The sequence below is a fragment of the Streptomyces sp. NPDC053673 genome (assembly GCF_055585225.1).
Genome location: NZ_JBVJKN010000002.1, coordinates 164,543 through 218,302, shown reverse-complemented (window position 1 = coordinate 218,302; position 53,760 = coordinate 164,543). Strand labels below are relative to the sequence as shown.

Here is a 53,760-nt window from a genome sequence, read left to right as displayed (position 1 = left end):
GAGGTCGGAGGTCAGCATCACGACCGGCCCCGGCTGGCGCAGCGCCATCTCGGCGACGGTTGCGTCGATGGCGTACTTGTGGCCGCGCAGCCCGGTGTCCTTCAACAGGCGAGCGGCGGCCTTCGCGGACTGCTGGGTGACGGGCTCCACCTTCACCCGCGACAGCAGATAGTTGAGGCGGGGCATGCTCACGCCCGCGTGCATGACCTCGATGGTGGTGTTGGCGCAGATGACGAATTCCACGCCGCGCCTGTCGAACGTGTCGAGGACCGCTTCGACCTTGCGGTCCTTCGTAATCCAGGCCGACAGCCCCTCGGCGTCGAGGACCAGGGTCTGGGCGGAGAAGCTCACGCTGCCCTCGCCACCGGGTCGGCCGGAGCGTCGGCGAGCGCCGCGGCAATCTCGGCGCTCGCCGCGGCGAGCTCCTCCTCAGTGAAGGCGCCGTGCTCCTCCTGGTAGCGCTCGAATTCCTCTCTGCGCAGTTCGTGCCTCAGCCGTCGAGCCACCGCCTCGGCCACATACGCCGACACGTTGTCCGTCAGCTTCTTCAGCGCCTCCACATCCTCGGTGGGGAGGGTCACCGTGATACGCGTCGTCTCAGCCATGAGATGAGCGTACCGCATATCTGCATACCGCAGTATGCAGATACGTTTCACCCCAGCGCCTCCTCCAGCAACCGCCCCCACTCCCCCACGACCCGCTTCCGCCGAGCCCCGTCATCCGTCAGCAGGTTCGCGAGCCCCAGCCCCCGCGCCATGTCCAGCAGACCCTGGACCGTCTCCCGCACGCCCGGCACCGACTCGTCCGCGCCCAGCAGCTCGACGGCGATCCGGTGGGTCTCACGGCCCACCCGCGCCTCCAGTTCGGTGACCCGGCCCCGTAGCTGCTCCTCGTTGGAGGCCGCGACCCACAGATGCAGGGCGGCCCGGAAGAGCGGGCCGGTGTAGAGGTCGACCAGGGCCTCCACCACGGCCGCCCGATTCTGCACCGGGAGGGCCCGCAGCGCGGAGGACCGCTCCTCCGCCACGTACTCGACGGCGGCCGTGAACAGGTCCTCCCGCGTCGGGAAGTGGTGCTGTGCCGCGCCCCGCGAGACCCCGGCCCGCTCGGCGACCACCGAGACGGTCGAGCCCGCCCAGCCGCGTTCGGCGAGGCAGGCCACCGCGGCCTCCAGGAGCCGCTGCCGGGTGGCCCGGCTGCGGTCCTGCTTCGGCTCCTTGGCGGAGCCTGCGGGGGAGGTCACAACACCCATGCGGGGTCCCGTCGTTCGAGGAAGGCGGTCATCCCCTCGCGCGCCTCCGCCGAGGCGAAGAGCGACGCCGAGCGCTGTACGAGATCCTCCGCGTCGCGGTCGAAGGTCTCCCGCACCCTAGCCGTGAGCAGCTGTTTCGTCGCGTCCAGGGCCTGCGGCGAGGCCTTGCGGAAGCCGTCGAGCACAGCTGCCAGGGCGGCGTCCACATCGTCGGCGACAGTCGTCACCAGTCCGGCGCGGGCTGCCTCGGCGGCGTCGAAGCGTTCACCGCTCAGGTAGTAGCGGGCCGCGGCGCGCGGCTCCAGTCGCGGCAGCAGCGGCAGTGAGATCACCGCGGGCGCCACCCCGATCCGTACCTCCGTGAACGCGAAGTCCGACGCGGACGACGCCACCGCGATGTCGCAGGCCCCGACGAGGCCGAGCCCGCCCGCCCGTACATGGCCCGCCACCCGCGCCACCACCGGCTTCGGCAGCTCGACGATCTGCCGGAGCAGCGCGACGAAGGTGTACGGGTTCGGCGGCTCCTTCAGGTCGGCGCCGGCGCTGAAGGTGCCTCCGGTGTGGGTGAGGACGACCGCCCGTACGGCCGGGTCCTTCCCACAGGCGGTCAGCGCGTCGGCCAGCTCGGCGACGAGCCGGGCCGACAGGGCGTTGCGGTTCGCGGGCGAGTCGAGCGTCAGCGTCGTGACGCCCCGCTCGGACGCGGTGCTGATGAATGTCACGTGTTCTCCTTCTCCCGGTTCCGCAGTTCGCGGCGGAGGATCTTCCCCGACGCGGCCCGCGGCACTCCGGCGATGAATTCGACGCGGCGGATCTTCTTGTACGGGGCGACACGCTCGGCGACGAACGCGAGGACGTCGTCCCCCGACAGGTCGGTCGCGGTCGGCTGCCGTACGACGTACGCCTTCGGGACCTCGTTGCCGTCGGCGTCGTACACACCGATCACCGCCGCGTCGGCGATGCCCTCGTGGGTGAGGAGCAGGGCTTCCAGCTCGGCCGGGGCGACCTGGAAGCCCTTGTACTTGATGAGTTCCTTGACCCGGTCCACGACGAACAGCCAGCCGTCCTCGTCGACGCGCCCGACGTCGCCGGTGTGCACCCAGCCGTCGGCGTCGATCATGTCGGCGGTGGCTTCGGGGCGGCCGAGGTAACCCTTCATGACCTGTGGGCCGCGGATCGCGATCTCGCCCTCCTCGCCGGGGGCGGCGTCCCGGCCCAGGTCGTCGAGCGCCAGGATCCGCATCTCGGTGTTCGGCAGGAGCTTCCCGACGGCGCCCGGAGGCGGGTTCGAGGCGGCCAGCGGCACGGCGTGGGTGCCGGGTGACAGCTCCGTCATGCCGTACGCCTGCCGTACCGGCGGCACCTTCAGCCGGGCCGAGCAGGCCTGGGCGAGCTGCGCGTCGAGCGGGGCGGCGGCGCTGACGATGTACTCCAGCGACGACAGGTCGTACTTGGCGACCGCCGGGTGCTTGGCGAGGGCGAGGACGATCGGCGGGGCGACGTACAGGCCGTTGATGCGGTGCTTCTCTATCGCCGCAAGGAACTGGTCGAGGTCGAAGCGGGGCAGGACGACGACGGTGGCGCCCTTGCGCAGCGGGGCGTTCATCAGCGCGGTGAGGCCGTATATGTGAAAGAAGGGCAGAACGGCCAGAATGCGGTCGCCGTGCCTCATCGGCATCACCGGCTCCAGCTGGGCCAGGTTGGTGGCGATGGAGCGGTGCGTGAGCATGACGCCCTTGGGGACGCCCGTGGTGCCGGAGGAGTACGGGAGCGCGGCGACGTCCTCGGCCGGGTCGATGGCGAGATCGGGCTCGGGAGCGGTGGAGCCGAGCATCGTGAGGAGGGAGCGGTGCCCGTCGGCCTGGTCGCAGACGAAGATCTCCTCGATGCCGCCGACGAGTTCCGCGGCGCGGCGGGCCACTTCGATGAGCGGGGAGACGGTGACGATCCAGCGGGCGGAGGAGTCACGGAGCTGCTTGGCGAACTCCTCCGCCGTGGCGAGCGGATGGACGGTGGTGACGGACGCGCCGGCACGGGTGGCGCCGTAGAAGACCGTCGGGTAGGCAACCGTGTTGGGACTGTGCAGGGCGAGGACGTCGCCCTTGCGTACGCCGGCGTCGGCGAGCGCGGCGGCGACACGGCGATGGAACGTGTCGAGCTGTGCGTACGTGATCGTCGTTCCGCCCGCCCCGTCGACCAGGGCGAGAGTGTCGCCGTACTCGGCCGCCCTGCCCAGAACGGCTTCGTGGATGGGCAGGGAGACGGGCGGGACATCTGCGTACTCGCTGTGCATCACCATGACGGCCCCTTCACGGTTGAGTCGTGGTCGCCAGAATCGCGTCTGTCAGTACGACTTGGGGAGACCCAGGGACTGATGGGATACGTAGTTGAGGATCATCTCCCGGCTGACCGGGGCGATCCGGGCGACCCGGGCGGCGGTGATCAGCGCGGCGAGACCGTACTCGCGGGTGAGGCCGTTCCCGCCGAGGGTGTGCACGGACTGGTCGACGGCCTTCACACAGGCCTCGCCGGCGGCGTACTTGGCCATGTTGGCCGCCTCGCCCGCGCCCATGTCGTCGCCCGCGTCGTACAGCGCGGCAGCCTTCTGCATCATCAGACGGGCGAGTTCGAGCTCGATGTGGGCCTGGGCGAGGGGGTGGGCGATGGCCTGGTGGGCGCCGATGGGGTCCTTCCAGACCTGGCGGTCCTTCGCGTAGTCGACGGCGCGGGCCAGGGCGTAGCGGCCCATGCCGATCGCGAAGGCGGCGGTCATGATCCGCTCGGGGTTGAGCCCGGCGAACAGTTGCAGCAGGCCCGCGTCCTCGTCGCCGACGAGCGCGTCCGCAGGCAGTGCCACATCGTCGAGGACGAGCTCGAACTGCTTCTCCTGGGCGTGCAGTTCCATGTCGATCTGCGAGCGGGTGAAGCCGGGGGCGTCGCGCGGAACGATGAACAGGCAGGGCTTGAGGCGGCCCGTGCGGGCGTCCTCGGTACGGCCGACAATGAGGGTCGCGTCGGCGATGTCGACGCCGGAGATGAAGACCTTGCGGCCGGTCAGGAGCCAGCCGCCGTCCTCGGTCCGCCGCGCCGTGGTCGTGATCCGGTGGGAGTTCGACCCGGCGTCGGGCTCGGTGATGCCGAAGGCCATGGTGCGGGTGCCGTCGGCGAGCCCCGGCAGCCAGGCCCGCTTCTGCTCCTCGGTGCCGAAGCGGGCGATGACGGTGCCGCAGATGGCGGGCGAGACGACCATCATCAGCAGCGGACATCCGGCCGCGCCCAGCTCCTCCAGGACGATGGACAGCTCGGCCATGCCGCCGCCTCCGCCGCCGTGTTCCTCGGGCAGGTTGACCCCGAGGTACCCGAGCTTGGCGGCCTCGGACCACAGTGCCTCGCGGTCGTGGCCGCGCCCGTGCCGGTGCCCGAGCGCGGACACGGCGGCGCGCAGTGCGGTGTGCTCTTCGCTCTCGATGACGCTGTTCATGAGGTCTGGTCCTCCTGTGTGACTACGCCATTACTTCGTACGCCGTTGCTTCGTAGGCCGATGCTTCGTACGCCGATGCTTCGTGGGCCGTTACTTCGTTTCCGCGATCACTTCGTTGACGACGGCGAGCAGGGCACCGACCTCGACCTGACGGCCCGGGGCGGCGTGGAGCGCGGTGAGCGTGCCGGAGGCAGGAGCGCAGATCCTGTGCTCCATCTTCATCGCCTCCAGCCAGACGAGCGGCTGCCCTGCGGCAACCTGCGCGCCGGGCGCCAGCCCTTCGGCGACCCGCACGACCGTGCCGGGCATGGGTGCGAGCAGGGAGCCCGGCTCGCGCTGGGCGGTGGGGTCCGGGAAGCGGGGCAGTGCGGTCAGGACCGTGCTGCCGACGAACACCCGGTCGTCGTGCACGGCGACCTCGAACTTCCGCCGCACTCCGTCCACTTCGAGCACGACCAGTCCGGGGTCCGCGTGCACGACGACGACACCGTCGGCCGCGAGGCCGCTCCTGGTGTGGCGGTAGTGGATCTCGTGTTCGGTGCCGTCGGCCTCCGTGCGGTAGCGCTTGGTCTGCGGCTGGGAGTGCAGATTGCGCCAGCCGCCGAACCGGGAGCGGCCGTGGGCGTCGGCGAGCGCGGCGGCCAGCGGCGCGTACGGCTCCGGGGCCGCGCCCGTCAGCTCCGGCAGATGACGGTCGTAGAAGCCGGTGTCCAGCCGGGCGGCGGCGAAGTCCGGGTGCCGCAGGGACCGTTCGAGCAGCTCCCGGTTGGTGACCGGGCCGTGCACGCGGGCCCGTTCCAGCGCGCCCGTGAGCTTGCGCACCGCCTCCGCGCGGGTGGGCGCCCAGGCGACCGCCTTGGCCAGCATCGGGTCGTAGTGCACCCCGATCGTGTCGCCGTCCGCGTACCCGGTGTCCAGCCGTACGCCCGGTACGGAGAGATGGTGCAGGGTGCCGGTCTGCGGGGCCCAGTCGCGCGCCGGGTCCTCCGCGTAGAGGCGGGCCTCGACGGCGTGACCGTGCGCGTCCGGCGGGTCGGCGGGCAGGGACGCGCCCTCCGCGACCCGGATCTGCAGGGCGACGAGATCGATGCCGAACACGGCCTCGGTGACCGGGTGCTCGACCTGGAGGCGGGTGTTCATCTCCAGGAAGTGGGCCCGGTCGCCGACGACCAGGAACTCCACCGTGCCCGCGCCCCGGTAGTCCGTCGCGCGGGCCGCGCGGACCGCCATCTCGTGCAGGGTGGCGGTGAGTTCCGGGCTCAGTCCGGGGGCCGGGGCCTCCTCGATGACCTTCTGGTGGCGGCGCTGCAGCGAGCAGTCGCGGGTGCCCAGCGCCCAGACCGTGCCGTGCGCGTCGGCCACGATCTGCACCTCGACATGCCGGCCGCCCTCCACGTACGGCTCGACGAAGACCTGTCCGTCGCCGAACGCGCTCAGCGCCTCGGCCCGCGCGGCCGCCAGCTCGCCGGTGAGGTCGCCGAGTTCCCGTACGATCCGCATCCCGCGCCCGCCGCCGCCCGCCGCGGCCTTGACCAGGACCGGCAGATCGGCCTCGGTGATGTCGACGTCGCTGAGGGGCGCGACCCCCATGAGTTCCTTGGCGCGCGTCTTGGACGCCATCGCCTCGATGGCGGACGGGGGCGGGCCGATCCAGACGAGGCCGGCGTCGATGACCTCCCGCGCGAAGTCGGCGTTCTCGGAGAGGAATCCGTACCCGGGATGCACGGCGTCCGCACCCGCCGCGAGCGCGGCCTTCACGATCAGGTCCCCGCGCAGATAGGTCTCGGCCGGGGCGGCGCCCGGCAGACGTACGGCGGCGTCGGCCTCCCTCACGTGCAGGGCCTGGGCGTCCGGGTCCGAGTACACCGCGACCGTGGCGATGCCCAGCTCACGGCAGGTACGGAAGACCCGGCAGGCGATCTCGCCCCGGTTGGCGACAAGAACAGACTGGATCATGAGGTCCTCACATCCTGAAGACGCCGAAGCCGCCGCGCGCGCCTTCGACCGGGGCCGTGTGGATGGCGGACAGACAGAGGCCGAGGACCGTGCGCGTGTCGCGCGGGTCGATGACCCCGTCGTCGTACAGCCGCCCAGACAGGAACATCGGCAGCGACTCCGTCTCGATCTGCTGCTCGACCATCGCGCGCAGGGCGGCGTCGGCCTCGTCGTCGTAGGGCTGTCCCTTCGCTGCGGCGGAGGCGCGGGCGACGATGGACAGGACACCGGCGAGCTGCTGCGGGCCCATGACGGCGGACTTGGCGCTGGGCCAGGCGAAGAGGAAGCGCGGGTCGTAGGCCCGCCCGCACATGCCGTAGTGCCCGGCGCCGTAGCTGGCCCCCATCAGGACGGACAGATGCGGCACCTTCGAATTCGACACCGCGTTGATCATCATCGCGCCGTGCTTGATGATGCCGCCCTGCTCGTACTCCTTGCCGACCATGTATCCGGTGGTGTTGTGGAGGAAGAGAAGGGGGATGTCGCGCTGGTTGGCGAGCTGGATGAACTGGGTGGCCTTCTGCGACTCGGCGCTGAACAGCACACCCTGCGCGTTGGCGAGGATGCCGACGGGGTAGCCGTGCAGCCGGGCCCACCCGGTGACCAGGCTCGTCCCGTACAGCGGCTTGAACTCGTCGAAGTCCGAGCCGTCCACGATCCGCGCGATCACCTCGCGCGGGTCGAACGGGGTCTTGAGGTCCTCGGGGACGATGCCGAGCAGCTCCTCCACGTCGTACTTCGGCGGCTCGGCCGGGGCGGCCGGATCGGGGAGCGCCTTGCGGTGGTTGAGCCGGGCGACGATACGGCGGGCGTGGCGCAGCGCGTCGTGCTCGTCGACGGCGTAGTGATCGGCGAGGCCGGAGGTGCGGGCGTGCATCTCGGCGCCACCGAGAGACTCGTCGTCGCTCTCCTCACCGGTGGCCATCTTCACGAGCGGCGGGCCGCCGAGGAAGACCTTCGACCGCTCCTTGATCATGACGGTGTGGTCGGACATCCCGGGGACGTAGGCCCCGCCGGCCGTCGAGTTCCCGAAGACGACGGCGATGGTGGGGATTCCGGCGGCGGAGAGCCGGGTGAGGTCGCGGAACAGCGCCCCGCCGGGGATGAAGATCTCCTTCTGGGAGGGGAGATCGGCACCGCCGGACTCGACGAGGCTGATGACGGGCAGCCGGTTGGCGAACGCGATCTCGTTCGCCCGCAGGGCCTTCTTCAGCGTCCAGGGGTTGCTGGCGCCGCCGCGTACGGTCGGATCGTTCGCGGTGATCAGGCACTCGACGCCCTCGACCGTGCCGATGCCGGTCACCATCGACGCGCCGACGGGGTAGTCGCTCCCCCACGCGGCGAGCGGCGACAGCTCCAGGAACGGGGTGTCCGGGTCGAGCAGCAGCTCGATCCGCTCGCGAGCGAGCAGCTTCCCGCGCCTGCGATGGCGCTCGATGTACTTCTCGCCGCCGCCGGCGAGCGCTTTGGCGTGCTCGGCGTCGAGCGCGTCCAGCTTGGCGAGCATGGCGGCGCGGTGTGCGGCGAAGTCGGGGGAGGCCGGGTCGAGCGCGCTGACGAGGACGGTCATGGGGTCACCTCCGGTGTGGGAGTGGGGGTGGGGTGGTGCGGGTTCGCGGGCAGGGGCGGGATCGGGAGCCGCTGCGCGGGGCGGGGGGGAAGCTCACCCGGCGCCGTCACAGCAGCACCTCCGGTACGTCGACATGCCGCGCCCGCAGCCACTCCCCCAGTCCCTTCCCCTGCGGATCGAAGCGGGCCTGGGCCGCGACGCCCTCGCCCAGCAGCCCGGTGACGACGAAGTTCAGCGCCCGCAGGTTCGGCAGGACGTGCCGTACGACGGTCAAGCCGTCCGTCTCCGGCAGGAGTTCGCGGAAGCGGTCCACGGTCAGCTCGTGGGCGAGCCACCGCCACGCCTCCTCCGTCCCCACCCACACCCCCACGTTCGCGTCCCCGCCCTTGTCGCCGCTGCGGGCGCCGGCGACGCGCCCGAGCGCCACGCGGCGAACGGAGCCGCCGGCGGGCAACGGCTCCGGCAGGGGCGGGCCCGGGACCGGCTCCAGGGCGCGGGTATGCCCAGCCGCGGGCACCGTCACCCGCCGGCCGTCCGGCAGCACCGCGACATGCTCGACCGATGCCGCGTCCACGTACGCCGCCTCGAACACCCCGTACGGGGCGCCCTTCCCCGGCGGGGCCGTCACATGGAACCCCGGGTAGCTGCCGAGCGCGAGCTCGATCGCCGCGCCGCTGACGACCCGTCCCACGGCCTGCGCGTCCCGGTCCCTGACCACCAGCCGCAGCAGCGCGCTCGCGGTCTCCTCCGTGTCCGCGTCGGGACTGTCGGTGCGGGCCAGCTCCCAGCGGACCTCCTCGGGCCGGGACTTGGCCCGTACGAAGGCGTCCTCGACCTGCCCCCGCACCAGCTCCGCCTTGGCCTCGATGTCGAGGCCGGTCAGGACGAACACGACCTCGTTGCGCCAGCCGCCGAGCCGGCTGAGGCCGGTCTTGAGCGTGGGTGGCGGGGCCTCGCCCCGTACCCCCGTGACCCGGACGCGGTCCGGCCCGTCCTGTGTCAGTCGTACGGTGTCGAGGCGGGCGGTGACGTCAGGACCGGCGTACCGGGCGCCGCCCGTCTCGTACAGCAGCTGTGCGGTGACCGTGCCGGTGTCCACGACGCCGCCGGTGCCGTCCTGCTTGGTGATGACGGAGCTGCCGTCGGCGTACAGCTCGGCGACCGGGAAGCCGGGCCGGCGTACGTCACGGCCCTTGAAGAACGCGTAGTTGCCGCCGGTCGCCTGCGTTCCGCACTCCAGCACATGCCCGGCGACGACCGCCCCCGCGAGCGCGTCGTGATCCTCCGGGCCCCAGCCGAAGTGCCACTGCGCGGGCCCGGTGACCAGCGCCGCGTCCGTGACGCGCCCGGTGACGACGACGTCCGCGCCGGCCCGCAGGCATTCGGCGATCCCGGCGCCGCCGAGGTAGGCGTGCGCGGCGAGCGCGTCCGGGAAGCGGGCGGCGAGATCGTCGCCCTCGACGTGCGCGACCCGCACGGGCACGCCGACGCGGTCCGCGAGCTCGCGCACGGCGTCCGCGAGTCCCGCCGGGTTGAGCCCGCCGGCGTTGGCGACGATCCGCACGCCGCGTTCATGGGCGAGCCCGAGGCACTCCTCCAGCTGTCGCAGGAACGTCTTGGCGTAGCCGAGGCGCGGGTCCTTCGCCCGGTCGCGGCCGAGGATGAGCATCGTCAGCTCGGCGAGATAGTCACCGGTGAGGACGTCGAGTGTGCCGCCGGTGAGCATGTCGCGCATCGCGTCGAAGCGGTCGCCGTAGAAGCCGGAGGCGTTGCCGATCCTCAACGGGTCCGTCGCCGACGGGGCGGTCGTCGGGTCGGCCGTCGGGTCGGCCGTCGGGTCGGCCGTCAAAGGGCTCAAGGGGTCCATGTCAGGCCCCCTTGGGCGCGCGCCCGGCACCGGCCGGGCCGGCGAAGGCCTGGGCGATGTCCAGCCACCGGTCGGCATCGGCGCCCTCCGCCCGTACGGCGAGGTCGTCGCGATGGGCGCGCTGGGTCACCAGCAGGCAGAAGTCCAGCAGCGGGCCGGTGACGCGCTGGTCGGCGTCCTCGGGCCCGTACGCCCAGGTCTCGCCGTCCGGGGCGGCCAGCTCGACCCGGAACTCGGCGGCGGGCGGTTCGAGGCCGCGTACGGCGTAGGCGTAGTCGCGGGCCCGTACGCCGATGTGTGCGACGTGCCGCAGCCGGGCGGTGGGCTCGCGTACGGCGCCGAGGGCGTCGGCGACGTCCTGGCCGTGGGCCCAGGTCTCCATGAGCCGCGCGGTCGCCATCGACGTGGCGCTCATCGGCGGCCCGTACCAGGGGAAGCGGGCGCCGGGGGGCGCGGTGCGCAGGGCCTGCTGAAGCCGGTCACGGCCGGCGCGCCAGCGCCTCAGCAGCTCGTTCGGCGGCTGTGCGGCGCCCGCTTCCGCGGCCTGGTCGACGAAGGTTTCGGGCTCGGCGAGGGCCTTCTCGACCTCCTTGCCGAACTCGTCGGCGTCCGTGACGGCGAGCAGCGCGACGTCGTCGGTCCAGGCGAGGTGGGCGATCTGATGGGCGATGGTCCAGCCGGCGGCGGGTGTCGCCGCGGCCCACCGCTCCTCGCTCAACTCGCGGACGAGCCGGTCGAGTTCTTCGCTCTCCGCGCGCAAGTCGTCGAGCACGGCGGCAGGGTCGGACACGGTGCGCTCCCCTCGGGACACGGCGGTGTGTCCCGGAGCATGGCAGCGCGCGAAGAAACAAGCAAGCGTGCTTGCTTTACTTTTCGGCCAGCTTCACGGGGCTGAGACCGAAGGCCGGGTGAGGCGGGGAGTCGGGGAGCCCGGGCGACCGGCAGGCGGGGCGACGGGCAGGGGGCGACGGCGCGACGCCCAGGACTTCGGGCGATGCGATGCCGGGGCGGACTCGCCGGACGGAGGCCCGCGCGGACCTGCCGGACGGACGCCGGGGCTGGTCGCCCCCGCACGGAACGCCTGCACGGCGCGCCCGCGCGGGGACGGCTCACTTCGCCCGGGCGCGCCCCACCTGAGTCCGCACCGCGCCCATGCTCGCCGCGACGACCAGCGCGATCGCCAGCGCATCGGCCGCGGACAGGGCCTGGTGCAGCACGAGGAATCCGGCGGTCGCGGCGATCGCGGGCTCCAGGCTCATCAGTACGGCGAAGGTCGGCGCGGGCAGCCGGCGCAGCGCGAGCAGTTCCAGCGTGTACGGCAGGACGGACGACATCAGCGCGACCGCGAGCCCGAGCCCGATCGTGGACGGCACGAGCAGCTTGCCGCCCGCCTCGACCACACCGAAGGGCAGACTGAGCAGCGCGCCGACGGCCATGGCGAGCGCGAGCCCGTCGGCCTGCGGGAAGCGGCGTCCGGTACGGGCACTGAAGACGATGTACGTGGCCCACATCGCGCCCGCGCCGAGAGCGAACGCCGCACCGACCGGGTCGAGGCGGTCGAAGCCGCCGCCACTCAGCAGCACGACACCGCCGAGCGCGAGGCCCGCCCACACCAGGTTGATCAGCCGTCGCGACACGATGACGGAGAGCGCCAGCGGCCCGAGCACCTCCAGCGTGACGGCGGCGCCCAGCGGAATGCGGTCCGCGGACTGGTAGAAGAGCATGTTCATCCCGGCCATGGCGGCGCCGAAGGCGAGGACGGTGCCCCAGTCGGCGCGGGAGTGCCCGCGCAACCGCGGCCGGCAGACCAGCAGGAGCACGACCGCGGCGAGGACGAGCCGCAGGGTGACGACACCGAGCGCACCGGCCCGCGGCATCAGCAGCACGGCCACGGCGGCGCCGAACTGTACGGAGAGCCCACCCGCGACGACGAGCGCGACGGGTCCGAGCGCGCCGGACCTGCGACCCGTACCGGCCTCCAGGGCGCCGGCTGCTTCCGGCACGGCAACGGCGGCCGTCGCCGCCTGCTCCGCACTGCGGGGGCTACTCACCAGTTCCTTCTCTCATCCATTCAAGTGCACTGTGGGTTCAAAATACTGCACCGGAGGCTTACGGTCCACATTCACGCTACGGAACCCCGCGCCGCCCGTGAAATGCCTAGTGGGCTGCGGTTATGCTCCGCGCACATGAGCATCGAGCTGCGTCATCTCCGCTGCTTCCTCGCCATCGCGGAGGAGCGGAGCCTGACCAGGGCGGCCGCCGTACTGCACCTCACCCAGCCCGCCGTCTCCCGCACCCTCGCCGCGCTCGAACGCCACCTTCAGGTCCGCCTCGTCGACCGCTCCACCCACCATCTGGAGCTCACCCCCGAGGGCCGGGCCTTCCGCGACAAGGCCGCGGCGGCCGTCGCCGCTTTCGACGACGCCCTCGACCCGGCACGCCTGCACCACCGGCCGCTGCGCCTCGGTCACGCCTGGTCCGCCTTCGGCCCGTACACCACGCCCCTGCTCCGGCGCTGGCAGCAGGAGCACCCGGACACCCCGCTGGAACTCCTCCGCATCGACGACCGGACGGCCGGCCTGGCGCGCGGTGAGGTCGACGCGGCGGTCCTGCGCGGCCCGGTCGACACCCCCGGCCTGGTGACCGCGCTCCTCTTCACGGAACCCCGCGTCGCCGCCGTCACCTCCGACGGCCCCCTGGCCGGCCGCCCCCGCCTGACCCTCGCGGACCTGGCCGCGGGCCCCGTCGTCCTCAACACCGTCTCGGGCCTGACGACGCTCGACCTCTGGCCGGCGGAGTCCCGCCCCACCACCACCTTCACCGTCGCGAACACCGACGACTGGCTCACGGCGATCGCCGCGGGTCGCGGCGCGGGCGCCTCGGCGGCCTCGACGGCGGAGATGTACCCCCACCCCGGAGTCACGTACCGTCCGCTCACCGACGCCCCGCCGGTCCCGGTCCTCCTGGCCTGGCGCGCGACGGCACCGCATCCGGCGCTGGGGGCGCTGGCGGCGCTGGCCCGCGAGCTCAGCGCCCGGGGGTGACGGGCGAGGCCGCGCCCCCAGAGGCCCGGACGGTCACGCACTCAGGCGCTCACGCACGGACGTGCTCACGTGCTCACGCGCTCACGTGCTCACGTGCTCACATGCGGCGGGTGAACAGCCTCTCGCCTCCCGCGCCGAGCACCAGGACGTTCCTGGCGACCCCGCCGTCGCCGACGGGGTCACCGTCCCACCAGTCGACGAAGACATCCGCGAGCGCCTGAACCTGAGCCGGATCCTGCGTCTGCTCCGCCGGCGTGTAGTCGGTGGACAGTTCGATGTCGTAGTCACGGTCAGTGAGCTGGACCGTCGCAAGAGTCTTGGCATGACGGGCCGACTCGTCCTCGGGGCTCCCGCCGGCCCAGGTGCGGAATTCCTCCAGCAGCCGGGCATCCTGGGTGCGGCGGGTCACGGGGCCGGTGGGTGGGCTCTCGGGGGCATGGGCAACTCCGTCCAGGCAGCCCTGCACCCAGGCGCCGCGGTCGGCCTCGGCGGCGCGTCCGGCGGCCAGGGCCCGTCGCGTGCAGCCGCCCCAGACGGTTTCGCGGACGGCGGCGCCCTTCCCCGACGAGTCGTACACGGCCTTGCCCGCCCTGAGTCCGGCCCGGTACGCCGCCACGTGGGCGGGCTCGCTCGGACTCGGGGACGCGGAGGCGTGCGCGGAGCCCCCGGAGCCCGGGAAGCCCGCGGAATCACGGGAGCCGCACCCGGAGAGCGGGACGACCAACGCCGCGACGGCCACGGCGAGCGTCGTGCGCGTAACCCGATTCATCGTTCCCCCATGTCACCAACGTATCGGCGAGGTGCAGGCGACACCTGCACCCGAGGAGAGCGGATTCACGGCCCGCGGGTTCATCGGGGCACCGAGGAGGGCGGTTCGCCGTCGCAGTCGAAGATCACCAGTTCGACAGGGGGTGGTGTCATGGTGGGCAGCCTATGCACGGCGCCTGCGCAGTGGCCGAAGTCATTCCCTGCACACCACCGCCGACGACCCGTCAGCCATGCTGGCACGTACGGCCCTTACCGCCTGGAACGACGCCCCGGAACCGCTTGTCGGTCACGCCGCGTCTGCGGTACAAACGCGCGACACACAGGGATGAGATTCGGCCACTCCCGTGCCCGAACATCCCGAGAATTGACGTGCACACAACTATGTGGGGGGTCGTCATGCAGGGACGCTGGGAGAAGCTGAAGCAGAGAGGCGGCATCAGCCTGTTCGTCATCGCGGTGGGGGTCGGGGCCTTCTTCTTCGTCGGGAGCGCCTCGCAGGCGCCGACCGGTTGGGGCGCCGCGTACGCCCTCGGCAAGCCCGTCACCGTTGAACTGCCCAACTCCTGCCGCATCGAGACCGTCGGCGACGGCAAGAGCACCGGCAAGTGCGAGGGGGCGAAGTGGACGGCCGACGGCGAAGCCCGCACCGGCACGCTGTACGCCCTCGGGGACGACATCGATCGCTCCGGGGAAGGCGACCTGACGTTCGCCGGTGAGGCGAAGGCCCTCGACGACCGTGCCTACGGCCGCCCCGAGACCTGGCTGACCGTCGTCCACCTCGGCGCTCTCGGCGTGGCGGGCATCGGCGTGCTTGCGCTGCTCGGAAGCCTCGTATCGGTGCTGCTGCCGTCGCGCCGGGCTGCCTGACAGCCCGCGGGCCCAGGGGATCAGGGGGCGTCGTCGGGTGCCCCCTTCTTTCTGGCCAGGGCGTGTCTCTTCGATCAGGTAGCTCGTCGTTCTGCTCATGATGAGTCGGGGGATCCGAAACGGCGTTGCCCCAGCCCCTGATGGTCACTAAGGTCGCTCGGGTGACTGCCGGGTCGGCCATGGGCCATGCACGAGTGAGGATCCCGGCCTCGGCGTGAGCGCGAGGCGGGCAAGAGGCCCGCCCCCCTTCTCCGCGTCTTTGCTTCCCGGCGCCCGTGTGCGGCGCCCCATCCCAGCGGATCCCAAGACCCGGAGACACACCACTGATGTCCTGTGACCAGCAGTACCCGCACGAATCCGAGCCGCCGACGGCCGCCGTCCAGCTGAACCACACCGCCGTCTACGCCAGCGACCGGCACCTGTCTGCCGAGTTCATCGCCGCGATCCTGGGCCTGAAGGCCGGCGCCCCGTTCGGACCGTTCCTGCCCGTCGACCTCGGCAACGGCGTGACGCTCGACTACTACGAGAAGCGCGACGAGCCGATCCAGTCGCAGCACTACGCCTTCCTCGTGCCCGACGAGCAGTTCGACGCCATGATCGCCCGTCTCGAGGCGGTCGGGGTCACCTACTACGCCGACCCCAGTCACACCGAACCCGGCCAGATCAATCGTCTGTTCGGCGGTCGCGGCGCCTACTTCGACGACCCCGACGGCCACAACATGGAGATCATGACCCGGCCCTACGTCCGCCCCTAGCAGGTCGCCTGGCAGCGTTCCGTCGGGCCCTCCCCGCCGAGCGGCTCCAACTTCCTGGCCTGGACCAGCGAGGTGAGCCGCTTGGCGGCGCGGTCGATGAATGCGGGACCAGGACGACGAGCTGCCTGATCGAAGAGACACGCCCTAGTCGCGGGGGAACTCGTCGGTGGAAAGGGTGAGACCGACGGGCGTGTTGGTGAGGTCGACCTCCGCGCCGAAGGCAACGGTCATCTCGACCACGTAGTCGCCGTCCTTGGGCTGGGTGTAGACGTGGCACTTGCCGACATAGGGGTCGGCGACGAGGTAGACGGGAACCTCGGCGGTGGCGTAGGCGGTCTTCTTGGGGCCGTAGTCGTTGGCCCCGGTGCCCTTGGAGATGACTTCCGCGACGAACACGACGTCCTCGTAGCGCCAGAGGCCCTTGATGTTCTTCTCGGCGCCCTCGGCGAGCAGCGTCACGTCGGTGGCGAAGCCGTTGAGGTGACCGGGGTAGTCGATCCGGACATCAGACTTGATCCGCTTCCGTGGGTACTTCGCCCGAAGCTGCTCGATGACGTCCAGGATGATCTCCCAGTGCGTGTCCCGCTGCGGCGACATGCAGACGGCCCCCTCGACGATCTCGACCTTGTATCCCTCGGGGGCGGGCATCCGCTCGAGCGCCTCGAACATCTCGTCCAGGGTGCGCTCGTTGTCGCTCTCGGCCATGTCGATCCTGTCGGTCTCTACGACGGTCATCCTGGCGCTCCTCCCCGGCTGCCGCATGGTCGCCTGCAGCCGCGCCCTTCAACGATACGTACGACCGTGGCGACACGCCCGTGGCGAAAACTGGTCGAATATGCCTAAGTCATGAGCGGTCAGAGGCTCGGTGTACCACCGACGCTCACGCAGCCGGACGAAGGGCGGGAAGACCGGACGGCTACCACACGCGCCACATGCCGGAGGTTGTGAGCTCACGGAACAATCCGTGCATGCACTCCATCGGAACTGACGCATCCGCAGCGACCGTGCCCGAGATCTGGAGACTGCCGTTCGAGCTGGCTTGGGAAGCGTTCCGTGCGGGCAGCCGTCCTGTGGGAGCCGTCCTGGTCGATGCCGCAGGCCACGCGCCGTCATCCGGTCCCATCAGGCTCGGGAACCTTCGGGTACAGGCCACGAAGACGGCCGGCGGTGGTTGCGGTCACGTGCCGCGGCGCTGCTCCTGGACGGCCTTCATGAGGTCCTCGATGGCGGACCGGGTGTCGCGGTCACGCCCGTCGTCGATCGCTTCGAGAGCGGCGGCCGCGGCCTCACGAATGTGGTGGGGGAGCCCGTCGGCGGCCGTGAGGTGGTAGGCGGCCTTACGGCGCGCCGCGCGCTCGGCGGGGTCTACTGCGCCGGGGCCGGACAGCGGAAAGACGGAGGTCCTGTACGCGGATATCTCCAGCACCACCATGTCCGCGATTCCGTCGGCGTACCCGAGCGCGGCGGCTTTCCCCTGTCCTTCCCGAATGCTTGCGATCATTCGACGGCGGGACAGGGCCGTGCCCAGGGCGCCGCCACCTCCCAGGGAAAGTGCGCATGCGACGGCGAGGAACGGGCCGTCCCAGACGAAGCCGGTAAGTCCTCCGAGGACCGCGAGCGCGACGGTCCATGCAGCCGCTGTCCGGGAGCTTATTTGCTCGGGTGTGGTGTCCATGGTGGGAGTGTCCCAGCCGGTGCCAACAGCCCGGCCGCCGACCTCAGATGTCGGGCAGCCACTCCGAGAACGCCGGCCGCACGGAGCCCTGTCGGTCAGGCTGCCGGTTCGAGCCGGACATGGTCTCCCACCTCGACATCTCGCTGCCCGCCGTGCCCGGCCCCCGCGCCGCGGCGGACGCCGGGCTCAGGCAGCCCGGGGCGAGGAGCGCCTGTTCAGTCGATGACGGCGGTGGCTTCGATCTCGACCAGGTGATCGGGTACGTCCAGTGCCGCAACGCCCAGCAGCGAGGCAGGAGGTGTCGCGGTGACTCCCAGCTTCGCGGCCGCCCGACCGAGCCCCTCCATGAGCAGGGGCATCTTGTCGGGGGTCCAGTCGACGACGTAGACGGTCAGTTTCGCCACGTCGTCGAAGGAGGCACCGATCTCGGCCAGGGCGGTGCCGATGTTGAGGTAGCACTGCTCGACCTGAGCGGCGAGGTCTCCTTCGCCGACCGTGGCACCGTCGACGTCCCAGGCGACCTGCCCGGCGATGAAGACCAGCTTCGACCCGGTCGCGATCGACACCTGCCGGTAGGCGTCGATTTCCGGCAATCCGCTGGGGTTGACCAGGGTGATGGCCATGCTGCCTGCCTCCATTTCCATGGGAGCCGCTCTCTTGTTCCATGTGTTCCACGCGAGCCGCTCTCTTGCGGTTACTCAGAAACCGTAGGAGAGTGTGCGCTGACATGGAAGAACGCACTTCTAGGTGACTGGGGAACCTGATGGTGACCAAGCAGTTCAGCGGCTCGCCCGAGGATGCGGACCTGAGGCGTGCGGACTCTCTGGCGCGGGAGATCTTCTCGGACATCGCCAACAAGTGGGCGCTCCTGATCATCGAGTCTCTCGGTGAACGCACGCTGCGCTTCAGCGAATTGCGGAACGAGATCGAGGGCGTCAGCCACAAGATGCTCACCCAGAACCTGCGCATGCTGGAGCGCAACGGTCTGATCGAGCGGACGGTGCACCCCGTCGTGCCGCCCCGGGTCGAGTACACCCTCACCGAGCCGGGCCAGGCCCTGCGGGTGACGATCGACGGACTGTGCGACTGGACCCACCGGTACCTCGGTCACATCGAGGCCTCCCGCCACCGCTTCGGCGCCTGACGGGTCGAGGACCCGCTTGCCGCGCAGCCGGCAGAAGCAACCCTTCCGGCCGTGCGGCGGTCCTACCAAGCGTCGCACTCAGAGGGCAGCCTCTGTCGATTCGTACCGGTAAACCGACCGGAAAGGGTGCACTCCATGGTGCTCGATCCCGATTACTGCCTGGACGTTCCGGAGGGGTTCGACGACTCGGACGCCGAGACCCAGGTACATCCCATCGCCAGGAAGCTGTTCCACGCCACAACTGCCGCGGAAGTCTTCAAGAAAGCCCATGAGTGGGTGCGGGAACAAGAAATCCTCGTGACGGACGTGTCGTGGGATTACCTCCACGACGAGGACGAGCCCTACTTCCTGAGCATCTATTTCGTCTTCGAGCTGGATCCCGAGGACGCCTGACCACGACTGTGCACTGGTAGTCGTACCGCTCGGAAGCGAATGACGTTCACCTTCGCGCGCAGGTTCGGACGTCGGCGGGGGGCCGGACGGGAGGATGGGCACCGACCCTGGGGCGGTGGGCCGACGGACGCCAGTTCCCCAGGGCGTCGCGATGGAGGAGGAGGACCTCGGTCCAGGTCTCGTCGAGCGGCGCGTACTCGCGCGCTTCCCGCTCCGGGAGGGAAGCCGCCTGCCGTGCCGCAAGCCGCCGGGCGTCGTGCTCGTCCTTGGCGTCCCGGACGACGTAGAAGTGCCTGACGGTCCGATCCGCACCGGTGCGGAGGCGGAACCCCACCATCCACAGATGATCGATGAACAAGAGACCGCTCCCTTCGGCGACTGGTGGTCGTCCTTCGCTCTTGGGGCCGTGGCGCTCACGCTAATGACTGGCCGAAATGCGGCATAGGGGCTGGATCGACAAACAGCAACGGATTCCCGCCACACGTCTGACGTGGGAGGATCCCGCCTTTGGGGTTTCTGTTCGGAGTGTTGGCATTGGCCGGATTGCGTCTATCGTTGATGCCATGCACACCGTGGCAGTTCTCGCGTTGGACCGGGTGCTGGCGTTCGACCTTGCGGTACCGGTCGAGGTTTTCGGATGTGTCCGGCTGCCGGATGGCCGGCGGCCGTACCAGGTGCGGGTCTGCGGAGTGACGCCGGACGTGGACAGCGGCACGTACGTCGTACGGGCACCCTGGGGGCTGGAGGCGCTGGCCGACGCGGACACGATCATCGTGCCCGGCCGCGCCGATTTCAGCTGCCCGCCCGCTGAGGAGGCCCTGGAGGCGTTGCGGGCAGCAGCGGCGCGGGGGACCCGGATCGCCTCGATCTGCTCGGGAGCGTTCACCCTGGCCCAGGCGGGGCTCCTCGACGGTCTCGCCGCGACCACGCACTGGCTGGCCACCGGTCTGCTCGCGGAACTCCACCCGAAGGTGGAGGTCCGTCCGGACGTGCTGTACGTCGACAACGGCCGGCTGCTGACGTCGGCCGGGGCGTCGGCGGGCCTGGACCTGTGCCTGCACATGGTCCGGCAGGACCTGGGCTCTGCCGTGGCGGCCGACGCCGCCCGCCTGATGGTGATGCCATTGGAGCGGGAAGGCGGTCAGGCTCAGTTCATCGTCCACCAGCAGCCCCCGGTACCTCAGGGGTCGGTGATCGAACCGGTTCTCACATGGATCGAGGAACACCTGGGCCAGGACCTTTCCTTGGAGACCATGGCGGCCCGATCCGGGCTGAGCGAGCGGACCTTCAGCAGGCGGTTCCACGAACAGACCGGCACCACGCCCCTGCAGTGGCTGCTGCGCGCACGGGTCCGCCGGGCCCAGTACCTGCTGGAGACCACCGACGACCCGGTCGAGCGCGTGGCCGGCCAGGCCGGGTTCGGCTCGCCCACCGCATTCCGCGAGCGCTTCAAGCGAGTGACCGGAACCACGCCGCACGGCTACCGCGCCTCGTTCCGCGGTCAGCGCACCAGCGTGTAGACCGGCCTGCTGCGCGATGCCGGGGTCCGGCGGCACTCGGGTGACGGCGTCGGTGCAGAACAGTGCCCGGTAGCGCGTCAGCAGTTGCTCCAGAGCCCGGGACGCGCTCCCGTCCCCGCGCGTCCGCACTTCGCGCATGGCCGCGGACGGTACAGACCGCGTGAACCCGCCTCCCGGAACGGGTCCGTAGCATGAGGCGATGCAGCGACCCCGGCTGATCGCCACCGACCTGGACGGCACACTCCTGCGCAGGGACGGCACCGTGTCGGAACGCACGCTCAGTGCGCTGCGGACCGCCATCGACGCGGGCACGGAACTCGTCTTCGTCACGGCGCGACCGCCCAGGTACGTCGACGCGCTCGCCGCCGCGACCGGGCTTGCCGGGACGGCGGTGTGCAGCAACGGTGCGCAGGTGTACGACGTCGCCACACGCGCCGTCATCCGGTCCCGGACCCTGTCGCTGAACACCGCTCGCAGGGTGGCGGCAGCGCTCCAGGATGCCGCCCCGGGACTGGGCTTCGCCGTGGAGACGGGCCACCACATCCTGTACGAGCCGGCGTACGGTCTGCGGTTCTTCGAGGACATCGCTGCCGAGTCGCCCGTTGCGTCCCTGGCGGAGCTGTGGCTGCTGGACGTGCCGATCGTGAAACTGCTCGCCCACTCCCACCGGTTCGACGCCGACATGCTGGTCACCATGGCGGAGGCCTCCGCAGGCGGCGCGGCGCAGTTCACCCATTCCGGCGGTCGCGGTCTGCTGGAGATCAGTGCGCCCGGCGTCACCAAGGCCGCCACGCTCTCGGCGCTGTGCGCCGAGTGGGGCATCGGCGCCGACGACGTCATCGCCTTCGGCGACATGCCCAACGACCTGACCATCCTGCACTGGGCAGGTACCGGCTACGCCATGGGCAACGCCCACCCGGCCGTGCTCTCCGCAGTGGCGCGACGCACGGTGTCCAACGAGGAGGACGGCGTGGCCCGCGTCCTCGAGCAGCTCTTCGCCCGCGGCTGAGCCGCGTCTCATCTGCGCGTAGGGCGTGCAACGGATGCGGCCTGGACGCCGCACAGGTCTCTCGCCAACTCCCCATGCCTGGCTACTGTGTGCGCACGCACGATCGAGACGATCACACGGGGGATCCATGTCAGGAACCAACGATGCAAGACCCGGGCGCCTCCACGCATGTCCGGGCTGCGCTCTCACGGACCAGGTGTCAGGTGTTCCCGCCGTCTATCACTCCGGCCGGGACAGCATGACCGAGGTATCGGCGCGCGACTCGGACGGCCGTCGTACCGTGCGGGCGGCGAGCACGGGGCTGACCAAGGCGCTGGCGCCCGCACCGGTGCAGGAAACCGCAATATCCGGGTACGGCTGCCTCGGCATCGTCGCCACCGTGGTGTCCGTCGGCACGTTCATCGGCGGTATGCAGGCCGGCCACTGGTTCGAGGACGAACCCGCCCCGGCCGGGGATCAGTACGGCGGCGGCTACGGCATCTCGCAGGAACCGGCCGCCGACGCGTCACCGGACTTCGCCTTCCTCGGGTGGATATCGGCGATCGCCTTCCTCGCAGCAGTGGTTCTGATCGCCACGGCCGCCGGACGGCGCGCGGCCCACCGCAGAGCGCTGGCCGGGCGCCGGGTCGCCGAGGAGCTGTGGGAGCAGGCCTGGTACTGCGCGCGATGCGGCACGGTCCACTTCCCCGACACCCCCGGGCAGCCGGTCCGGGCGCTCGGCCTGCGGGAGTTCCGCGCGATCGTCTGGGGCGCCGGCGGGTACGGCCATCTGGCCGAGCAGCATCCGGTGGTGTGACCGGCGCTCAGGCCGGCCGGTCACGTCTCCTGACCGTCCGGCCGTGGCTCCATCTGTGCCTCCACTGCTGCCTCCGCAAGGGCTTCCGCCAGGACCTCCGCCAAGTGCCGCCCCCGCCGCCCCGCCAGCTGCTCCAACTGTGTCCGGCACGAGAAACCGTCCGCCAGGAGCACGGCATCGTCACCGGCCGCCCGCACAGCCGGCAGCAGCTGGTCCTCGGCGCAGGCCACGGACACCTCGTAGTGGCCGCGCTCGAAGCCGAAGTTGCCCGCCAGGCCGCAACAGCCGCCGCTCAGGGCCCCGGCGAGGCCCGCGCGTGCGCGCAAGCGCCGCTCCGCCGCGTCGCCCAGGACCGCATGCTGGTGGCAGTGGGTCTGGCCGACGGCAGGACGGTCGATACGAGGTGGGCTCCAGTCCGGGGCGCACTGCTCCAGTCCCTGGGCGAAGGTGCGTACCGACGCCGACAGGCGCGCCGCGCGCGGATCGTCGCCGAGGAGCTCCGGGAGGTCCGTCTTCAGCGCCGCCGCGCAGCTCGGTTCGAGAACGACCACGGGTACGTCCATGTCCAGCAGCGGCTCGACCGTGTCCAGAGCCCTGCGCATGACCGCACGTGCGCGGTCGAGCTGGCCGGTGGAGACGTAGGTCAGGCCGCAGCAGACCCGGCGCCGTGGCAGCACGATGCCGATACCGGCCGCCTCCATCACCGCCACGGCGGCCTTCCCGGCCTCGGGCGAAAGGTGATCGGTGAAGGTGTCAGGCCAGAGCACGGCCGTACGGCTCTTCGCCGAGATCCGCGTGCGGTCGCCCAGGTGTCCGCGCATCCAGCGCCGGAACGTCACCGGCGCGAGCGCCGGGATGTCGCGTTCCGGGGCGATGCCCGCCAGGCGTTTCGCGAGCGAAGCCGACGGGCGGACGCGCGCCGCCGCGTTCACCACCCCGGCGAAGGGCGCGGCCAGACGCAGCCACTGCGGCAGCCGCCCCATCGCATAGTGCGACGCCGGCCGCACCCGTCCCGCGTAGTGGTGGTGCAGGAACTCCGCCTTGTACGTGGCCATGTCGACGCCCACCGGGCAGTCGCTGCGGCACCCCTTGCACGACAGACACAGGTCGAGCGCGTCCCGTACCTCCTCGGAGCGCCAGCCGTCCGTCACCACCTCCCCCGCGAGCATCTCGTGCAGCAGCCTGGCGCGCCCGCGCGTGGAGTGCTGTTCCTCGCCGGTCGCGCGGTACGAGGGACACATCACACCCGGACCGGAACTCGGCCCGTCCACACGGCACTTTGCCACTCCGACGCACCGCCGCACCGCCCCGGCGAAGTCCCCGCCGTCGTGCGGGTAGCCGAACTCCGCATCGACCCGCGTGCGCGGCAGCACGTCGAAGCGGAGGTTCTCGTCCAGGCGCGCCGGCCGCGCCAGAACGCCCGGGTTCAGCCCGCCCGCCGGGTCCCAGACGTCCTTGAACCGGCCGAAGAGGCCGACCAGTTCGTCCCCGTACATCTTCGGCAGCAGCTCCGCCCGCGCCTGACCGTCCCCGTGCTCGCCCGACAGCGAGCCGCCGTGCGCCACGACCAGCCCGGCCACGTCCTCCGAGAAGGAACGGAAACGCCGCACCCCCTCCTCGCTGAGCAGATCGAAGTCGATACGGACATGGATGCAGCCGTCCCCGAAGTGCCCGTACGGCGTCCCGCGCAGCCCGTACTGGGCCAGCAGCGCCCGGAAGTGACGCAGGTACGCGCCGAGGCGCGCCGGAGGCACCGCGCAGTCCTCCCAGCCCGGCCAGGCCTCGCTGCCGTCCGGCATCCGGGTCGCGGTGCCGGCGGCATCCTCCCGGATCCACCACAGCGCGCGCTGCGCGGCCGGGTCGGTGACGACGGCCCCGTCCAGCGCATCCGCGCCCCGCACGATCTCCTCCGCGCGCGCCCGCGCCTCGCCGCCCGTCGCCCCGCCCGTCTCGACGAACAGCCAGGCGCCGCCGCGCGGCAGCCCGGCCGCGTCCGGCACCAGGTCCCGCGCCATCCCCTCCACGGTCAGCGGCCGGTACGGCAGCAGACCGGCGGCGGCCTCGGCGGCGGCGCTCTCGTCGGCGTACCCGAGCAGGGCGAGAGCACGCGCGGGCGGTGAGTCCACGAGCCGTACGGTCGCCTCGGTGAGCACGCCGAGCGTGCCCTCGCTGCCGCAGAAGGCACGCGCGAGGTCGGTGCCGTTCTCGGGCAGCAGCGCGTCGAGCGCGTAACCGGAGATACGGCGCGGCAGTCCACCCGGGAAGCCGGTGCGCAGCAGCGCCAGGTTGCCGGAGACCAGCTCCCTCAGCCCGGCCGGGACGGCGGCCCGCCCCCATCCCTGGCCGAGGCGGATCTCGTCACCCCCGTACGTCACCACCGACAGTTTGCCCACGTTGTCCGCGGTCGTCCCCCACGCCACCGAGTGCGACCCGCACGCGTTGTTGCCGATCATCCCGCCGAGGGTGCAGCGGCTGTGCGTCGACGGATCCGGCCCGAACGTCAGTCCGTACGCCCCCGCCGCCTCCCGCAGCCGGTCCAGCACCGCCCCCGGCTGCACGACGGCCGTGCGTGCCTCCGGGTCCACGGAGACCACCGACCGCATATGGCGGGTGAAGTCCAGCACCACGCCGACCCCGGTGGCCTGGCCGGCGATCGACGTCCCGGCGCCCCTCGGCACCACCGGCACCCCGTGGCTCCGGCAGACGGCGAGCGCCGCCGCCACGTCCGCCGCGTCGCGCGGGGCGACGACCCCGTCCGGGACCCGGCGGTAGTTGGACGCGTCCATCGTCATCAGCGCGCGGGCGCCGGCGCCGAAGTCCACATCGCCGCGGACGCCCGCCCGGAGGGCCCGTTCGAGCTCCTTACGATCAGCCATACGGTCAGCCATGCGCTCAGCGTGCCCCGGACGGCGCGTACGCACCCGCCCGATCGGGCGACACCGAGCACTCGTCCCAACCAGTGATCGCTTGTCTCATTCGCCGGACATTGCCCCCGGTGACCTGGCGGAACCGACTAGGCTCCGGCTCGTGGCCGATATCCAGATTCCCGCTGACATCAAGCCCGGCGACGGCCGTTTCGGCGCCGGACCCTCCAAGGTGCGTACGGAGGCGCTGGACGCCCTGGCCGCCACCGGTACGTCCCTGCTCGGTACGTCCCACCGCCAGGCCCCGGTCAAGAACCTGGTCGGCGAAGTGCGCAAGGGCGTAAGTGACCTGTTCTCGCTGCCCGAGGGCTACGAGGTGATCCTGGGCAACGGTGGCTCCACCGCGTTCTGGGACATCGCGACGCACGGGCTCATCGACAACAAGTCGCAGCACCTGTCCTTCGGCGAGTTCTCGTCGAAGTTCGCGAAGGCGGCGAAGCTGGCCCCGTGGCTGGCCGAGCCGAGCGTGATCTCCTCCGACCCGGGTACCCACCCGGAGCCGCAGGCCGAGGCCGGTGTCGACGTCTACGCCTTCACCCACAACGAGACCTCGACCGGTGTCGCGGCGCCCATCAAGCGCGTCGAGGGCGCCGACGAGGGCGCGCTCGTGCTCGTCGACGCGACGTCCGGCGCGGGCGGCCTGCCCGTGGACATCGCCGAGACGGACGTCTACTACTTCGCGCCGCAGAAGTCCTTCGCCTCCGACGGCGGCCTGTGGATCGGCGTGTTCTCGCCCGCCGCGCTGGAGCGTGCCGCCCGGATCCACGCGTCCGGCCGCCACGTACCGGAGTTCTTCAGCCTCCCGACGGCGATCGACAACTCGCGCAAGAACCAGACGTACAACACCCCGGCGCTGTCGACCCTCTTCCTCCTCAACGAGCAGTTGAAGTGGCTGAACGGGCAGGGCGGCCTGGACTGGTCGGTGCGCCGCACCGCCACCTCCGCGCGGAACCTGTACGGCTGGGCCGAGGAGTCGAAGTACGCGACGCCGTTCGTCGCCGACCCGGCCAAGCGCTCGCAGGTCATCGGCACGATCGACTTCTCGGACGACATCGACGCGGCGGCGGTCACGAAGGTGCTGCGCGCGAACGGGATCGTGGACACCGAGCCGTACCGCAAGCTGGGCCGCAACCAGCTGCGGATCGCGATGTTCCCGGCGATCGACCCGGCGGATGTGCAGGCGCTGACGGCCTGCGTCGACTACGTCATCGAGAAGCTGTAGTCACCACCGGCATGTGAGTCACCATCGGTATGTGAGTCACCAGCAGCACGTGGAGGGCCCGGCGGCATTCGGCCGCCGGGCCTTCGTCATGCCCGGCCGGTGCGCCGTGCGCACACCGTGCCGGTTGCGTGGAGGTGGCGTGCAGCTGCCGTGTACGTACGGCTGATAACCGCCCTATCCGACGGGGGAGTTGGTCCCTACGATCCAAGCGATCCGATGCGTTTGAAGCACTTGACATGTCCACGTCTCAACTAGTCCGTCGAGCCGATCGCACTGGTCGAACTCGTCGGGGCGGGACATGGGATCGGCTGGACCCCCCACGGTTCGCCTGCACGCAAGGCCACCGACCACCACCATCGATCGGAGCTCGCTGCATGCCCAGAGCCTTACGCGCGAGTGCCGCCCTCACGGCGGCCCTCGCCTCCACGCTCGTCGCCGGCAACGCCGGCAGCGCGAACGCGGCCATCACCGCCCCACCCGACAAGATCGTCATCGAGATCGCCACGGTGAACGGATCGGGCTGTCCGGCAGGGACGGCCGCCGTCGCCGTGTCCCCGGACAACACCGCCTTCACGGTCACCTACAGCGACTACCTCGCCCAGACCGGCGGGGGCTCGGCACCCACCGACTTCCGCAAGAACTGCCAGCTCAACCTGATCGTCCATGTCCCGCAGGGCTTCACGTACGCCGTCGCCAGCGTGGACTACCGCGGCTACGCCAGCCTGGAGCGCGGCGCCACCGCCATCCAGAAGGCGTCGTACTACTTCCAGGGGTCGCCCGACACGGCCGCCAGGAACCACCCCTTCAGCGGGCCGTACGACAACAACTGGCAGGCCACCGACTCGACCGAGTGGGGCCAGCTGGTCTGGGCGCCCTGCGGGGTGAAGCGGAACTTCAACATCAACACCGAACTGCGCGTCAAGGCGGGCACGTCCGACGCGTCGAAGACCAGCTTCATCGCCATGGACTCGACCGACGGTGAGATCAACACCGTCTACCGCCTGGCCTGGAAGGAATGCCCGGCGTAACACGGGACCGGCACAACGCGGACCGGGTGGGCCCGCCCCCCTCTCGCGGGCCCACCCCCTCCGGGACTCTCAGCGGCTCACCGGCTCAGCCGCTGAAACCGCCGGACGGCGAGCGGAAGACTGCACCCCCCGGGGGATACCCCCCGGACCCCCAGCCCGGCCCGGCATCTCACCGACTCAGCCGCTCGGCTGTTGGAGGGATTCGAGGCCCTTGTGGAGCGGCGCGCCAGGGGATGATGCCGGGCCGGGTCGCACGGCTGGGTCCTGTCCGGGCGCACACCCCGGAGACCTCCCGGGTCCTTCAACCCGGCGGCCGCGACAGGACCGGCCGGAAGGCCGGAAGGCCGGACGGGCCTCAGCCGCGGCGCCGACGGGACCGAACCGCCAGTGCCACCACCGCGGCGGCGACGAGCGCGCCCGCGGGGACCGCGAGGCCCTTGCCGTCCGCGGCCGTGCCACCGCTCCCGGCCCCGCCCGCGGAGGCGCCCGCACCGCCGGACGTGGACGCGCTCCCCGATCCCTTCGCGTCGTCCTTCTCCAGCTCGCGCCGCACGACCTCGCTCTGCTCGCTCTCCGTGCCGAACATCAGCGCCTTGCCGTCCGTCGTGTACGTCACCGACTCGGCCTGTCCCTGCAGCGGCGCGCTGACGTGGTGGTCGGGCCCGAGGCGCCCGTCGCGCCACTCATAGCCCCGCGCGCTGAAGTAGGAGCGCAGCACCAGCTCCTTGCCGTCCGGCGAGAACGCCCCGTCCGTCACCCACGGCACCTCACCGATCCGCCGGAAGACGTTCGTCCCGCCGGTCACCAGCCGGGACGGCCCTTCGTAGAGCCCGCCCCCGTCCTCGTTCTTGCTGGCGATGTAGATCCGCCCGGTCTTCGGGTGGACCATCATCGCCTCGGCGTTCCGCGCCCCGTCCGCGTACCGGACGGTGTACTGGGTGGCGTGGACGGTGATGTCCTTCAGCCTGCGCGGCTCCGGGAAGCGGTAGATCCAGACGTGGTCCCAGCTGCCGTTCGCGTTGTCGCCGATGTCGCCGATGTAGACGTTGCCGTCCGGCCCGACGGAGATGGCCTCCATGTCGCGGGGCTTCCCGACGCCCTGCAGCGTGACCGTGGCGACGGTCTCGCCGGTCCTCGAGTCGACGGCGAAGACGCGTGGGGCGTCCTGGTCGTTGTGCGTCCAGTAGATGCCCGGGTGGGCGCGGCTCGCCGCGAGACCACTGGATTCCGTGATCCGCGGGTCCTTGATCGTGAAACCGTCACCGTCACCGTCGTCGGCGGCAGCGGGCACGGCGGAACCAAGGACCACCACGGCGGCGGCGAGGGCCGCCCAAGTCGTACGCAACGAACGCATGCCCCCAAGTGTCCATCGTCACGTCACCTGCCGCGGTCGCACCCGGCGGGGGTCGGCCATCATTACCCCCATGCGTTTCATGTTCGTCGGTGACTCCATGACCATCGGACGCGCCGGCGACTACACCTGGCGCTACCGGATGTGGCAGCACCTCAACCGCTCCTTCGGCGGCCCGTACAAGATCGTCGGTCCGCGCACCGAGCTGTACGACACGGTCGCCGACGCGCCTGTCTCCGAGGCCTACGCGGACCCGGCCTTCCCCGCCGGCGCCCGCAGGCATCTGGCCGGCTGGGGCGAGGGCTGGCTGCACATGGCCCCGCTGATCCGGGAGACGGTGGCCGCGACGAAGGCGGACGTGCTGCTCGTCTCGCTGGGGCTGATAGACCTCGGCTTCTACACGAACAGCACTCAGACCGCCCTGAACACCCGCGAGTTCATCACCGCGGCCCGCGCCGCGAACCCGCACGTCCGGGCCGTACTCCTGCCCGTCATCCCCAACGTGCGGGCGATGTCGGACGCCCCCTTCGCGAGCGAGTGCGACCGCTTCAACGAGCTCCTCGCCAAGGCCGTCGCGGACCTCGACTCCCCCGCCTCGCCGCTGCTGCTGGCGTCCCCGCCCCAGGCGTACGACGTCCACTCCGACACGTACGACGGCACGCACCCGGGCCCGTCCGGCGAGCACAAACTGGCCGCGGCCTTCGCCGACGCGATGTACCAGGCCTGGGACTTGGGCGCGCCGTACGAGCCGTCCGCGTGACCCCGGTCGTGTGACCGGTCACCCCGCTCGCCGGTAGCTGCTGCCGTCCCTGGTCCGGGCCAGCAGGCCCGCCACGACGAGGTAGCGGCGCAGCGCGGCGGAGTCCTCGTGCACCGTGAGCAGCGCCTCGTTGACCTCGGGCTCGGTGTACTCCCGGTCCGGCTGGAACAGCGTCTGCGCGAGATGTACGAGCAGCTGCTCGCGACGGGCCGGCTTCCGTGGGATCGCCGTCAGCCGCCCGTGGGAGAAGAGGGCGGACACTCCGCGCGACCCGCCGGTTTGGTTGTCTGACATGGCCGGAAGCCTCCTGCACCGGCCGACCGCGCGGCAACGGAATTTCCGGGGCTGCCGGCGGTCGGCGCCAGGCGGTCAGGAGGTCACCAGGTCACCAGGTCATCGGGTCACCGGGTCACCAGGTCGCGCCGGCGACCTGCCGCGTCGTGGCGTTCAGACGGTTGAAGAGGTTCGTCGTACCGATCATCAGGATGATGGCCGCGAGCTGCTGCTCGTCGTAGTGGTCGGCGGCGTCGTCCCACACCGCGTCGGGCACCGGGTCGGACCGGTCGCTGAGCCGGGTCGCCGCCTCGGTGAGCGCGAGCGCGGCGCGCTCGGCGTCCGAGAAGTACGGCGCTTCCCGCCACGCCGCCACCGAGGCCAGCTGCTCCTCGGTCAGGCCCGCCTTCCGCGCGCTGTGCACACCGCCCACGACGCAGTAGCTGCAGCCGTTGATCTGGCTGGCCCGCAGGTGGACCAGCTCCAGGGTCGTCTCCGGCACGCCGCCCTTCCTCGTGGCCTTCAGCAGATCGAGGATGGCCGGCATGGCCGCGGGGATCACGGTGGCGGGGTTCTTCATCCGAGCCTGCATGTTTTCTGCCCTCCGGGGTTCTCGTCAGTCACTGCTCTGACGGATCGCGCGGAAGGAATGTGACCGGGTGGCGGCACGAATCTTCGTCGCCTCCCCGCGCAGATGCGAACCGTCCGAGGTGAGGTGACCCTGGAGGGGCGGGGGTACACGGCAAGGAGGGCCAGCCCATGTCCGTGATGGACAAGCTCAAGCACATGCTGAAGGGCCACGAGGACCAGGCCTCCAAAGGCGTCGACAAAGCCGGAGACACGGTCGACGAGAAAACCCAGGGCAAGTACAGCAGCCAGGTCGACACCGCCCAGGACAAGCTCAAGGAGCAGCTCGGTGGTGACCAAGGCGGCCAGGACCGGCCGCCGCAGCCCTGACGGAACGGAAGGGAATCATGACCCGGAACACCCAGCTCACCGCCCGCGACATCATGACGAGCGGCGTACAGTGCGTCGGCGCGCACCAGTCGCTGCAGGACGCGGCGAAGATGATGCGCGATCTGAACGTCGGCTGTCTGCCCATCTGCGGCGACAACAACAGGCTCACCGGCCTGATCACCGACCGTGACATCGTCGTCCAGTGCTGTGCCGAAGGCATCGACCCTGCGACGGTCCAGGCCGGCTCCCTCGCCGGGGAGCTCCACTGGATCGACGCGAGCGCCGGCGCCGACGAGGCTCTGTCGACGATGGAGCTGCACCAGGTCAAGCGCCTGCCGGTGATCGACGTCAAGCAGGGCCACCAGCTCGTCGGCATGATCACGGAGGCCAATCTCGCGAGGAACCTGACGGACGCTCAGATCGCAGAATTCGCAACGCGGGTGTACGCGAACGCGTAGCCCACCGCACAGCCAACCGCGTGACCGAACGCGTAACCGACCGCGTGACCGACCGCGTGACCGCGTAACCATCCCCTGACAGGTCAGGGGCGGCGCTCGCGACCATCCGGGCGCCGCTCCGGGACCACCCCGAAATCCGGTGCGGGCGCGCAGAGTCCGCTTTCCCCACGAGGCGTTTCCCAGCGGAAGGGACTTGATGATGTCCGAAGCCACGCGTCACCGTCAGCTTCGGCGGATGCAGGACGATGCCGCAGGTGTCACGGCCACCATCGGCCGGGCCGCGAGCGCCGCGGGCCGCGCCGCGGCACATGCCGTACGCCACCCGCAGGCCATGGTGGACCGGGTGCGTCACCTGCCTCAGGCGCTGCCGCTGGTCCGGCAGGCCGTCACGCCCATCCTGACCGGGCGGGTGGGCGACTGGCGTGGGGAGTACGCCTACACGCTGGGCGAGCAGGCGTTCGTCTACGGATTCCCGTACATGTACAACGCCCGGCTTCGCCACGAGTGGGTGACCCAGCCGCGCGACCCGATAACGATGCCGTACGCCCCGGTCAACCATTTCTGGCACGCGCAGCAGCTGTTGGACGCCTCGTACCGGGACGGTGGCTGCCCGAACAACGACACCCTGTACTCGGTCGCGTGGGTGGACCTGCGCAGCGAGCCGATCGTCCTGTCGCACCCGGACATGGGTGACCGCTACTTCACCTTCGAGCTGATGGGCATCACCTCCGACAACTTCGACTACGTCGGTCAGCGCACGACGGGGTCCAAGGCCGGCCACTTCGCGATCGTCGGCCCGGACTGGAGCGGAAGGCTTCCCGACAGTGTGCGCCGCATGGCCGCCGCGCCGAGTCCGTGGATCCTGATCCTGGGCAGGACGTTCGTCGAGGGCCATGACGACGTGCCGGCCGCGCAGGCACTCCAGGCCCAGTACCAGCTCACTCCGCTCAGCTTGTTCGGCAAGCGCGGCGAGGGCGTGGACCGGGCGCAGCTCCCGGCGAGCCGCGACGTGCTGAAGCCGGTGGAAGCCGCGGAGGACCCGCTCGGCCCGTGGAAGACGCTCAACGCCATGCTGGCCGAGAACCCGCCACCGCCCCATCACGCGATCCTGCTCAAGCAGTTCGCCGACGTGGGCATCGGGCCCGGTCTCGATGTCGAAGCCCAGCCCGAGGCGGTCAAGAAGAACCTGATCCGCGCCGCGGCGGTCGGCATACCGATGCTCAAGCAGCAGATGCTCAGCGGTGAGTGGGCACACTTGGTGAACGGATGGCGTTATCCGCCGCCGCAGATGGGCCGCTTCGGGGACGACTTCCTCAAGCGCGCCGCCGACCAGTCGCTGGCAGGCATCGCCGCCAACGACCCCGACGAGGCGGTCTACCTGCTCAACTACGACGACGCGGACGGGAACAAACTGTCCTCCGGCCGGTACGAACTGCGCTTCGCCCCCGGCACCATGCCGCCCGTCGACGCCTTCTGGTCCCTGACCGCCTACGGGGACGACATGAACCTGATCCCCAACCCGGCGAACCGCTACTCGCTCGGGGACCGTACCCCCGGGCTCGTCACGGACGCCGACGGAGGTCTCACCATTCACCTGCAGCCCACCTCACCGGAAGAGGGCCGCGAGTCCAATTGGCTGCCCACCCCCGAAAGCGGCGCCTGGTTCGTGATCCTGCGCATGTACCGGCCGCACCGCGAGGTGGTCGACGCGGCTTGGGAATGCCCTCCGCTCACCCGCCTCGACTGAGCGCATCCGTCAGTGCTGGATGGCGGCCTTGACGGCCACGATGATCAGCCCGAGCAGCAGGTTGATCGCGCCGGAGCCCACCACCAGGCGCCACGGGGCGCCCGCACGGACGACCGCGGCGGTGGCCCAGCCGACCTGTTCACCGACCGCGACGGCGAGTGCCAGCCACGCCGTCCCCTCCAGGTCCAGTCCCAGAACCCAGCCGAGCGCCACGGCGGCGGCCGGGGGGACGGCGGCCTGGAGGATCGGCCATTCCTGGGCGCAGACGCGGCGGACCTCCCGCCGGTTCAGGGGCTGGTCGAGGAGCCTGTCGCCGACGAGGCGGACGTAGACGTGAGTGGCCCAGTACACCAGGCCGGTCACGAGAATGAGCACGCCGAGCTGGAACCGGGGGAACGGGCCGTACGCCCCGGCTCCGGCCACCACCGAGGCGGCGAGGAGCGAGCCGTAGACCGCGCCCGCGAAATCGGTACGCGCCGCGCCGGCCGCCGACTGCCCGGTGTCCCCGGCTCCGGCCCCACCCCCGTTCCTGTCCCGGTCCCCGGCTCCGTCTCCGTCATCACCCGTGGTGGCTCGGCGTGTCACGAGCCCAGGATCCAGCGGTCGCGCCCGACCGCACGGTCACGGCTCCCTGAAATGCGGCCGTGTCATGGCAATTGCGGCCGGTCGGGTGAGGACTGAGCCCCCGGGCTCAGGGCGCGGCGCGCACGAGGCGGTTCGCGAACGTCGACATCGTGTACGTGCCGATGCCGAGGACGACCTCCAGGGCGTTGCGCTCGGTGTAGCCGTACGAGAGGAAGCGCTTCAGTTCCTCGTCATCGACGCCACCCGCAGTGGCGAGGACGTCGAGAGTGAACTGCCGTACCGCTTCGAGAGGTTCGTCCGGAAGCGGGCGCTGGTCGTGCAGAGCCCCGATCAGCGCCTCGTCCGCGCGCAGGGCGCGCAGCTTGGCCGTGTGCATCTCGACGCACACATGGCAGTCGTTGCGGACGGCGACGGTCATGATGACGACCTCGCGCGCCACGGGCTCCAGGGTGCTGCTTTCGAAGACGGCACTGAGCTGGAGGAAGCCGTTGAGCAGCTGCGGCGACTCGGCGAGGCGGGCGACGGCGTCCGGGAGACGGCCGAGGTTCCGCACGACCGCCTCCATGGCCTTGCGCGACGCGGGCGGGGCGGTTTCCAGGGTGTGGTCGGTGAACACGTACGCCTCCTAAGATGGACAACGTGGTTGACGAAAATAAAGTAAACCAGGTTGTCGATATAGGCAAGGGGTACGAGCTGCCGCTGCTCCTCTTCGCGGGCTTCCGCACGCTCATCGACCGCCTCCACGCCGAACTCGCCCGCCAGGGCCACCCGGACGTACGGCCCGCCCACGGCTTCGCCATGCAGGCGATCGGGGCCGGCGGCGCGACGGCGAGCGAGATCGGGCGGCGGCTCGGCGTCTCGAAACAGGCGGCCGGGAAGACCGTGGACCGGCTCGTCGCCCTGGGTTACGCGGAGCGCGCGGACGACCCCGCCGACGCGCGGCGCAAGATCATCCGCCTCACGCCGCACGGGCTGGACGCCCTCGCCCGCTCGGCAGCGGTCTTCGACGAGCTGCGCGCGGACTGGTCAAGGACCCTGGGCGAGCCGGAGCTTCGCGCACTGGAGGACGGTCTGCGCTCGGTCGTACCGGCCGACGCGTTCCGCCTCGACGCGGCCGGCTGGTTCGGGGGCGCCTGAAAGTAAACAATGCGCCCCCGGGCGCGGGCGCACTCCGGCGTGGGGCGTGAGCGTGCAGCCGTGCCGCACACTGCGGCGCGCCGTGAGCACCTTTCCCACCCCTTGATCACAATGCGTTACTCCTGTTCACGAAGAGTGATATCGCCTGGTCGACCGGCCATCTCCGGCCCCTCGACACCACGCGGATCACCACACGAATGGGAGATACAGCAGATGTCAACGGAGACCCGACGACCCACCCCCACCGCGGGCAGCGCTCAGTCGCAGCACCAGGAGCAACTGAGTCTCAGCACGGCGGCGGCCCGCAACCTTGCGACGACCACCAAGTCCGAACCCCAGATGCAGGGCATCAGCTCGCGGTGGCTGCTGCGCAAGCTGCCGTGGGTCCATGTGCCCGGGGGCACCTACCGGGTGAACCGTCGGCTGTCGTACACGGTCGGCGACGGCCGGGTGTCGTTCGTCAAGAACGGCTCCAAGGTTCAGGTCATCCCCGCGGAGCTGGCCGAACTGCCCCCGCTGCAGGGGTTCGACGACACCTCGGCGCTGGGCGCGCTGGCCGACAAGTTCGTCCAGAAGGAATACGAGCCGGGCCAGGTCATCGTGGGATCGGGCAAGAAGGCCGACCACGTCTATCTGATCGCGCACGGCAAGGTGGAGAAGGTCGGCCAGGGCCCGTACGGGGACGAGGCCGTCCTGGGACGGCTCGGGGACGGCGACTCCTTCGGCTGCGACGTGCTCACGGGGACCGACGACAAGTGGGACTTCACCGCCCGCGCCACGACCGCCGTCACGATCCTCGCGCTGCCGCGCGCCGCGTACAGGACGGTCGTGGGCCAGCACGAGAGGCTGCGGGACCACATCCAGGCGCAGAGCTCGAACGGCCACAAGAAGGTGAACAGGGCGGGCGAGGCCGCGATCGACCTCAGTGCCGGCCACGTCGGCGAGAAGACCCTGCCCGGCGCCTTCGCCGACTACGAACTCACGCCTCGCGAGTACGAGTTGAGCGTGGCACAGACCGTGCTGAAGGTGCACAGCCGGGTCGCCGATCTCTACAACAAGCCGATGAACCAGACCCAGCAGCAGCTGCGCCTCACCATCCAGGAACTGCGTGAGCGCCAGGAGCACGAGCTGGTCAACAACCCCGAGTTCGGCCTGCTCAACAACGCCGACTTCGACCAGCGCATCCAGACCCAGTCGGGACCGCCCGCCCCGGACGACCTCGACGACCTGCTGAGCATGCGCCGCGGCACCCAGTACCTGTTCGCGCACCCGCGCGCCATCGCGGCCTTCGGCAAGGAGTGCAACAAGCGGGGCATCAACCTCACCAGCGTCGACGTCGACGGCCACCACATCCCCGCCTGGCGGGGCGTGCCGATCCTCCCGTGCGGCAAGATCCCGGTCACCCGGCACCAGAGCTCGTCGATCATCGCCATGCGTACCGGTGAGGACAACGAGGGTGTCATCGGGCTGTACCAGACAGGGCTCCCGGACGAGGTCGAGCCGGGCCTCAACGCGCGCTTCATGGGCATCGACGAGAAGGCGATCATCTCGTACCTCGTCAGCACCTACTACTCCGCGGCCGTTCTCGTGCCGGACGCGATCGGGATCCTCGAGAACGTCGAGGTACGCCCGCGTGCCTGAGTGCCCGGATCCACTGGTGAAGGAGGGCTGAAGCGGTGTCACTGCTGTCCCGTATGACCGCCTCCGCGGCCGCGCACGAGGTGGCGGACCTGGTGGGTGCCCTGCTGTCCGACCCGGCACGCCCGGGGCGGCCGGACCTGCCGGCAACGGAACCGGGTCCCGGATCGGAGCCGGCGTCGAAGCCGCTTTCGGCACCGGGTCCCGGACCGGGATCGGCACCGGGTGCCGGATCGGCATCGGTACCGGGTCCCGGACCGGGATCGGCACCGGGTGCCGGACCGGCATCGGTACCGGGTGCCGGACCGGCATCGGCACCGGGTGCCGGACCGGCATCGGTACCGGGTGCCGGACCGGCATCGGTACCGGGTCCCGGATCGGCTCCCGTCGTACCGCGGATCCCCGGCGGGCCCACCGGGCTCGGCACCTCGGCGGCCAGGGTCCTGATCCCCACGCCGTCCGGGTCCGTGCGGGTCACCGAACCCGGCCTCCCCCGGCCCCCTGCCCCGTACCCGGCGCTCGGCGGTCCCACCGGTCTCGGCACCTCGGCCGCCCGTATCGGACACGAGGAGCCTGCGTCGGCTCCGAGCTCGGCTCCGGGACCGGGTCCGGGACCGGCTCCGGCTTCGGCTCCGAGCCGCGGAGCGGACCAGGCGCGTCCGGCGCTGTACTGCCCACCCGCCGTACGCGACGACCCCGCCCTCGGCGAGGTGGTCAACGAGCGGCTCGTCGCATGGGCCGAGGAGGTCGGGATCTACCCCGGCCATCTCGACAAGGTCCGCTCGGCCGGCTTCGGGCGCCTCATGATGCTCGCCCACCCCGAATCGGACGACCCCGACCGCCTGCTGGCCGCGGCGAAGTGCGGGCTGTCCGAGTGGGCCGTCGACGACCACATCGTCGACGGCGAGGTCGAGGAGCCGCGTCACGACCTGATCGGCCGGCGGCTGGCGATCTGCCACTCGGTGATCGACCAGGCGCAGCTCCCACTGCGCTACGCACCCCAGCTGGAGGAGGTCGTCCGGAAGGACCCGGTCGCGATGGCTCTCCGCTCCGGGCTGGACAACCTCGCCCGGTACGCCACGACGACACAGGTGCGCCGGCTCCGCCACGAGCTCGCCATCATGTTCGTCGCGTACGGCCAGGAGGGGATGTGGCACACGACCGGCCACCGGCCACCGGTCTGGGAGTACCTGATGCACCGGCACGAGAACAGCTTCATCCCGTGCATGGTGCTGGTCGACGCGATCGCCGGATACGAGGTTCCGCAGGCCGAGTTCGCCGACCCCCGGGTGCGCCGGGCGTTCAATCTGGCCGGCACCGCGACCGTGCTCATGAACGATCTGTACTCGATGGGCAAGGAGAGTCCCACGGACTTCAGCCTGCCCATGCTCATCGCCGCCGAGGAGAACTGCTCGATGCAGGAAGCGGTCGAGCAGAGCGTGCAGATCCACGACGAGCTGATGCACACGTACGAGGCCGAGGCGTCCGCCCTCGCCGCCGCCGGCTCCCCCCAGCTGCGTCGGTTCCTGGCCGGGACATGGGCCTGGGTGGGCGGCAACCGCGAATGGCACGCGGGCAGCCCTCGCTACAACGACGCGGCCACGACCTGAGCCAGGCATTCCCAAGCCCGTACCCCCCACCCTCAACCCCCCACCCATGCAAGGAGTTTCCCCATGACGACGACCGTTGCCACGCAGTCCCCCGTCCTGCGCACCCCTTACCAGAAGTCCGTGGCCGCCTACTGGAACGCCGAGAAGGACCCGGTGAACCTGAAGCTCGGCGACATCGACGGCCTCTACCACCATCACTACGGCATCGGCGACTACGACCCGTCCGTGCTGGGCGGCCCGGATGACACCCGGGACGAGCGGATCATCGCGGAGCTGCACCGGCTGGAGACCGCACAGGCGGAGCTGCTCCTCGACCACCTGGGCCGCATCTCCTCCGGCGACCGCGTCCTCGACGCCGGCTCGGGCCGGGGCGGCACCAGCTTCATGGCCGAGCAGCGGTTCGGCTGCCAGGTCGACGGGGTGTCGATCTCGGAGTCCCAGGTCGGGTTCGCCAACAAGCAGGCCGCGGAACGCGGAGTAACCGACCGCGTGCAGTTCCACTTCCGCAACATGCTGGACACCGGGTTCGCCACCCGCTCGCGCCGGGCCGTGTGGACGAACGAGACGACCATGTACGTGGATCTGTTCGAGCTCTTCGGCGAGTTCTCCCGGCTGCTGGAGTACGGCGGCCGTTACGTCTGCATCACCGGCTGCTCGAACGATGTGAACGGGCTGCGTTCCAAGGCCGTCAGCCGCATCGACGAGCACTACACCTGCAACATCCACCCGCGCAGCGACTACTTCAAGGCCATGGCCGCCAACAACCTCGTGCCCATCGAGGTCGTCGACCTGACGGCGCGCACCATTCCTTACTGGGAGCTGCGCCAGAAGTGCTCGGTCGCGACGGGCATCGAGGACCCGTTCCTCACCGCGTACAAGGAGGGGAGCTTCCACTACCTGATGATCGTCGCCGACCGCATCTGACCACTTCCGGCAGCGGGTGAGGGGGCGGGGACGAGACGGGGTCGGGGGCGGAGGCGCCTCCCGTCCCCCGGGTGTCACGTCCCCGCTCCCGCCGGATCACCAGGCGAAGGCCTCCGGGGACGGCCCAGGACCCGGGAAGATCGCGTCGAGCTCGGTCAGCAGCTCCTGCGACAGTTCGAGGTCGACCGCCCGCAGTGCCGAGGCCAGCTGGTCGGCGGTGCGCGGGCCGACGATCGGTCCCGTGACGCCCGGCCGGGTGAGCAGCCAGGCCAGGGCCACCTCGCCCGGTGCCAGTCCGTGCTTGTCGAGCAGGTCCTCGTAGGCCTGGACCTGCTCCCGTACGGACGAGTCGGCCAACGCGTCCGCGGAACGCCCGGACGTCCGCCGCGCCCCTTCGGACTCCTTCTTGATCACGCCGCCGAGCAGCCCGCCGTGCAGGGGCGACCAGGGGATCACCCCGAGGCCGTACTCCTGTGCCGCCGGGATGACCTCCATCTCGGCCCGCCGCTCGGCCAGGTTGTACAGGCACTGCTCGCTGACCAGCCCGTACGAGCCGAGCCTGCGGGCGGTCTCATTGGCCTGGGCGATCTTCCAGCCGGGGAAGTTGGAGGAGCCCGCGTAGAGGATCTTCCCCTGCTGGACGAGGACGTCGACGGCCTGCCAGATCTCCTCGACCGGAGTGTCCCGGTCGACGTGGTGGAACTGGTAGAGGTCGATGTAGTCGGTCTGCAGCCGCTTGAGGCTGGCCTCGACGGCGCGGCGGATGTTGAGGGCGGACAGCTTGTCGTGGTTGGGCCAGGGCTCGCCCTCCGTGCCCATGTTGGCGTACACCTTGGTGGCGAGGACCACCTTGTCCCGGCGGTCGCCGCCCTGGGCGAACCAGGAGCCGATGATCTCTTCGGTGCGGCCCTTGTTCTCGCCCCAGCCGTACACATTGGCCGTGTCGAAGAAGTTCAGACCCGCGCCCAGTGCGGCGTCCATGATGGTGTGGCTGTCGGCCTCACTGGTCTGGGGCCCGAAGTTCATTGTGCCGAGGACGAGTCGGCTGACCTTGAGTCCGGTGCGTCCGAGCTGCGTGTACTTCATGGGGGCCAGCCAACGCCTTCGAGTCCGCTCGAAGCAAGGCCATTCCGGTCATCCGAAGGCCGCGGCGCCGCGTCGGCCCCGGACACCGTCCTGAAAGACGAAACAGGCGGGCTTCCGGCCGGCTTCCGGGAGGAGAGAAGGTCAGTTGCCCAGCGCGGCCGCCACCGCGACGACGGCGAACATCAGCACAAGCACACCGGCCATGATCCGGTTACGGGTTTTCGGGTCCACTCTTCGAGCGTAACGGGCAGGCCCGGGCGCCCGGACCGCGGGTCAGCCGGTCGCGCCCAGTGGCCACTCACCCACCTCCTCGTAGCGGGGCCGCGCGCCCGGGACGCCGCCGCCGGGCAGGTTGCTGCGGACCAGCACCAGCCGGGACACGGTCCAGGGCGTGCCCTCGAAGCCGGCCAGCGCGTCGACGTACGGGCGCAGGTCCGTGTTCTCGCGGGTACGGGCGATCGTCAGATGCGCGTGGTAGGCGCGGTGCTCGTCCATCGCCACCCCCGCCCGCCGCGCCGCCGCGTCCGCGCGCTCGGCGAGCATCCGCATCTCGTCGAGGCCGCCCGCGGCACCGACCCACAGGGCCCGCCGGCCGAAGTGCCCGCCCTCGTGCAGCCGCAGCCGGAACGCCTCGCTGCGGTGGGCGGCACGGCCGAGCCGCTCCTGCAGATCGGGCAGGAGCCGCTCGTCGACCTCTCCCATGAACGCGAGTGTGAAGTGCCACCCGGGCCGCCCGGTCCAGCGCAGCCCGTCCGCACCGGGGAGCGTGTGCAGCTGATCGACGACGCGCCCGAGTTCCCGCAGGGCCTCCTCGGGCGGCAGCACGGCAGCGAAGAGTCTCATACGGCGAGTCTTGCAGCGTTCGCGTCCCGGCGGGGCTTGTCGCCGGCCCCGGTCGCACCGGAGTCAGGCCGCGGCCGTGACCCGCTCGCGCGGGACGAAGCGTACGTGCGGGTGGCCCGGCCGCAGATCCAGCTGGACACGCAGGCCGCCGAGCCGGGCGAGGATCAGACCGATCGCACCGGCCGCGGCCATCGCGACCGCGCCGCCCGTGGCGAACCCGGCGCGCACGCCGTACGTGTCCGTGATCCAGCCGACGATCGGCGCGCCCAGCGGCGTGCCACCGACGAAGACCATCATGTAGAGGCTCATCACGCGGCCCCGCATCACCGGGTCCGTGGCCAGCTGGACCGACGAGTTGGCGGTGACGTTCACCGTCAGGCCGACCATGCCGATCGGGACGAGCAGCAGCGCGAACAACCAGAAGGACGGCGAGAACGCGGCCGCGATCTCCAGCGCACCGAACAGTGCCGCCGCGCCGAGCAGCATCCGCAGCCGGGACGAGCCGCGGCGCGCCGCGAGCAGTGCGCCCGCCAGCGAACCCGCCGCCATCAACGTGTTGAACAGGCCGTACGTACCGGCCCCGGCGTGGAAGACCTTGTCCGCGAACGCGGTCAGCCAGATCGGGAAGTTGAAGGCGAACGTGCCGATGAAGCCGACGAGCACGATCGGCCAGATCAGCTCGGGCTGCCCGGCGACGTACTTCAGTCCCTCCCGCAGCTGGCCCTTCCCCCGGGGCGCACGCTCCACCTTGTGCAGCTCACCTGTGCGCATGAGCAGCAGGCCGGTCAGCGGCGCGAGGAAGGACAGTCCGTTGAGCAGGAACGCCCAGCCGCTGCCGACGGCGGTGATCAGCACACCGGCGACGGCCGGCCCGACGAGCCGGGCCGACTGGAAGTTCGCGGAATTGAGGCTGACGGCGTTCCGCAGCTGCTGCGGGCCGACCATCTCGGAGACGAAGGACTGCCGGGTCGGGTTGTCGACGACCGTGACCACGCCGAGCAGGAACGCGATCAGATAGACGTGCCAGACCTGGACCTGGCCGGAGAGCGTGAGGACGGCGAGCGCGAGCCCGCACAGACCGAGCGCGCCCTGGCTGAAGAGCAGGATGCGGCGCTTCGGGTAGCGGTCGGCGATGACACCGCCGTACAGACCGAAGAGCAGCATCGGCAGGAACTGCAGGGCCGTGGTGATGCCGACGGCCGCGGACGAGCCGGTGAGGCTGAGGACCAGCCAGTCCTGGGTGATACGGGCCATCCAGGTACCCGTGTTGGAGACGATCGCTCCGGTGAAGAACAGGCGGTAGTTACGGACCTTGAGCGAGGAGAACGTCCCGGAAGGTCCGGCACTCCCCGAGGTCGGCGCGGTCGGGGTGTCGTGGTCGGAGTTCGGTGCGGGGGCGGAGTCTGCTCCGGATCCCGTACTCAAAAGGGTTCGCCTCCTTGCGGCCTCGGGTCTACAGATGCGCGAGCTTCTCCAGGACGGGGGCCGCTGCACGCAGCTTGGCCCACTCGTCATCGTCCAGACCTTCGGCGAGGGACGCCAGCCAGGCGTTCCGCTTGCGGCGGCTCTCTTCCAGCATGGCCTCGGCCTGCTCGGTCTGGCTGACGACCTTCTGCCGGCGGTCGTCGGGGTGCGGCTCCAGCCGTACCAGTCCCTTGGCTTCCAGCAGCGCCACGATGCGCGTCATCGACGGCGGCTGGACGTGCTCCTTGCGGGCCAGCTCACCGGGGGTGGCCGAACCGCAGAGGGCCAGGGTGCCGAGCACCGACATCTCGGTCGGGCTCAGCGATTCGTCGACGCGCTGATGCTTCAGGCGCCGGCCCAGCCGCATGACGGCGGAGCGCAGTGAGTTCACGGCGGCGGCGTTGTCACCGTGGGACAGGTCAGGCATGTTCATTAGGATAACTCATTACCCAGTCTAATTACCACTGGGTTTCGGCCCAGCTCGATGGATCACCCATATGAGTGAGAAGGATCCAGAAAGTGACGCACTGGCCGGTTCCCGCCCGGGACTCTGGCCGACATGGCATCGACAGTGCTCAGCGTGCGCATAGACGAAGAGCTGCTGGACCGGCTCCGGCAGCATGCCGCCAAACGCGGAATGAGCGTCCAGGACTACGTGGTCCGGACGCTCATTCGCGACGACTTCGACGAACGCTTCAAGGCGGCCGTCGACGAGACGGGGAAGTTCTACGGGCTGACGTGAGCCCGGAAGGCCTCGACCGGGAGACCTCGCTCAGGTGAGGCCCAGTGCCGGCATCGCGTAGTAGAAGACGAAGACCGCCGACACGATGTACATCGCGACCGGCACCTCACGCCCGCGTCCGGTCGCCAGCCGCAGCACACTGAAGGCGATGAAGCCGATGCCGATGCCGTTGGTGATCGAGTACGTGAACGGCATCATCACCATCGCCAGGAACGCCGGCACCGCGATGGTGAAGTCGCTCCAGTCGATGTCCTTCACCGATCCGGCCAGGATCAGGAAGCCCACCGCCAGCAGGGCGGGCGTCGCCGCCTGGGACGGCACCATCGTGGCGAGCGGCGTGAGGAACAGCGCCACCGCGAAGAGTCCGCCGGTGACGACGGACGCGAGACCCGTACGGGCACCCTCGCCGACGCCCGCGGTGGACTCCACGAAACAGGTGTTGGCGGAGGACGAGGTGGCGCCGCCCGCGGCGACCGCGATGCCGTCGACGATCAGCACCTTGTTGATGCCGGGGAAGTTGCCCTCCTCGTCCATCAGCTTCGCCTCGTCGCCGACACCGAGGATCGTGCCCATCGCGTCGAAGAAGCAGGACAGCAGCACGGTGAAGACGAACAGCGCGCCGGTGAGGAAGCCGACCTTCTCGAAGCCGCCGAACAGGCTGACCTGACCGACCAGCCCGAAGTCGGGCGTCGCGACCGGGTTGCCCGGCCACTCCGGGACCGTCAGGCCCCACGCCTGGCCCGGCAGCTTCGCGACCAGCTGGATGACGAGCGCGACGACCGTCATCACGACGATCGAGATCAGGATCGCGCCGGGCACCTTGCGGATGATCAGCGCGAGGGTGAGCAGCGCGCCGAGCACGAAGACCAGCACCGGCCAGCCGGACAGCTGGCCGGTCAGGCCGAGCTGGAGCGGGACGGTGGTGTGGGCGGCGTCCGGGATGCGGGAGACGAAGCCGGAGTCGACGAGGCCGATCAGCATGATGAAGAGGCCGATGCCGATCGCGATGCCCTTGCGCAGGCCGAGCGGTACGGCGTTCATGACCCGCTCGCGCAGGCCAGTGGCCACCAGCAGCATCACCACGAAACCGGCGAGGACGACCATGCCCATCGCGTCCGGCCAGCTCATCCTGGGGGCGAGCTGGAGCGCGACCACGGTGTTCACCCCGAGGCCGGCGGCCAGCGCGATCGGGACATTGCCGATGACACCCATGAGGAGCGTGGAGAACGCGGCGGTGAGCACCGTGGCGGTGACCAGCTGGCCGCCGTCGAGCTGATGGCCGTACATGTCCTTCGCGCTGCCGAGGATGATCGGGTTCAGCACGATGATGTAGGCCATCGCGAAGAAGGTGGCGAAGCCGCCGCGGATCTCACGGGGGAGCGTGGAGCCGCGCTCGGAGATCTTGAAGAAGCGGTCGAGCCGGCCGAGGGCGCCGGGACCGGAGTCCGGCCGCTGCGGCTGCTGGACGTCCGCAGGAGCGGTGGCCGTGGGGGGCATGGAGACCTCGTCGGGGGTGGTTCTTGGCCAGTTCCTTGGATGTTCATACGAACGAAACCGGTCGGACACAAACCGCTTCAGTATGAACGTATGAGCGAAAGATCGGTATCTCCGCGCGTAGACGCATGCGGGCAACGGGGTGAGTGGGGGCCGACAGGGTCGTTGGGGTCATTGGAGGGCCACCTACACTGACCGCATGGCGAAGTGGACCCCCAAACACGAGGCACCCGAGCCCCTGGAGGGGCCCGTCGTCGCCACCATCACCGGCGGCACGATCCTGTGGTTCGTCCTCTTCGTGGCCCAGGTCCCCTTCTACAGCTGGTTCGCCGACCGCGATCTGACGTGGTGGGTGTGGACGTGCCTGGCCGGCGCGGGCCTGGGGCTCATCGGTATCTGGTACGTGCGCAGGCGCGACGCGGCGATAAAGCGCGCGGAGGCGGCGCGCAGCGACGCGCCGCGAGCGAAGTAGCGGGCGGAGCAGCGGGCGGAGCAGCGGGCCCAGCCCCCGCGCCTTCCCGTGACCGGGGCTCAGCCCCCGGCCCCCCGTAGGGGCGGCCCGGATGTTCCACCCTGTTCAACCCGCTCAGGGGGTGAACGTCGCGTGCCCGCCGTACCGTCGGGAGCATGACTCAGCGGTCGGACAGCGGCAGCGGCGGGCCCGGGCAGCGAGGCGGGGCGGCCATCGACGCGGGCGCGGAACTCGACCCCGTGCACCCCGTGGCGCCGCCCGTGCGGCACCGGCCCGGCGGGCTCAGCGCCGCCGAGGTGGCCGAGCGGATCGCGCGGGGCGAGGTCAACGACGTACCGGTTCGCAGCAGCCGCTCCACCGCCGACATCATCCGCGGCAACGTCTTCACCCGCTTCAACGCGATCATCGGCGTGCTCTGGGTGATCATGTTCATCGTCGCGCCGTTCCAGGACACTCTGTTCGGATTCGTCATCCTCGCCAACACCGGCATCGGCATCATCCAGGAGCTCCGCGCCAAGAGGACCCTCGACGGGCTCGCCGTCATCGGCGAGGCGAAACCCGTCGTCCGGCGGGACGGGGCCGCCGGCGAGGTGTCCACGTCCGAGATCGTGCTCGGGGATCTCATCGAGCTCGGGCCGGGTGACAAGGTCGTCGTCGACGGCGAGGTCGCCGAGGCCGACGGTCTCGAGGTCGACGAGTCACTGCTGACCGGTGAGGCCGACCCCGTCCTCAAGAAACGCGGCGACAGGATGATGTCCGGCAGCTTCGTCGTCGCGGGCGGCGGCGCGTTCACCGCCACCAAGGTCGGCCGCGAGGCGTACGCGGCACAGCTCGCCGAAGAGGCCTCCCGCTTCACCCTCGTCCACTCCGAGCTGCGCTCCGGCATCTCCACGATCCTCAAGTACGTGACGTGGATGATGGTCCCGACCGCCCTCGGCCTGATCATCAGCCAGCTGGCGGTGAAGGGCGACAACTTCAAGGACTCGGTCGCCCGCACCGTCGGCGGCATCGTGCCGATGATTCCCGAGGGCCTCGTCCTCCTCACCTCCGTCGCCTTCGCGATCGGTGTCATCCGGCTCGGCCGCAAACAGTGCCTCGTCCAGGAACTGCCCGCGATCGAAGGGCTGGCCCGCGTCGACGTCGTCTGCCTCGACAAGACGGGCACGCTCACCGAAGGCGGCATGGACGTCACCGAGCTGCGTGCGCTGGGCGGCTCCGACGAGGCATACGTACGCAAGGTCCTCGGCGCGCTCGGCGAGTCCGACCCACGGCCCAACGCATCGCTGCAGGCCATCATCGAGGCCTGCCCGGACAGCGAGGAGTGGCGCTGCACCGAGTCGCTGCCCTTCTCCTCCGCGCGCAAGTACAGCGGCGCCGCGCTGAGCGAGGGCGACGGGCAGAACTCCACGTGGCTGCTCGGCGCGCCCGATGTGCTGCTGCCCGCCGAGGACCCCACCCTCGGCGAGATCGACCACCTCAACGAGCAGGGACTGCGCGTGCTGCTCCTCGCCCGCGCCGCCGGCGAGCTCGACTCCCCCGATGTCGTCAGAAGTGCCCGGCCCGCCGCCCTGGTCGTCCTGGAGCAGCGCCTGCGGCCCGACGCCGCGGACACGCTGCGCTACTTCGACGAGCAGAGCGTCCACGCCAAGGTCATCTCCGGTGACAACGCGGTGTCGGTGAGCGCGGTCGCGACGAAGCTCGGCCTGCCCGGCGCCGCGAGCACCGTGGACGCGCGCAGGCTCCCCGCCGAGCGGGAAGCGATGGCCGAGGAGCTCGACGCGAACGCGGTCTTCGGGCGGGTCACCCCGCAGCAGAAGCGGGACATGGTCGGCGCGCTCCAGTCCCGTGGGCACACGGTCGCGATGACCGGCGACGGCGTCAACGACGTCCTCGCGCTCAAGGACGCCGACATCGGCGTCTCCATGGGCTCCGGCTCCGAGGCGACGAAGGCGGTCGCCCAGATCGTCCTCCTCAACAACAGCTTCGCGACGCTGCCGTCGGTGGTCGGCGAGGGCCGCCGGGTCATCGGCAACATCACGCGCGTCGCGACGCTGTTCCTGACGAAGACGGTCTACTCGGTCCTGCTCGCCATCCTGGTGGTGTGCTCGCAGGTCGAGTACCCCTTCCTGCCGCGTCACCTCACCCTGCTGTCGACGCTGACCATCGGCGTCCCGGCGTTCTTCCTGGCCCTGGCGCCCAACAAGGAACGCGCCAAACCGCACTTCGTGCGCCGCGTCATGCGGTACGCGATCCCCGGCGGCATCATCGCGGCGGCGGCCACCTTCGTGACGTACGTCCTGGCCCGCGCCCACTACAGCGGCGCCGCCGCGCTGGGGGCCGAGACCAGCGCGGCGACGCTGACCCTCTTCCTGGTCGCCATGTGGGTCCTGGCGATCGTCGCCCGCCCGTACACCTGGTGGCGGGTCGCTCTGGTCGCGGCGATGGGGCTGTGCTTCCTCATCGTGCTGATGGTGCCGTGGCTGCAGGACTTCTTCGCGCTGAGGCTGGTGGGGACGACGATGCCGTGGGCGGCGGTGGGGGTCGCGGTGGTGGCGGGGGGGCTGCTGGAGTTCGCGTGGCGGTGGGTGGACCGGCGGTTCCCGGCGTAGGGGGCCGTGGGTGCGCCTGCGGCAGGCGGAGGGTCGCAGGCTTCTGCGCCCGAGGCGTGGCCTGGTGTGGCTCGTCCGTCGTCCGGAGTGCGGGGAGCCATGCCGGGGCATGACCAGGCCATGAGCGAAACAATGACGGAGTGGGCGCGTCGGGTGGCCAGGGCGGAATTGATCGGCCCGCTCCCTCGTCGATGGGGGCATTCGGAGGGTGTCGCGCTGCGCGCGACTGATCTCGCGCGTGTCCTGGGTGACCGGGCCGAACTTCTGGCTGCGGCTGCTGTGCTGCACGACATCGGTTACGCACCGCGCCTGGCGGTGACGGGGTTCCATCCGCTGGATGGTGCTCGGTTTCTGCGCGATGAGCATGGCGCTGATGGGCGGCTGGTGCGGTTGGTGGCTAACCACTCCTTCGCACTGTTGGAGGCTGAGGAGCGCGGGCTGCGTAAGGTGCTGGAGGCGGAGTTCCCGTTGCTGGAAGAGGAGCCCCTGTTGGTGGATGCGCTCGTGTACTGCGACATGACGACGAAGCCGGACGGCGAGTGGACCACCGCTCGGAAGCGGGTGACAGAGATCCTGGGCCGGTACGGGGCAGACAGCTTGGTCGGGCGGTTCATCCGTCGGGCGTCGCCGGAGATCTTCGCTGCTGTGGGCCGTGTGGAGGCGGTGCTGGCGGCTCAGCCGAGGTAGGGGTAGGTGCCGGCGAGGTAGTCGCCGATCTGCTGGCGCATGCTGGGGTGGATGTCGTACTGGCCGAGGTCGGCGGGCTGGATGAAGCGGACGCCGTCGGCTTCGTCGTTGACGGTGGGCTCGCCCCCGACCGGGCGGCCGATGTAGGTGTTCTCGTACTGCTGCCGGATCTCGCCGTCGGTGTAGGCGACGATGTGGTTGGGGTTGGTGTAGACCCCGAGGAAGCCGGTGATCTCGGCGACGATCCCGGTCTCCTCCAGGCACTCGCGCACCGCGCACTCGGCCGCGGTCTCACCGATGTCCTGGGCGCCGCCGGGCAGAGCCCACTGGCCGGTGTCGCGGCGGCGCTGGAGGAGGATGGCGCCGTTGTCGTGGACGACGAGCAGGTTGCTGGCGGGGATGAGGGTGTTGGCCTTGGGGGCGTTCGGGTCGTTGTAGTACTCAGTCCTGCCCATGTACGGCGATCCCCTCCTGATCGGGCGTCCAGGGCCGTGCACCGGCCCAGACTGTATCGAAGCTTCGAGCGTAGTTGTCGAACCAGCCGGTGGCATCCACCCTCCTGAGATGGAAGAGGGGGTTGGCGCTGGCGGGCTGGCCCCAGATGTGTGGGTTGATGAGCAGGTTGTCGTCGTATCGGAAGAGGGAGTTGTAGAGCGTGGTGTCGTGGAGCCGCACCGCGCAGCCTGCCTCGGTCAGCAGGGGGCGGTAATAGGTGAGGGAGGCGCGGATCTTGGCGGCGAGGGTGTCGCCGATGCCTTCTTCGCGGCCGCGGATAGAGACGGCCTGGCCGTTGGGGTCGCCGAAGCAGAGGCGAACCTGGACGCCGGCGGCCGCGCGCTTGGTGAGCATCTTGGCAACGTGCGGGTTGGATTGGGCGAAGAAGGTGCCGGAGAAGACCAGTACATCGATCTGCTCCTGGGCCCCGTGCAGCAGGGAGAGCCACGTGTCGCGGGGGACGCTGGCCCGGTTCTGGTAAGTGCCGACGAGTTCGGTGCCTAACCCACCGCCGCCGATCTGGCTGGCGCGGGATTGTGGCGCGGGCCAGAGGAAGGTCTCCTCGACGCGTAGATGCTGGGCGGCGCGGAAGCGGTGGCGCGGGTGGGGCACGCGTCCGCCGAGCCAGCGGCTGACGGTCTTGGGGTCTACCTCGCAGGCTTCGGCGAGCGCTTCGGGCGAGACACCGCGCTGGGCGAGTACGGAGTGAAGTCGCTCGTTCACGGAGGCTATACAAGCCGAGCTGGGAGCTGTCGGGCAAGCACGTTCTGGAACGCTTCCACAGGCCGGTCGGCCTCAGAGGGTGCTTAGGCTGGCGGTTATGCAGCTCATCGTCCTGTGGGATATCGACCACACGCTTATCGACAACGCGGGGGTGAGCAAGGAGACCTACGCCGCGGCGTTCGCGGCGCTGGCGGGGGTTCAGCCGTCTGAGCCAGCGCGTACGGAGGGTCGTACGGATCGGCTGATCATGCGCGACATGTTTCTCCGGCACGGCCTGCCCGAGCCGGACTGGGCTCACATCCAGGAGGCTCTGAGTCGCGCAGGAGAGGAGCACTCTGACGATCTCCGCAGGCGCGGGACGGTGCTTCCCGGAGTGCGTGATGCCCTCAAGGCCGTTGCCACGCAGCAGGATTGGGTGTCCTCGATTCTGACTGGCAACATCGCGGCAAACGCCCGCGTTAAGCTGTCGGCCTTCGACCTCGACTCGCTTCTGGATTTGGCTGTCGGCGCCTACGGGGCCGATGCGGTTCAGCGTCCTGACCTTGTGGCTGTGGCGCGGGAGCGGGCATGTCGGTTGCGGGGTGCTCCCGTTGACGTACCTGTCGTGCTGGTGGGGGACACCCCCCGGGACGTCGAGGCGGCCCTCACCACTGGCTCCGGGGTCATCGCGGTCGCCTCGGGTATCCACAGCCGTGACGAGCTGGCTGCCGCTGGGGCATCGATCATGCTTTCGGACCTCTCGGACACGGCCGGCCTTCTCCGGATTCTGGAGGGCTTCGCCGCGGACTGAGAACGTCCCAGGACGTCCCGGGACCGTCCGCATACGGGGTGATGAGGTCCCAGCTGGCTTGGCCACTATCGGGTCTTCCAACCAGGCAACTGGCCCAGGAGGCCCCCGTGATCGAGGAAGTCACCGGGATCCGCAGGATCCGGATGCTGTACTTGCAGCTGCTGTACCGCTGCAACTTCGAGTGCCTTCACTGCTTCCATGGCGAGCGGCTCAAGCACGCCGATGCCTTCAGCGCGGAGGAGGCGGTCAGCCTCATCCGGCTCATGCGCGACCAGTACGGCACCGAGGCTGTCACCCTGCTCGGCGGCGAGCCGTTCGTCTACAAGGACCTCCTGCAGGTCGCCTGGTACGCCAAACAGGAGCTCGGCCTGCAGGTCGAGGTCTGCACTAACGGCTACCGGATCGAGCGCCGCCTCACCGAGATCGCCCCACACCTGGATCTGCTGAGGGTCTCGCTGGAGGGCATCGGCGCCACCAACGACCACATCCGCAAGCGCGGCAGCTACCAGAGCGCACTCAACGCCCTCAGCCTCGCCCGGGAACTCGGCGTCCGGACGGGCGCGACCATGACGATCACCTCGCGCAACATCGACGAGGTCCTGCCGCTCGCCCGCGCCCTGCAGGAACTCGGCGCGTGCCAGCTGAAGCTGCACTGCCTGCGCCCGGTCGGCAACGCCGCCACCCACCCCGAGCTCTTCGTGACCGACCCAGCCGCCTACGCCCACCTGCGCAGGCAGCTCCACGACGCAGGGCTCTCTATCGAGGTGATCGTCGACGAGGATCTGTCCGAACACGGCGCCCCCACGGTCTGCGGACCGGCAGGCGGGCCGCGGGCGATCGAGCGGATCGAAGCGGACCCGCGAGGCGCGCTCACCATGTCCTGCAAGGCCGTCGGCAAGGACTCGCACGCCTTCTGGTACGAGAAGGCCGCCGACCGCATCGTCCACCGGCCCACCGTCGCCGACGAGCTCACCCTGGCCGTGCCCGACGTGGTGTACGCCCGTGCCTGACCAGCCGCTGTTCAAGAGCCTTGAAGGCTTACGGGGAACGGGCAAGTCGACCATCGCACCGCTGCTCGCCGCAGCCCGGGGGGCCGTCCTGGTCCCCACCGTGCCGCTCCTCTACCAGCCGCTGCGTCGCCAGGTCGACCTGCGCGACAACGTCGAAGCACGCATGTGCTTCTACCTCTCCGCCCTGTTCACCGCGACCGACGAGATCCACCGCTACCTGACCGCCGGTGTCCCAGTGGTCGTGGAGAGCTACTTCGCCCGCTGCCTAGCCACCCACTACGCCTACGGAGCCCGGCTCGACGTCACGCTGCCGCCCTACCTGCCGCAGCCCGTCACGTACCAGCTGGTGTGCACCGAGGAGGAGCGCCAGCGCCGCCTGGCCGAACGCATCAAGCCCGTATCCCGCTGGGACGCACTCGGCGAGGAGGCCGCGGACCGGATCACAGACTGCTACGCCCAGTTCCCGATGCGCCAAGTGGATACCACGGGCCTCAGCCCGGACCAGGTCGTCGACGCCATCCTCGCAACCGACGCGAAAGGAGCAGGCCGTGGAGACCCGGAGCCTGTGGGAGCACACCCTCACGTTCTTCCCTCAGTTCCTCGCCGCGCTAAAGGAACACGTCTCCCCTGAAGCCACGATCGCCGTCATCGGCGCGAGCGACGGCAAGTTCGTGCTCCCGCTCGCCGCCGCCGGCTACAACGTCATCGCCGTCGAACCTGACTCCTTCGCCCTCCACGGCGGCAAGGTCGAACTTCCCGGTGCCACGAACGCCTACGCGATGGGGCTGATCGACCGGCTCAAACTCCAAGAGCTCTACGAACGAGTCCAGGTCGTCGAGGAGGACTTCCTTCTGGCCGAATCCCTGCCAGCGGACTGCGACGCCGTCTGGACGAGCTGCTCGTGGCACTACAGTGCCAACCACCACCGCCCCCTCGCCGACTTCGTCACACTCATGCAGTCCCTTGTCCGCATCGGCGGCCTGTTCGGTGCGGAGTTCATGATGCCCGTCGAGGGACGCCATTACCTCATCGAGCACTACACCTCACCCGAGAAGCTCGGCCGCCACTGCACCAGTAACTGGAACGTCCTGCTCACGTTGCGCACGAACGAGTTCACCGAACGGGCGCACGTAGGCCAGCTCCAGGACCACACCCACCGCATGGGCCTGCTCCTCGCAACCTGCGCCGCCAAGTAGCCGAACCCACAACCGAGAAGAGGATCATGAAGCACGAGTACGAGGCCAAGTTCCTGTCCATCGACGTAACCGCCCTCCAGGCCAAACTCACTGCCCTTGGCGCCACGCAGGCATTCCCTCGGATGCTCCTCACCCGCAAGATCTTCGAGAACGACGCCCTCGACAACGGCCAGTGGGTCCGCCTCCGCGACGAAGGCACCCGCTCCACTCTCACCCTCAAGCAGGTCACCGACTCCACCACCATCGACGGCACCACCGAGATCGAGACCGAGGTCACCGACCTGCACGCCATGGCCGACATCCTGCGGCGCCTCGGCCTGCGCGAGGTCCGCTACCAGGAGAACTACCGTGAGGAGTGGCGCCTGGGCGAGGTCGCCGTCGACTTCGACACCTGGCCCGACCTCCCCACCTTCATCGAGATCGAAGGACACGACGAGGCTTCCGTCCGCCAGGCAGCCGCCCTGCTCGACCTCGACTACACCGAAGCCCGCTTCGGCAGCGTCGACGAGATCTACAAAAGCGAGACCGGCCGCGACATCCTCGCCGAACCCACCCTCCTCTTCGCCGACGCCGAGAAGACCGAAGCATCCTCGGCGACTGCCCAGAGCCACTGATCCGGGGTAGCACTGTGCTTACGGAACTCGCGTTACCCCATCGGGTCATCCCCGGCATCGCCGACTTCGCCCGCGACGGCCTCCCGGCTCCGGCAGCCACGGACGACAGCAACCACTGGGTCGACGGGTTCTGCTGGCTCTACTGCGGCCAGCAATGGCCCGCGTCCTGTGGATCGGCCCCGCAAGCGTCGCTGGCGCCCAAGCACCGATGTACGCATGCGGCCCCTGCATCCGCGTCCTCCAGGAACGCGTCTGGCAATCCATCCTCCTCAACGACGATCCCACTCGCACGACGCAGCCAGACGAAGCAGGACCACCCCCTCGGCGACGGGCGGGAAGGCACCGGGGCCCAAGCAAGCTCATCCACCGCCGCTAAGCCCCCGCCCTGGTCACGGCAGCACTCTGCCGATCCCCCGCGGCACGAGCTCCGTGGCCAGGGCGGGTTCACTCTGCCGACTAGTCGAACCAGCGGTCCCGCGCCAGTTCCTCCGTCCGTGACGGGTCCTCCAGCAGCGCCGCGACCTCGAAGCGGCGTGGCCATTGGCCGGCCGCCCAGGCCAGGCCCGCCGCGACGCCCTCCAGGGTGGCGGCGTGGATGACTCCGTCGGGCGTGCGGCGCCAGTCGAGTTCGACGCCGCCCGCCAGCAGTTCCTCGTGCTCCACGTACGAGGCAGGGGTCGAGGGGCCGAGGAGCGCGTGTACCGACGGGGGTACGTCGTGCTCCTCGCCGACCGTCGTCACCTCGGCCTCGACCGCCTCACTGAGCCGCCCCACCTGGAACAGCT

General features: G+C 70.4%; 57 protein-coding genes (2 of these 57 only partly in view). 27 read left to right on the top strand and 30 right to left on the bottom strand.

Annotation, left to right across the window (positions count from 1 at the left end):
• The 11 genes from ACZ6ZQ_RS04230 to ACZ6ZQ_RS04180 form a co-directional block, all read right to left on the bottom strand.
• Positions 1–351 carry the 5' portion of a PIN domain-containing protein gene (locus ACZ6ZQ_RS04230; protein WP_469767012.1) on the bottom strand. 51 nt of this gene lie to the left of the window's left edge, so only the first 351 of its 402 coding nucleotides appear in the window; the start codon lies at positions 349–351; its stop codon lies off the left edge, out of view.
• Positions 348–605: a hypothetical protein gene (locus tag ACZ6ZQ_RS04225; protein WP_469767011.1), complete on the bottom strand. Its 258-nt coding sequence runs from the start codon at positions 603–605 to the stop codon at positions 348–350. The genes ACZ6ZQ_RS04230 and ACZ6ZQ_RS04225 overlap by 4 nt, the downstream gene beginning before the upstream one ends.
• 47 nt (positions 606–652) lie before the next feature.
• Positions 653–1,252: a TetR/AcrR family transcriptional regulator gene (locus ACZ6ZQ_RS04220; protein WP_453660690.1), complete on the bottom strand. Its 600-nt coding sequence runs from the start codon at positions 1,250–1,252 to the stop codon at positions 653–655.
• The gene (locus tag ACZ6ZQ_RS04215; protein ID WP_469767010.1) at positions 1,240–1,974 is read right to left on the bottom strand and encodes an enoyl-CoA hydratase family protein; all 735 of its coding nucleotides are present in this window, start codon (positions 1,972–1,974) and stop codon (positions 1,240–1,242) included. Before ACZ6ZQ_RS04215 ends, ACZ6ZQ_RS04220 begins: the two co-directional genes overlap by 13 nt.
• Entirely contained in the window at positions 1,971–3,551 is a 1,581-nt protein-coding gene (locus ACZ6ZQ_RS04210; RefSeq protein WP_469767009.1) for a 4-coumarate--CoA ligase family protein, read from the bottom strand. Before ACZ6ZQ_RS04210 ends, ACZ6ZQ_RS04215 begins: the two co-directional genes overlap by 4 nt.
• 45 nt (positions 3,552–3,596) lie before the next feature.
• Positions 3,597–4,733, bottom strand: a complete 1,137-nt coding sequence (locus ACZ6ZQ_RS04205; protein WP_469767008.1) for an acyl-CoA dehydrogenase family protein — start codon at positions 4,731–4,733, stop codon at positions 3,597–3,599.
• A gap of 90 nt (positions 4,734–4,823) precedes the next feature.
• A complete protein-coding gene (locus ACZ6ZQ_RS04200; protein ID WP_469767007.1) occupies positions 4,824–6,689 on the bottom strand; it encodes an acetyl/propionyl/methylcrotonyl-CoA carboxylase subunit alpha in 1,866 nt (621 codons plus the stop codon).
• 7 nt (positions 6,690–6,696) lie between these two features.
• On the bottom strand, positions 6,697–8,298 hold the full coding sequence (locus tag ACZ6ZQ_RS04195; RefSeq protein WP_469767006.1) for an acyl-CoA carboxylase subunit beta: 1,602 nt from the start codon (positions 8,296–8,298) through the stop codon (positions 6,697–6,699).
• Positions 8,299–8,404: 106 nt separating this feature from the next.
• Entirely contained in the window at positions 8,405–10,033 is a 1,629-nt protein-coding gene (locus tag ACZ6ZQ_RS04190; protein ID WP_469767309.1) for an acyclic terpene utilization AtuA family protein, read from the bottom strand.
• A gap of 133 nt (positions 10,034–10,166) precedes the next feature.
• Positions 10,167–10,955: a TIGR03084 family metal-binding protein gene (locus ACZ6ZQ_RS04185; RefSeq protein ID WP_469767005.1), complete on the bottom strand. Its 789-nt coding sequence runs from the start codon at positions 10,953–10,955 to the stop codon at positions 10,167–10,169.
• 319 nt (positions 10,956–11,274) lie between these two features.
• Positions 11,275–12,216: an EamA family transporter gene (locus ACZ6ZQ_RS04180; RefSeq protein WP_469767004.1), complete on the bottom strand. Its 942-nt coding sequence runs from the start codon at positions 12,214–12,216 to the stop codon at positions 11,275–11,277.
• A 135-nt stretch (positions 12,217–12,351) separates the two neighbouring features.
• Between ACZ6ZQ_RS04180 and ACZ6ZQ_RS04175 the strand changes: the two genes are divergently transcribed.
• Positions 12,352–13,209 (top strand): LysR family transcriptional regulator, encoded by an 858-nt coding sequence (locus ACZ6ZQ_RS04175; RefSeq protein WP_469767003.1) that lies wholly within the window; start codon positions 12,352–12,354, stop codon positions 13,207–13,209.
• 97 nt (positions 13,210–13,306) lie between these two features.
• On the opposite strand, the gene ACZ6ZQ_RS04170 is transcribed toward ACZ6ZQ_RS04175, so the two are convergent.
• On the bottom strand, positions 13,307–13,978 hold the full coding sequence (locus tag ACZ6ZQ_RS04170) for a hypothetical protein (RefSeq protein WP_469767002.1): 672 nt from the start codon (positions 13,976–13,978) through the stop codon (positions 13,307–13,309).
• Between the two features lie 395 nt (positions 13,979–14,373).
• Here ACZ6ZQ_RS04170 and ACZ6ZQ_RS04165 point away from each other — a divergent pair, with 395 nt between their 5' ends.
• Together ACZ6ZQ_RS04165 and ACZ6ZQ_RS04160 are read left to right on the top strand one after the other, a co-directional pair.
• Complete coding sequence (locus tag ACZ6ZQ_RS04165; protein ID WP_469767001.1) at positions 14,374–14,844, top strand: hypothetical protein; 471 nt, start codon at positions 14,374–14,376, stop codon at positions 14,842–14,844.
• A 326-nt stretch (positions 14,845–15,170) separates the two neighbouring features.
• Positions 15,171–15,599: a VOC family protein gene (locus tag ACZ6ZQ_RS04160; RefSeq protein WP_469767000.1), complete on the top strand. Its 429-nt coding sequence runs from the start codon at positions 15,171–15,173 to the stop codon at positions 15,597–15,599.
• Positions 15,600–15,743: 144 nt separating this feature from the next.
• Here ACZ6ZQ_RS04160 and ACZ6ZQ_RS04155 read toward each other — a convergent pair whose 3' ends face one another.
• The 3 genes from ACZ6ZQ_RS04155 to ACZ6ZQ_RS04145 all read right to left on the bottom strand — a co-directional run bounded on the left by ACZ6ZQ_RS04155 (position 15,744) and on the right by ACZ6ZQ_RS04145 (position 17,897).
• Positions 15,744–16,334, bottom strand: a complete 591-nt coding sequence (locus ACZ6ZQ_RS04155) for a Uma2 family endonuclease (protein ID WP_469766999.1) — start codon at positions 16,332–16,334, stop codon at positions 15,744–15,746.
• Between the two features lie 442 nt (positions 16,335–16,776).
• A complete protein-coding gene (locus ACZ6ZQ_RS04150; RefSeq protein ID WP_469766998.1) occupies positions 16,777–17,274 on the bottom strand; it encodes a hypothetical protein in 498 nt (165 codons plus the stop codon).
• Between the two features lie 215 nt (positions 17,275–17,489).
• Entirely contained in the window at positions 17,490–17,897 is a 408-nt protein-coding gene (locus ACZ6ZQ_RS04145; protein WP_469766997.1) for a RidA family protein, read from the bottom strand.
• A 140-nt stretch (positions 17,898–18,037) separates the two neighbouring features.
• On the opposite strand from ACZ6ZQ_RS04145, the gene ACZ6ZQ_RS04140 reads away from it, so the two are divergent.
• Entirely contained in the window at positions 18,038–18,418 is a 381-nt protein-coding gene (locus tag ACZ6ZQ_RS04140) for a winged helix-turn-helix transcriptional regulator (RefSeq protein WP_469766996.1), read from the top strand.
• A gap of 135 nt (positions 18,419–18,553) precedes the next feature.
• Positions 18,554–18,811, top strand: coding sequence for a hypothetical protein (locus ACZ6ZQ_RS04135; protein WP_469766995.1), 258 nt, complete (start codon positions 18,554–18,556; stop codon positions 18,809–18,811).
• Positions 18,812–18,857: 46 nt separating this feature from the next.
• Here ACZ6ZQ_RS04135 and ACZ6ZQ_RS04130 read toward each other — a convergent pair whose 3' ends face one another.
• Positions 18,858–19,169, bottom strand: a complete 312-nt coding sequence (locus ACZ6ZQ_RS04130) for a hypothetical protein (RefSeq protein WP_469766994.1) — start codon at positions 19,167–19,169, stop codon at positions 18,858–18,860.
• A 205-nt stretch (positions 19,170–19,374) separates the two neighbouring features.
• Here ACZ6ZQ_RS04130 and ACZ6ZQ_RS04125 point away from each other — a divergent pair, with 205 nt between their 5' ends.
• The 3 genes from ACZ6ZQ_RS04125 (at position 19,375) to ACZ6ZQ_RS04115 (ending at position 22,136) form a co-directional block, all read left to right on the top strand.
• The gene (locus ACZ6ZQ_RS04125) at positions 19,375–20,331 is read left to right on the top strand and encodes a GlxA family transcriptional regulator (RefSeq protein ID WP_469766993.1); all 957 of its coding nucleotides are present in this window, start codon (positions 19,375–19,377) and stop codon (positions 20,329–20,331) included.
• Between the two features lie 199 nt (positions 20,332–20,530).
• Positions 20,531–21,340: a Cof-type HAD-IIB family hydrolase gene (locus ACZ6ZQ_RS04120; RefSeq protein WP_469766992.1), complete on the top strand. Its 810-nt coding sequence runs from the start codon at positions 20,531–20,533 to the stop codon at positions 21,338–21,340.
• Between the two features lie 238 nt (positions 21,341–21,578).
• Positions 21,579–22,136 (top strand): hypothetical protein, encoded by a 558-nt coding sequence (locus tag ACZ6ZQ_RS04115; RefSeq protein ID WP_469766991.1) that lies wholly within the window; start codon positions 21,579–21,581, stop codon positions 22,134–22,136.
• A 20-nt stretch (positions 22,137–22,156) separates the two neighbouring features.
• Here the strand turns inward: ACZ6ZQ_RS04115 and ACZ6ZQ_RS04110 are convergent, their stop codons facing one another.
• Positions 22,157–25,012, bottom strand: coding sequence for an FAD-binding and (Fe-S)-binding domain-containing protein (locus ACZ6ZQ_RS04110; protein ID WP_469766990.1), 2,856 nt, complete (start codon positions 25,010–25,012; stop codon positions 22,157–22,159).
• Positions 25,013–25,163: 151 nt separating this feature from the next.
• Here ACZ6ZQ_RS04110 and serC point away from each other — a divergent pair, with 151 nt between their 5' ends.
• Positions 25,164–26,282 carry a phosphoserine transaminase gene (serC, locus tag ACZ6ZQ_RS04105; RefSeq protein ID WP_469766989.1) on the top strand — a complete coding sequence of 373 codons (1,119 nt, stop codon included), beginning with the start codon at positions 25,164–25,166 and terminating at the stop codon, positions 26,280–26,282.
• 374 nt (positions 26,283–26,656) lie between these two features.
• Positions 26,657–27,310: a DUF4360 domain-containing protein gene (locus ACZ6ZQ_RS04100; protein ID WP_469766988.1), complete on the top strand. Its 654-nt coding sequence runs from the start codon at positions 26,657–26,659 to the stop codon at positions 27,308–27,310.
• A 355-nt stretch (positions 27,311–27,665) separates the two neighbouring features.
• On the opposite strand, the gene ACZ6ZQ_RS04095 is transcribed toward ACZ6ZQ_RS04100, so the two are convergent.
• Positions 27,666–28,664, bottom strand: coding sequence for an SdiA-regulated/phytase-like domain-containing protein (locus tag ACZ6ZQ_RS04095; protein ID WP_469766987.1), 999 nt, complete (start codon positions 28,662–28,664; stop codon positions 27,666–27,668).
• 70 nt (positions 28,665–28,734) lie between these two features.
• Here ACZ6ZQ_RS04095 and ACZ6ZQ_RS04090 point away from each other — a divergent pair, with 70 nt between their 5' ends.
• The gene (locus tag ACZ6ZQ_RS04090) at positions 28,735–29,421 is read left to right on the top strand and encodes a GDSL-type esterase/lipase family protein (protein WP_469766986.1); all 687 of its coding nucleotides are present in this window, start codon (positions 28,735–28,737) and stop codon (positions 29,419–29,421) included.
• 18 nt (positions 29,422–29,439) lie between these two features.
• Here ACZ6ZQ_RS04090 and ACZ6ZQ_RS04085 read toward each other — a convergent pair whose 3' ends face one another.
• Positions 29,440–29,715, bottom strand: coding sequence for a DUF2087 domain-containing protein (locus ACZ6ZQ_RS04085; RefSeq protein WP_469766985.1), 276 nt, complete (start codon positions 29,713–29,715; stop codon positions 29,440–29,442).
• Between the two features lie 115 nt (positions 29,716–29,830).
• The gene (locus ACZ6ZQ_RS04080) at positions 29,831–30,286 is read right to left on the bottom strand and encodes a carboxymuconolactone decarboxylase family protein (protein ID WP_469766984.1); all 456 of its coding nucleotides are present in this window, start codon (positions 30,284–30,286) and stop codon (positions 29,831–29,833) included.
• Positions 30,287–30,453: 167 nt separating this feature from the next.
• On the opposite strand from ACZ6ZQ_RS04080, the gene ACZ6ZQ_RS04075 reads away from it, so the two are divergent.
• The 3 genes from ACZ6ZQ_RS04075 to ACZ6ZQ_RS04065 all read left to right on the top strand — a co-directional run bounded on the left by ACZ6ZQ_RS04075 (position 30,454) and on the right by ACZ6ZQ_RS04065 (position 32,856).
• On the top strand, positions 30,454–30,651 hold the full coding sequence (locus ACZ6ZQ_RS04075; protein WP_469766983.1) for an antitoxin: 198 nt from the start codon (positions 30,454–30,456) through the stop codon (positions 30,649–30,651).
• A 17-nt stretch (positions 30,652–30,668) separates the two neighbouring features.
• Positions 30,669–31,109, top strand: coding sequence for a CBS domain-containing protein (locus ACZ6ZQ_RS04070; RefSeq protein ID WP_469766982.1), 441 nt, complete (start codon positions 30,669–30,671; stop codon positions 31,107–31,109).
• A 235-nt stretch (positions 31,110–31,344) separates the two neighbouring features.
• Positions 31,345–32,856 carry a DUF1254 domain-containing protein gene (locus ACZ6ZQ_RS04065; RefSeq protein WP_469766981.1) on the top strand — a complete coding sequence of 504 codons (1,512 nt, stop codon included), beginning with the start codon at positions 31,345–31,347 and terminating at the stop codon, positions 32,854–32,856.
• Positions 32,857–32,865: 9 nt separating this feature from the next.
• Here ACZ6ZQ_RS04065 and ACZ6ZQ_RS04060 read toward each other — a convergent pair whose 3' ends face one another.
• Both ACZ6ZQ_RS04060 and ACZ6ZQ_RS04055 read right to left on the bottom strand, forming a co-directional pair.
• On the bottom strand, positions 32,866–33,441 hold the full coding sequence (locus ACZ6ZQ_RS04060) for a hypothetical protein (RefSeq protein ID WP_469766980.1): 576 nt from the start codon (positions 33,439–33,441) through the stop codon (positions 32,866–32,868).
• Between the two features lie 106 nt (positions 33,442–33,547).
• Positions 33,548–34,006 carry a carboxymuconolactone decarboxylase family protein gene (locus tag ACZ6ZQ_RS04055; protein WP_469767308.1) on the bottom strand — a complete coding sequence of 153 codons (459 nt, stop codon included), beginning with the start codon at positions 34,004–34,006 and terminating at the stop codon, positions 33,548–33,550.
• Between the two features lie 65 nt (positions 34,007–34,071).
• Here ACZ6ZQ_RS04055 and ACZ6ZQ_RS04050 point away from each other — a divergent pair, with 65 nt between their 5' ends.
• From ACZ6ZQ_RS04050 to ACZ6ZQ_RS04035, 4 genes are all read left to right on the top strand, one after another.
• The gene (locus tag ACZ6ZQ_RS04050; protein WP_469766979.1) at positions 34,072–34,578 is read left to right on the top strand and encodes a MarR family winged helix-turn-helix transcriptional regulator; all 507 of its coding nucleotides are present in this window, start codon (positions 34,072–34,074) and stop codon (positions 34,576–34,578) included.
• Positions 34,579–34,791: 213 nt separating this feature from the next.
• The gene (locus tag ACZ6ZQ_RS04045; RefSeq protein ID WP_469766978.1) at positions 34,792–36,219 is read left to right on the top strand and encodes a family 2B encapsulin nanocompartment shell protein; all 1,428 of its coding nucleotides are present in this window, start codon (positions 34,792–34,794) and stop codon (positions 36,217–36,219) included.
• Between the two features lie 464 nt (positions 36,220–36,683).
• A complete protein-coding gene (locus tag ACZ6ZQ_RS04040) occupies positions 36,684–37,826 on the top strand; it encodes a family 2 encapsulin nanocompartment cargo protein terpene cyclase (RefSeq protein ID WP_469766977.1) in 1,143 nt (380 codons plus the stop codon).
• Positions 37,827–37,889: 63 nt separating this feature from the next.
• Positions 37,890–38,750, top strand: coding sequence for a geranyl diphosphate 2-C-methyltransferase (locus ACZ6ZQ_RS04035; RefSeq protein ID WP_469766976.1), 861 nt, complete (start codon positions 37,890–37,892; stop codon positions 38,748–38,750).
• Positions 38,751–38,846: 96 nt separating this feature from the next.
• Here ACZ6ZQ_RS04035 and ACZ6ZQ_RS04030 read toward each other — a convergent pair whose 3' ends face one another.
• From ACZ6ZQ_RS04030 to ACZ6ZQ_RS04015, 4 genes are all read right to left on the bottom strand, one after another.
• Positions 38,847–39,836 carry an aldo/keto reductase gene (locus ACZ6ZQ_RS04030; RefSeq protein WP_469766975.1) on the bottom strand — a complete coding sequence of 330 codons (990 nt, stop codon included), beginning with the start codon at positions 39,834–39,836 and terminating at the stop codon, positions 38,847–38,849.
• A gap of 273 nt (positions 39,837–40,109) precedes the next feature.
• Positions 40,110–40,679 (bottom strand): RNA 2',3'-cyclic phosphodiesterase, encoded by a 570-nt coding sequence (gene thpR / locus ACZ6ZQ_RS04025; protein ID WP_469766974.1) that lies wholly within the window; start codon positions 40,677–40,679, stop codon positions 40,110–40,112.
• Between the two features lie 63 nt (positions 40,680–40,742).
• Positions 40,743–42,104, bottom strand: coding sequence for an MFS transporter (locus ACZ6ZQ_RS04020; RefSeq protein ID WP_469766973.1), 1,362 nt, complete (start codon positions 42,102–42,104; stop codon positions 40,743–40,745).
• 28 nt (positions 42,105–42,132) lie between these two features.
• Positions 42,133–42,570, bottom strand: a complete 438-nt coding sequence (locus ACZ6ZQ_RS04015) for a MarR family winged helix-turn-helix transcriptional regulator (protein ID WP_469766972.1) — start codon at positions 42,568–42,570, stop codon at positions 42,133–42,135.
• A gap of 132 nt (positions 42,571–42,702) precedes the next feature.
• On the opposite strand from ACZ6ZQ_RS04015, the gene ACZ6ZQ_RS04010 reads away from it, so the two are divergent.
• Positions 42,703–42,885, top strand: coding sequence for a ribbon-helix-helix protein, CopG family (locus ACZ6ZQ_RS04010; RefSeq protein ID WP_469766971.1), 183 nt, complete (start codon positions 42,703–42,705; stop codon positions 42,883–42,885).
• Positions 42,886–42,915: 30 nt separating this feature from the next.
• Here ACZ6ZQ_RS04010 and ACZ6ZQ_RS04005 read toward each other — a convergent pair whose 3' ends face one another.
• On the bottom strand, positions 42,916–44,382 hold the full coding sequence (locus ACZ6ZQ_RS04005; RefSeq protein WP_469766970.1) for an NCS2 family permease: 1,467 nt from the start codon (positions 44,380–44,382) through the stop codon (positions 42,916–42,918).
• A 196-nt stretch (positions 44,383–44,578) separates the two neighbouring features.
• On the opposite strand from ACZ6ZQ_RS04005, the gene ACZ6ZQ_RS04000 reads away from it, so the two are divergent.
• The 3 genes from ACZ6ZQ_RS04000 (at position 44,579) to ACZ6ZQ_RS03990 (ending at position 48,147) form a co-directional block, all read left to right on the top strand.
• Entirely contained in the window at positions 44,579–44,851 is a 273-nt protein-coding gene (locus ACZ6ZQ_RS04000; protein ID WP_469766969.1) for a DUF2530 domain-containing protein, read from the top strand.
• A gap of 155 nt (positions 44,852–45,006) precedes the next feature.
• Positions 45,007–47,460, top strand: a complete 2,454-nt coding sequence (locus ACZ6ZQ_RS03995) for an HAD-IC family P-type ATPase (RefSeq protein ID WP_469766968.1) — start codon at positions 45,007–45,009, stop codon at positions 47,458–47,460.
• 120 nt (positions 47,461–47,580) lie between these two features.
• The gene (locus tag ACZ6ZQ_RS03990; RefSeq protein ID WP_469766967.1) at positions 47,581–48,147 is read left to right on the top strand and encodes an HD domain-containing protein; all 567 of its coding nucleotides are present in this window, start codon (positions 47,581–47,583) and stop codon (positions 48,145–48,147) included.
• On the opposite strand, the gene ACZ6ZQ_RS03985 is transcribed toward ACZ6ZQ_RS03990, so the two are convergent.
• Both ACZ6ZQ_RS03985 and ACZ6ZQ_RS03980 read right to left on the bottom strand, forming a co-directional pair.
• Positions 48,135–48,602, bottom strand: coding sequence for an NUDIX hydrolase (locus ACZ6ZQ_RS03985; protein ID WP_469766966.1), 468 nt, complete (start codon positions 48,600–48,602; stop codon positions 48,135–48,137). The two genes, ACZ6ZQ_RS03990 and ACZ6ZQ_RS03985, sit on opposite strands and share 13 nt — an antisense overlap.
• On the bottom strand, positions 48,589–49,365 hold the full coding sequence (locus ACZ6ZQ_RS03980; RefSeq protein WP_469766965.1) for an XRE family transcriptional regulator: 777 nt from the start codon (positions 49,363–49,365) through the stop codon (positions 48,589–48,591). The genes ACZ6ZQ_RS03985 and ACZ6ZQ_RS03980 overlap by 14 nt, the downstream gene beginning before the upstream one ends.
• Positions 49,366–49,462: 97 nt before the next feature.
• Here ACZ6ZQ_RS03980 and ACZ6ZQ_RS03975 point away from each other — a divergent pair, with 97 nt between their 5' ends.
• The 5 genes from ACZ6ZQ_RS03975 to ACZ6ZQ_RS03955 all read left to right on the top strand — a co-directional run bounded on the left by ACZ6ZQ_RS03975 (position 49,463) and on the right by ACZ6ZQ_RS03955 (position 52,975).
• On the top strand, positions 49,463–50,155 hold the full coding sequence (locus ACZ6ZQ_RS03975; protein WP_469766964.1) for an HAD family hydrolase: 693 nt from the start codon (positions 49,463–49,465) through the stop codon (positions 50,153–50,155).
• Between the two features lie 107 nt (positions 50,156–50,262).
• Entirely contained in the window at positions 50,263–51,165 is a 903-nt protein-coding gene (locus ACZ6ZQ_RS03970; protein ID WP_469766963.1) for a radical SAM protein, read from the top strand.
• Positions 51,158–51,796, top strand: a complete 639-nt coding sequence (locus ACZ6ZQ_RS03965) for a P-loop nucleotide/nucleoside kinase family protein (protein WP_469766962.1) — start codon at positions 51,158–51,160, stop codon at positions 51,794–51,796. Before ACZ6ZQ_RS03970 ends, ACZ6ZQ_RS03965 begins: the two co-directional genes overlap by 8 nt.
• Entirely contained in the window at positions 51,714–52,361 is a 648-nt protein-coding gene (locus ACZ6ZQ_RS03960) for a methyltransferase domain-containing protein (RefSeq protein WP_469766961.1), read from the top strand. The genes ACZ6ZQ_RS03965 and ACZ6ZQ_RS03960 overlap by 83 nt, the downstream gene beginning before the upstream one ends.
• A gap of 26 nt (positions 52,362–52,387) precedes the next feature.
• Positions 52,388–52,975 carry a class IV adenylate cyclase gene (locus tag ACZ6ZQ_RS03955; protein WP_469766960.1) on the top strand — a complete coding sequence of 196 codons (588 nt, stop codon included), beginning with the start codon at positions 52,388–52,390 and terminating at the stop codon, positions 52,973–52,975.
• A gap of 456 nt (positions 52,976–53,431) precedes the next feature.
• Here the strand turns inward: ACZ6ZQ_RS03955 and ACZ6ZQ_RS03950 are convergent, their stop codons facing one another.
• Positions 53,432–53,760, bottom strand: partial view of a sacsin N-terminal ATP-binding-like domain-containing protein gene (locus ACZ6ZQ_RS03950; protein WP_469766959.1) — the end only. The gene runs 2,803 nt beyond the window's last position; only the last 329 of its 3,132 coding nucleotides appear in the window; its start codon lies beyond the right edge, outside the window; its stop codon occupies positions 53,432–53,434.

Bases quoted from the DNA above. Each gene is read 5' to 3' on its own strand.
- ACZ6ZQ_RS04225 (WP_469767011.1), bottom strand. From the start codon at position 605: ATGGCTGAGACGACGCGTATCACGGTGACCCTCCCCACCGAGGATGTG.
- ACZ6ZQ_RS04220 (WP_453660690.1), bottom strand. From the start codon at position 1,252: ATGGGTGTTGTGACCTCCCCCGCAGGCTCCGCCAAGGAGCCGAAGCAG.
- ACZ6ZQ_RS04210 (WP_469767009.1), bottom strand. From the start codon at position 3,551: ATGGTGATGCACAGCGAGTACGCAGATGTCCCGCCCGTCTCCCTGCCC.
- ACZ6ZQ_RS04205 (WP_469767008.1), bottom strand. From the start codon at position 4,733: ATGAACAGCGTCATCGAGAGCGAAGAGCACACCGCACTGCGCGCCGCC.
- ACZ6ZQ_RS04200 (WP_469767007.1), bottom strand. From the start codon at position 6,689: ATGATCCAGTCTGTTCTTGTCGCCAACCGGGGCGAGATCGCCTGCCGG.
- ACZ6ZQ_RS04195 (WP_469767006.1), bottom strand. From the start codon at position 8,298: ATGACCGTCCTCGTCAGCGCGCTCGACCCGGCCTCCCCCGACTTCGCC.
- ACZ6ZQ_RS04190 (WP_469767309.1), bottom strand. From the start codon at position 10,033: ATGCGCGACATGCTCACCGGCGGCACACTCGACGTCCTCACCGGTGAC.
- ACZ6ZQ_RS04175 (WP_469767003.1), top strand. From the start codon at position 12,352: ATGAGCATCGAGCTGCGTCATCTCCGCTGCTTCCTCGCCATCGCGGAG.
- ACZ6ZQ_RS04170 (WP_469767002.1), bottom strand. From the start codon at position 13,978: ATGAATCGGGTTACGCGCACGACGCTCGCCGTGGCCGTCGCGGCGTTG.
- ACZ6ZQ_RS04165 (WP_469767001.1), top strand. From the start codon at position 14,374: ATGCAGGGACGCTGGGAGAAGCTGAAGCAGAGAGGCGGCATCAGCCTG.
- ACZ6ZQ_RS04160 (WP_469767000.1), top strand. From the start codon at position 15,171: ATGTCCTGTGACCAGCAGTACCCGCACGAATCCGAGCCGCCGACGGCC.
- ACZ6ZQ_RS04155 (WP_469766999.1), bottom strand. From the start codon at position 16,334: ATGACCGTCGTAGAGACCGACAGGATCGACATGGCCGAGAGCGACAAC.
- ACZ6ZQ_RS04150 (WP_469766998.1), bottom strand. From the start codon at position 17,274: ATGGACACCACACCCGAGCAAATAAGCTCCCGGACAGCGGCTGCATGG.
- ACZ6ZQ_RS04145 (WP_469766997.1), bottom strand. From the start codon at position 17,897: ATGGCCATCACCCTGGTCAACCCCAGCGGATTGCCGGAAATCGACGCC.
- ACZ6ZQ_RS04140 (WP_469766996.1), top strand. From the start codon at position 18,038: ATGGTGACCAAGCAGTTCAGCGGCTCGCCCGAGGATGCGGACCTGAGG.
- ACZ6ZQ_RS04135 (WP_469766995.1), top strand. From the start codon at position 18,554: ATGGTGCTCGATCCCGATTACTGCCTGGACGTTCCGGAGGGGTTCGAC.
- ACZ6ZQ_RS04125 (WP_469766993.1), top strand. From the start codon at position 19,375: ATGCACACCGTGGCAGTTCTCGCGTTGGACCGGGTGCTGGCGTTCGAC.
- ACZ6ZQ_RS04120 (WP_469766992.1), top strand. From the start codon at position 20,531: ATGCAGCGACCCCGGCTGATCGCCACCGACCTGGACGGCACACTCCTG.
- ACZ6ZQ_RS04115 (WP_469766991.1), top strand. From the start codon at position 21,579: ATGACCGAGGTATCGGCGCGCGACTCGGACGGCCGTCGTACCGTGCGG.
- ACZ6ZQ_RS04110 (WP_469766990.1), bottom strand. From the start codon at position 25,012: ATGGCTGATCGTAAGGAGCTCGAACGGGCCCTCCGGGCGGGCGTCCGC.
- ACZ6ZQ_RS04100 (WP_469766988.1), top strand. From the start codon at position 26,657: ATGCCCAGAGCCTTACGCGCGAGTGCCGCCCTCACGGCGGCCCTCGCC.
- ACZ6ZQ_RS04095 (WP_469766987.1), bottom strand. From the start codon at position 28,664: ATGCGTTCGTTGCGTACGACTTGGGCGGCCCTCGCCGCCGCCGTGGTG.
- ACZ6ZQ_RS04090 (WP_469766986.1), top strand. From the start codon at position 28,735: ATGCGTTTCATGTTCGTCGGTGACTCCATGACCATCGGACGCGCCGGC.
- ACZ6ZQ_RS04085 (WP_469766985.1), bottom strand. From the start codon at position 29,715: ATGTCAGACAACCAAACCGGCGGGTCGCGCGGAGTGTCCGCCCTCTTC.
- ACZ6ZQ_RS04080 (WP_469766984.1), bottom strand. From the start codon at position 30,286: ATGCAGGCTCGGATGAAGAACCCCGCCACCGTGATCCCCGCGGCCATG.
- ACZ6ZQ_RS04075 (WP_469766983.1), top strand. From the start codon at position 30,454: ATGTCCGTGATGGACAAGCTCAAGCACATGCTGAAGGGCCACGAGGAC.
- ACZ6ZQ_RS04070 (WP_469766982.1), top strand. From the start codon at position 30,669: ATGACCCGGAACACCCAGCTCACCGCCCGCGACATCATGACGAGCGGC.
- ACZ6ZQ_RS04065 (WP_469766981.1), top strand. From the start codon at position 31,345: ATGCAGGACGATGCCGCAGGTGTCACGGCCACCATCGGCCGGGCCGCG.
- ACZ6ZQ_RS04055 (WP_469767308.1), bottom strand. From the start codon at position 34,006: ATGGAGGCGGTCGTGCGGAACCTCGGCCGTCTCCCGGACGCCGTCGCC.
- ACZ6ZQ_RS04050 (WP_469766979.1), top strand. From the start codon at position 34,072: ATGGACAACGTGGTTGACGAAAATAAAGTAAACCAGGTTGTCGATATA.
- ACZ6ZQ_RS04045 (WP_469766978.1), top strand. From the start codon at position 34,792: ATGTCAACGGAGACCCGACGACCCACCCCCACCGCGGGCAGCGCTCAG.
- ACZ6ZQ_RS04035 (WP_469766976.1), top strand. From the start codon at position 37,890: ATGACGACGACCGTTGCCACGCAGTCCCCCGTCCTGCGCACCCCTTAC.
- ACZ6ZQ_RS04030 (WP_469766975.1), bottom strand. From the start codon at position 39,836: ATGAAGTACACGCAGCTCGGACGCACCGGACTCAAGGTCAGCCGACTC.
- thpR (WP_469766974.1), bottom strand. From the start codon at position 40,679: ATGAGACTCTTCGCTGCCGTGCTGCCGCCCGAGGAGGCCCTGCGGGAA.
- ACZ6ZQ_RS04015 (WP_469766972.1), bottom strand. From the start codon at position 42,570: ATGCCTGACCTGTCCCACGGTGACAACGCCGCCGCCGTGAACTCACTG.
- ACZ6ZQ_RS04010 (WP_469766971.1), top strand. From the start codon at position 42,703: ATGGCATCGACAGTGCTCAGCGTGCGCATAGACGAAGAGCTGCTGGAC.
- ACZ6ZQ_RS04005 (WP_469766970.1), bottom strand. From the start codon at position 44,382: ATGCCCCCCACGGCCACCGCTCCTGCGGACGTCCAGCAGCCGCAGCGG.
- ACZ6ZQ_RS04000 (WP_469766969.1), top strand. From the start codon at position 44,579: ATGGCGAAGTGGACCCCCAAACACGAGGCACCCGAGCCCCTGGAGGGG.
- ACZ6ZQ_RS03995 (WP_469766968.1), top strand. From the start codon at position 45,007: ATGACTCAGCGGTCGGACAGCGGCAGCGGCGGGCCCGGGCAGCGAGGC.
- ACZ6ZQ_RS03990 (WP_469766967.1), top strand. From the start codon at position 47,581: ATGAGCGAAACAATGACGGAGTGGGCGCGTCGGGTGGCCAGGGCGGAA.
- ACZ6ZQ_RS03985 (WP_469766966.1), bottom strand. From the start codon at position 48,602: ATGGGCAGGACTGAGTACTACAACGACCCGAACGCCCCCAAGGCCAAC.
- ACZ6ZQ_RS03975 (WP_469766964.1), top strand. From the start codon at position 49,463: ATGCAGCTCATCGTCCTGTGGGATATCGACCACACGCTTATCGACAAC.
- ACZ6ZQ_RS03955 (WP_469766960.1), top strand. From the start codon at position 52,388: ATGAAGCACGAGTACGAGGCCAAGTTCCTGTCCATCGACGTAACCGCC.